This window comes from Terribacillus saccharophilus (assembly GCF_046592895.1).
In the GTDB taxonomy this organism is placed as follows: domain Bacteria; phylum Bacillota; class Bacilli; order Bacillales; family Amphibacillaceae; genus Terribacillus; species Terribacillus saccharophilus_D.
Genome location: NZ_JAWVPU010000005.1, coordinates 282,853 through 332,951, shown reverse-complemented (window position 1 = coordinate 332,951; position 50,099 = coordinate 282,853). Strand labels below are relative to the sequence as shown.

The window sequence follows — 50,099 nt, the reverse complement described above, 5'->3', positions numbered from 1 at the left end:
CTTCAGCGCCGATGGTAGTTGGGTTCGCCCCGTGAGAGTAGGACACTGCCAGGCAGTTCTTTTTTGTATACATAATTAATATTGATCCACAGTAGCTCAGTGGTAGAGCTATCGGCTGTTAACCGATCGGTCGCAGGTTCGAATCCTGCCTGTGGAGCCATTGCTTCCTTAGCTCAGTCGGTAGAGCACCACCATGGTAAGGTGGGGGTCAGCGGTTCAAGTCCGCTAGGAAGCTTAGGAAAAGTATTGGAGATCATTCTCTAATACTTTTTTTGTTTGATAAATATAGAAATAAAATAGAAAAGAAATTAAATTTGGCTAAAATGCAGAAATTACTTCTGCTAATATAGTGTAAATCAAAAAGGTCGCATACACTCCGTATGCGACCTTTTAATTTGCTCTATACATTGAATAAACTCAAATTCTCTTTACGATCTCTCCCCGGTGGCTTGCCAAACATCTTCCTATACTCCCTGTTAAAATAAGAAGGACTTTCATAGCCAACTTGAAAGGCAGCATCAGCAATCCTCATATCTTTCCCCATTATCAATCGCCGGGCCTCATGAAGACGTAAGGCTCTTTGGTATTGAATCGGAGTCATGGACGTAACGTATTTAAAATGATGATATAAAGCAGAGGGACTAAGGTTTACTTTTTTAGCTAGTCTTTCTATCTTTATTTCATCAGAAAAGTTACTTCTTACATATTCCATAGCAGCAGCTACTTCAGATAATTTACTCCCTTTGGCAACAAGGCTCTTTACTGTGTGACCATGCTTTCCCTGCATCATGCGGTATAAAATTTCTTTGATAATCAGCGGTGCAAGTATCTCTGTATCTTCTGGAGTATGAAGTAGATTCACGAGCCGGATAAGCGCATCCAATATAACTTCATCTGTCTGATCTACAAATATTCCTCGCCCAGTATCGTCTTTACTAATGCTATGCTGCTTGTACTCTTTTGAAACCTCTGCAATCTGCATTATATTAAAATTCAATCGCAGACATAAATAAGGTTCCATCTCACTTGCTTCTAAAATTTCTCCTATAACTGGCAATGCTACAGCTACAACTAGATAATCGCCTCTTCCATAAAAGAAGTCCTCTCCACTCATGGAAATTACTTTTCTCCCTTGCAGAACAATGCATAAAGCGGGTTCATGCATAGTATGTACAGGCTCCAGCGGTTTAACTGAACGAATGAATTCCAATCCAGAGATGGATGTTAGATTCGTACCCTCCTTGGCAGCAAAGGTTAAGACTAGATCTGTAAGCTCCTCTTCTTTCGATTGCGGCTGCTCTTTTTGCGGCATGGATAATTCCCCCTTTTTAGAAAGTTTCTCAGTTCTTGGAGAATAGGGCAAGAATTAAAGAGATGCCGGCTACCACTCCATGTCGATCTTCCTTGATACTAATAGTAGAACAGAAAAAGGAGCTGATGATATGAAAGAAAACAATCATACTTACACTGGTCTATGGGTTACGAAAGACCGGTATATCAGGCATGAGCTGCTACCCGAAGGCCGCTATATTGAAGCTCGGGGTGATATCGAATGTGCTTATACAGGTAATTATCAAATAAAAGGTGACCATATTGAATATCAAGATGATACAGGATTCACAGCTGATGGAGATTTCAAAAATGGAATTCTATACCATGCAGGAATGGTTCTGAATCGTGATAATGGCTAAGAATTCCCTAACGAAAATCAATAAAAGAGGATGGTACAAGGATGAGTATAAAGAATAAAGTTGTTCTTGTCACAGGAGGAAGCAGCGGCATCGGAGCAGCAACTGTTGATTTATTAGCTAAGAGCGGAGCTGTGGTAATAGCGGCAGCACGTAGAACAGATAGGTTGGAAACAATCGTAGCCACTCTTCATCAAGAAGGATACAACGCAGATTATAAGCAATTGGATGTTACCGACTTCAATCAAATGCAACATACAGTACAAGAAGTAATAGATGCATACGGAAAAATCGATGTCATCGTAAATAATGCTGGTATTATGCCATTGTCTAAATTGGATGCTCTGAAAATCGATGAATGGAATCGAATGATTGATGTAAATATCCGTGGTGTCCTTCATGGTATTGGAGCAGTATTGCCGATAATGACAGAGCAGAATAGCGGACATATCATCAATATAGCTTCAATAGGTGCCTATGAAGTCACCCCGACAGCAGCAGTCTATTGCGCGACCAAGTATGCTGTCCGCGCTATCACGGAGGGCTTGCGACAGGAAGCAACGCATAATATCCGAACAACTTTAATTGCACCGGGTGTAACGGAATCAGAATTAGCCGATCATATCACCGATAAACAGGCGAGTGAGGCTATGATCGAGTACCGGAGACAAGCACTGCCTGCTCCTGCTATTGCACATGCAATTCTTTATGCTATCTCGCAGCCTCCAGAGGTTGATGTAAGTGAATTAGTTGTAAGACCTACTTTATCATTTTAAAAAAAGTTGAATTATAATTAGGAAGTAGTATTGGAATACACTACTAATCTGTTTTTCTGGATTGCTGTGTCTGGATATAAATACTATATCGAAAAATGAGTTCATACAAAAAAGATGCCATATACGGCATCTTTTTACTTTCGATACTTCTGATAATTCTTATTCCCGCCAGATAGGTTGTACACTTCCTCAAATCCCATGTTCCGCAAAATATTCTGAGCTGCATTGCCTGTCACGCCGCTATTGCAATAGCAGAGGGTCGGCTTTTTAGGATCAAGTACCTTCGCTTTTTCACGGAGCTCCGCTAAAGGAATGCTGACTGCTTCTAAGACGTGGGAGGTATCATATTGAGCTCTTGCTCGTGTATCGATAATCTGAAAAGGCTCTCCTTGGCTCAGGCGCTGCTGCAGTTCTTTAGGTGTTAACAGTTTGTTCTGTTTCTTAATAGCATTATCGAGTGCCATGCCCGTATACATGACTGGATCTTTCGTTGTGCTGAATGGCGGGGCATAGGCGAGATCCAAATGGAACAGGTCTTCTGCTTTTGCTCCGAAGGTCATGGCAGTGACAAAGACATCGATGCGCTTGTCTACGCCTTCTTCCCCGACTGCCTGGACACCGAGCAGCCGTCCTGTTGTTCGGTCGGCAATGGCTTTGATAGTGATTTCCTGGCCGCCAAGATAAGCAGCGCGAGCAGGCTTGATATTATGCAATGTTTCAATGTCGTATCCTTCGCTGAGGGCTTCTTGTTCGTTCATGCCGGTTTGTCCGACAGCTAGTTCGAATACGCGTACTATCCCAGTACCGAGAATACCGCGGTGCGATGAGTTTCCCCCGGTGATGACATCACCAGCAATGCGTCCCATCTTATTGGCAGTGGAACCGAGCGGGCGGTAAAGCGGCTTGCCTGTGATGACGGAGAAGCTCTCTGCCACATCACCGACAGCATAAACATCTGTAAGGTTAGTCTGCATTCTTTCATTGACCGCAATTGCTCCGGTGTCACCTATCTTGACGCCGATTTTTTCAGCTAATGCTGTATTGGGTTGGACACCAACAGCAAGGAAGACGATATCGGAAGGAATAGTCTCACCACAGGAAGTCACGACTTCGTGTTCCGTAATACGGACAGCTTCCTGACCAAGCTTCAAGTCGACACCGTGTTCTATCAGTGTATCAGCAACAAGATCTGCTATATCTTTATCCAAATGCTTCATCACTTGATTGCTGCGCTGGATCATGGTCACCTCTATCCCAAGATGGGTAAGCTGTTCGGCCATTTCCAATCCGATATAACCAGCTCCGATGATTGTTGCTGTCTTTGGCTTGTGGGATTCGATGAACTGTCCGATCGATCCAGCATTCTGGATCGTACGGACGTGAAAGACGTGCTCAAGCGCAGTGCCTTCGATGTTTGGTGTAATAGGGCTTGCGCCAGTTGCGAAGACAAGGATGTCATAGGTATCCGTAAACGTCTCTTCTGTATCCAAATTTGTAACCGTCAGTGTTTTTTCGGCATGGTTGATATCGATGACTTCATGCCTTGTCTGGATATCGACGTTGTAGCGCTTTTTGAACCAAGCTGGGTCACGTGGGTTCAATGTTTCCAGATTCTCGACTTCATCGCCGACATAATAAGGAATCCCGCAGACGCTGTAAGAAATATCATAATCCCTGTCATAAATGCGAATATCAGCGTCTTCATTATTCCGGCGTGCTTTGGCAGCGACGCTTGTCCCGGCAGCAACAGAACCAATGATGCGTATTTTCATTGTATCTCTCCTTTAATGGATGATGATGAGCCAGACATATAAACCAATCAATGTCAGTAACAGCGTTGGCACCGTCAGGATGATTCCTGATTTGAAATAAGTACCCCATGAGATGCGCATACCTTTTTGCGATAATACATGCAGCCACAAGAGGGTTGCTAAAGAGCCAATCGGTGTGATTTTCGGACCGAGGTCGGAACCGATCACATTTGCATAGATAAGGGACTCCCGTATTGCTCCGCTGGTGTTCGTGTGGGCGATGGCAATTGCGTCGATCATGACAGTCGGCAAGTTATTCATGAGGGAAGAAAGGATGGCTGCGATAAAGCCCATGCAAATCGTCCCGATGAACATGCCTTGATCTGCGACATATTGAATGCAATCCGCAAGAATGTCTGTCAAACCAGCATTTTGCAATCCATAGACGACAACATACATGCCGATCGAGAAGAATACGATATTCCATGGTGCACCTTTTACAACCGTTTTTGTCTCCACTGCAGGGCTGCGTCTTGCGATAAGCAGGAAGATGACGGCGATTGCTCCCGCAACAAGGGATACAGGGATATGGAAGAATTCACAGATCAAGTAGCCAAACACTAAAAGGCCTAATACATACCAAGAGATCTTGAACAATTTCTTATCTTTGATTGCTGTCATAGGAACTTTTACAGCGGCTGTATCATAGGCCGCGGGTATCTTCTTGCGGAAAAATAAATATAAAACCAGAATGCTGGCACCAAGGGATATGAAGTTCGGAACAATCATCCGGGATGCGTATTCCAGGAATGTGATATCGAAATAATCTGCCGACACGATATTGACCAGATTGCTTACTACAAGCGGCAGAGATGTTGTATCAGCAATGAATCCGCTAGCAATGATAAAAGGAAAGACGAGTGCTTCATCCAAGCGCAGGGCACGTACCATGGCCAAGACGATTGGTGTCAGGATCAGAGCTGCACCATCATTGGCAAAGAACGCAGAAACGACTGCACCCAGGATACAAACGTAGATAAACATCCTTACGCCATTCCCTTTGGCTGCAGCAGCCATATGCAAGGCAGCCCATTCAAAGAACCCGATGCTGTCCAAAATCAAAGATATCAATATGATTGCCACAAATGCCAAGGTGGCATTCCAGACAATCGTTGTCACTTCCCACACATCAGTAAAATCGACCACACCCGCCAGTAAGGCAAGAATAGCACCGCCGCAGGCTGTCCAGCCGATATTGAGGTGTTTCGGCTGCCAGATGATGAGGATCAGTGTGATCAGAAAAATAATACAAGCTAAGACTGTTGTCAACATATGTACGCTTACTCCTTATTCAACAAGTGATTGCTTCTGCTTTGTTCCGCAGCCGCATGAGCTGTTCATCCTGCTCGTCCAGCTGACTCAGAATTTTCTCCACCAGCACACGCTGGGGGCAGCTGTGGTCAAAGCGGTAATAACGCCATTGACCGCGCTTTTCTTCTGTGACGAGACCTGCTTTCTTGTATTTTCGCAAGTGCTGGCTCACGGCAGGCTGGCTGATGTCGAACATGCCGACAAGCTCACAAACACAATATTCTTTTTCGGTCAGCAGTTTTAGTAAAAGCAATCGATTGGGATCATGGAGAACTTTCAAAGTTTCGGTTAGCTTTTCTGTCGATAATGCAGTTTCTACCATCTTTTCATTCCTCCCTTCGAAGTCAGTATATTAGCATTCTCTTATATAAGGCAATTATTATATACTATAGTAGGTAAAAAAGTGCATCCAGGCTTGAGATAGAAATTAGAGGAGAGTGCCATATGGTTTTAAATAAAGGCGGTAAACTAAGTGCGGCTTATTTCTTGGCTTATTTGGAGCTTGTCTCCAACACAAGACAAGGCAGTAGGGAAGAAGTGTATGACATTGTGTTTGAAAGGTTATTCGAGCGTGATGAAAGGAAACTTGGAGCAGCTAGCTTTCTAGCCTTCAAAGCAGCATATGAGCAGTTCAGTCAAAAGCAGGCATCCATTTAGGCAGGGGTAAGACCTTGCAGGACGAGTGCCGCAGTTTTAGTACGCGTCGTTTTGCGTTATAATGGTATCAGCAATCATTTCACAAACAATTTTAAAATAGATTGAAAGAGAGTGTTCATCAATGGGACGTAAATGGAACAATATCAAAGAGAAGAAAGCTTCGAAGGACGCCAATACGAGCAGGATCTATGCGAAATTCGGCCGTGAAATCTACGTAGTAGCCAAACAAGGCGAGCCCGATCCCGAAGCAAACCAGGCATTGAAATTTGTCTTGGAGCGTGCGAAGACGTATAACGTACCGAAGGCAATCATCGAGCGTGCGATCGAGAAAGCCAAGGGCGGCGGCGAAGAGAACTACGATGAAATGCGTTATGAAGGTTTTGGTCCGAACGGCTCTATGATCATTGTTGATGCATTGACTAACAACGTAAACCGTACAGCGCCTGAGGTCCGTACTGCATTTAATAAGAACGGCGGTAACATGGGTGTCAGTGGATCTGTTGCCTACATGTTCGATGCAACGGCAGTCATTGGTATCGAAGGCAAATCCGCGGATGATGTGATGGAAATCTTGATGGAAGCAGATGTGGATGCGCGTGACATCATCGAAGAAGATGATGCGGTCATCGTTTATGCAGAGCCAGATCAATTCCATGTTGTGCAGGAAGCGTTGAAAGAAGCAGGAATCGAGGAATTCTCGGTAGCTGAGCTTTCCATGCTGGCCCAAAATGATATCAGTCTTGATGCAGAATCCCAGGAGCAATTCGAGAAGCTGATCGATGCGCTTGAAGATTTGGAAGATGTGCAGCAGGTTTATCATAACGTCGATTTAGACTGAGTGGAAAGAACTCCGAGCTACTATGCCCGGAGTTCTTTTTTTAACCAGCTATATCAGCTGATTCAAAGGTAGCATCTTGATAGCCGCGAACGATGATCACATGTCCGCCGAACATATCACCATCTTGTAAAAATACTTCATATGTACCGCCTGGATACAGGTGGATACTTTCGAATGTAATGCTCTGGACGAAGGATTCCTTAGTTATTGGCTGGGCGTCATCCTCGAAATCGGCGAGCCAATCGTTGGCCAGCTCAAGCAACTGCGAAGCGGCATAATCTTTTATTTTCTTATCCCATGACAGCGGATCTTGGAAGAGGAGATATGCTGTTTGGAGTGCTTCCTTCATCTGTGACTCCTCGTCTTGTGCATCAACATACACAAAACACGGCTTTCCTGCCCAGTCGGTTTCCATCTCAAACCAATCAAGACCCTTATCCAGCTCGAATTTTCCAAGCTTCTCATCTAGATAATAGACAGGTTCCAGCTCTTTCTCAAGAACAAGCTGCAGCTCTGGATCTTTGTGATCGGCAGATAGAATATCCACTAGCATCAAGCTGCTGTCCGATTTTCGGACTTGGAGGCGGACGATGGAATGTGGTTCGATATGAAATTTCTTCTCTTTCCATTCTTCATCCGTGACGAGCCACTGCAGCTGCGTCTTTTCATGGACAACCGGAGCATCATCATGCAATTCCTTCCAAGCTGCAAGTGAGATCGACGCCGTCCACATCACTTCTTTCCCGCCTCTGCCGGCACCAGCTCCTAAACTGCCGGTCACAGCAGCTATTTCGATTGTTTCTTCTAAAAATCTCTTCTCAAAGCTCTTTATTTCTCGAAGTTTCCCCATGATTACACCTTCCTTCTTCCTCCAGCTTAACTTAATTTTCCAATCTTGTTAGCAGGACTATCTGCTTATTTATGATGTTGATAGAGAGAAATTGCGAATCAGAAACAGGTTATTGCAGCAAAGCAGCTCTTATATCGTTCGTTATGTTTTTTATTGAAATATTTCCCATATAGGCAGTTTCATCAGTTGTGAGTGAGTCAATAAAAGGTGAAGACGCCTATTGATATGCGCATATTGAGGGAATTATCTTCCTAAAAGAAATACTATAATGGTCGTTCGAACATGACATATTACAGCTGACAAAAGTAGTGGAGACGATCTGAAACTTAATTAACTGATATAAATGACAGAAAATTATTACTATTATCCCGCAGGAAAATCTCATATCTATGCATTTGCTCCTCTTTTCTCCCGGTGCTCTTCCCGAAACCGACAGATTCTCGTAATCTATCTATAACATCTGAGCGATATTACATAATTTGTCACTTGAAGAGGCGGAGGTGGATAGTGTTAGCGGGCAGGACCATATCAGGAAAAAGGAGAGAATGGGAAAATGCAAAAACGTGTGGTGAGATGGCTCAGTATATTGGCGGTCGGTGTCTTTCTCTTGTCCTTGCTTTCTCCTACAGCTTCACGAGCACAGTCTTCTGAGCGAACTTCTGTGAAAGCGAGTGAAGGTGTAGCAGCGAAAGTGGACAAGGATGTTACGTCTCAGTTCAAGGCAGACGAACAGGTGACGTATTTGGTCAAGCTGAAGGAGCAGGCGGATACGAAGAAGGCAGCAGAGACTGCAGTCGAGAAGGCAAAGAAGCAATCAGCGAGTTTGTCTGCCAAGGAAGAAAAGCGGATTCAGAATTCAGCTGTCGTCAGCGATTTACGGGTGACAGCAGATGCGACGCAAGCGAATTTGCTGGAATATTTGAAGCAGGCGAAAGATAAGGGTGTCGTAAAGGACTACGATTCTTATTACATCGTCAATGCTTTGAAAGTAACGAGCTCCAAAGAAGTGATGGAGGAGCTGGCTGCTTCGGAGGAAGTGGAGAAGATCTTGCCAAACAGGGAACGTAAAATCCTTGAACCGGCAAAAGCGGAGGAAAAGCAGGTTGCTGCTTTGGCTGAGGAAGTCGAAGCTTGGGGCGTGGAGAGAGTCGGAGCCCCGGCGGTATGGCAGGAAACAGGACTGGATGGAACTGGTGTCGTCATCGGCGGACTTGATACTGGTGTGCAGTATGACCATCCAGCTTTATTGGAGAAATACCGCGGTTATGACGCAGCTGACCCGGATGATGTTTCGCATGAGTTCAACTGGTATGATGCGGTCGACGGGGAAGCGGTGCCGTATGATGACTTGGATCACGGTACCCATACAATCGGTACTGCTGTCGGTGCAGAACCTGATGGGTCCCAGGATATTGGTGTTGCACCGGGAGCAAAGTGGATCGCAGTAAAAGCTTTCCATCCTGATACCGGACTCGGGCAGACGACGGATGCCATCTTGCTGGATGCAGCAGAGTGGATGCTTGCACCAAAGGATGAAAACGGCAATCCGCATCCAGAGCAAGCTCCGGACATCGTCAATAACTCCTGGGGTGGCGGACCAGGTCTGGATGAATGGTACCGGGAGGTCGTACAAACATGGCGAAATGCTGGTATCGTACCAGTATTTTCAGCTGGTAATGACGGAGATGGAGACGCAACAGTATCAGCACCTTCCAACTATCCAGAGTCGATCTCTGTAGCAGCAACGGATAACCAAGATGGATTGGCCAGTTTCTCATCTCGTGGTCCTTCACCATATGATGGAGAAATTAAGCCCGATATTGCGGCTCCGGGAGTGAATGTCTATTCCGCAGTAAGCGGCAGTGAATATAGTGCCTCATTCAGCGGTACATCGATGGCTGCACCGCATGTGAGCGGCGTCATCGCCTTGCTGCTTCAGGCAGATAGCTCACTGACGGTTGATGAGATTGAGTCGATTCTTTATGACACAGCTGATCGACAGACAAGTGCTGAATACCCGGATGAGATCAATGAAGGCTTCGGTCATGGTGTCGTCAATGCGTATTTGGCAGTATCGACGATTGCGACTGGCGTCGGTGAAATCAATGGTAATGTCTATCAGGATGGCGAGGACGAAGAACCTGCTGTCATTACACATGAAGCTCTATCTGAGCTATATCAAGGTGTGGCAACGCCGCTTACAGCAGAAGTGACGGATAACATCAGCACAGACACGGTCACGCTTCAATACCAAAAAGATGCAGGAGAATGGCAATCCGTGGATGCGGCGCTTGTGGAAGGAAACGCAGCAAGTGGTACGTATCAAGCAGTGCTGCCAGCAGAAGCGACGACAGGTGAAACACTCACTTATAAATTTGTCGCGACAGACTTTGGCGGCAATTCAACAGAGACGGATGCATATGACGTGGAACTACTTGTACCGCTATCAGTTGGCTATAGCCAGGACTTCGAAGAGGAGCCAGCAGGCTGGACATCATTCGGTGATCAGAATACCTGGGAGTGGGGTGCTCCGGCAGCCGGTCCTGAAGCAGCAGCTTCTGGGGAAAATGTATATGGTACAGGTGCTTATCCTAATAATGCAGATGCAACTTTATTAGCACCGCCAGTAGCAGTACCGGACGAGGGAGCATCGTATTTGCAGTTCCAGACATGGTTCGACCTGGAAAGCCGTTATGATTATGGCCATGTGGTGATCTCGACGGATAAAGAGAACTGGGAGCAAGTAGGCTCGTATAATGGAGCGAATGGCGCCTGGTCTTCCGAACAAGTCGATCTAAGTGATTATGCCGGACAAACGGTGTATGTCGGTTTCCACTTGGAGACAGATGGCAGTGTCGGTAAGCAAGGCTGGTATATCGACGATGTAGCCATCTCGGATTCCTCCAACACCTCTGCATCCATCATGAAGGACACGAAGAAGGTGAAAGAGGAAGGCAAGCAGACGAAGGATAGTGCAAAGAGCAAAAAGAAAGTGAATGCGAAGAAATTAGCTCCAACACCAATCCAAAATGTTCAAGGTCCAATCCTGCCAGGTGGACAAGCAGATCCATCTGATATCAGCCCGACTGCTTTGCCGGTTGATGCAACTGTGACGGTACAGGAAACAGGACGTAGCGTTCAAACAGACCCGGCCGACGGAAGCTATCGCTTACTGCAGGCTGCTGGTGATGTAACATTGGAGGCTTCCGCATACGGATTCCACTCCAGTACGGCGCCAGTCACCATAACAGAGGGATCTGCCGTTACACAGAACTTCACACTGGATCCCATTGCAGAAGGAACAGTCACTGGTACTGTGACGAATGCACAAACAGGCGACCCGATAGCGGGCGCTAATGTGTATGTAGTCGAGGATGCAGCTGTCGAGCCAGTACAAACGGATGAAAATGGTGTATATACGCTGACTGCATTCGAAGGAACGTATACACTCAAAATCGCGGCACCTTCCTTCAAAGGAGCAGAAGTCGAAGTAACAGTGAATGCGGATGGATCGACCGAACAGAATGTAGAGCTTGAGCCATTCATCGGATTTGCCGGGGAAATCGGCTATGACGATGGGACAGCGGAAAATGCACATGCCTTCTATGATGGCGGAAATGGCTGGGCAGTGAAATTCACACTGGCGGAAGGCCAGACTTCTGCGCAAGTGACAGGCGGTTTGTTCCGTTTCTGGGATGAAAGCTTCCCGACACCAGGGGGCACAAACTTTGCGGTGGAAATCTATGATGATTCCGGCGAAGACGGCGCACCAGGTAAGAAGCTGGCCGGGCCGATTACCGGGGAAGCGCTCCGGAATGGGGAGTGGACTCAGGTTGATTTGGCTGGTGAAGGTGTTGTAGTGGATTCTGATTTCTATATTCTTTACATTCAAACAGATCCGAATCCGAACACGCCTGCCTTGGCAACGGATGAAGATGGTGAATTCTCCGGACGCAGCTGGCAAAACGCAGGCGGGGAATGGAGCCCAGTGCCGGAAGAGGACGGCAACTATATGATCCGGGCACTTGTCGATTATGAAGCACAAGCGCCAGTCATCACGTCGCCAGCGCCTGATTCAGTCACGAAAGAAGACACTGTGACAGTAGAAGGGACAGCGGCAGCTGGCGGAACAGTGGAAATAAGTAATAACGGTGAGGTGGCTGCAACTGTTGAGGCATCAGCAGAAGGGGCTTTTGCAGCTGAAGTGGAGCTGACAGAAGGTGAAAACAGCCTTACCGCTGTGACAAAGCTGGATAACGGCAGCACAGCACCATCTGAAGCAGTTATGATCATCCAGGATCAAACGGCACCGGAGCTGACGATTACAGCTCCTGAAAATGATAGCAAGACAAATAAGGAGACAGTGACGGTAACAGGTACAGCAGCTGATGATCATTTGAACAAGCTGACAATCAACGGAGCTAAAACCGATGTGAAAGAAGATGGGACATTCTCCAAGCGGATTCTTTTGGATGAAGGTGTCAATGAAATCAAAGTAGTCGCAACAGATGAGGCAGGAAATAAGGCGAAGCAGGTTATCAATCTGGAAGCTGACTATACGGCACCTGAGCTGGAAAATGTGAAACCGGATCAAGACTCAGACGTGCAGCCTGGAGAGACAGTCGTCATCTCCTTTGAATCAGAACCTGGATTGGAAGATGCGACCTTCTACTTGAAAGCACCGCTGACGAATTTCCGGACAGCATCGCAAGCAACAGAGCTGCCGATGCGGGAAACGGAAGATGGTCAATATGTTGGCTATTGGACAGCAACATCATCCACGAAGCTTGATGGAGCGGATGTTGTTGTAAAAGCAACAGATGCATTCGGGAATACAGTTGAAGCAACCGCGGCTGGAAAGGTTTTTGTAGAATAGGATAAGATGCCGGAATAAATGAAAATGGGGTTTTCTCCGAATTATCGGGGAAACCCCATTTTCCTATGGTTATTTTTCATTCCGCTTATGCTTTTGTTAAGCAGAAGAAAAAAACTTTGTCAGGAACCTGTTCTTTTATATCCATAATACCTAAAAGCGTATTTTCATCTATCTTTCTAAAAACATCTATTATACCTTTATTATCGTAGACCATTGCTGATGTAACTGTCCCTCTATAATCTACTTTTCGCAGCCTTGCTGCACTTTTATTCGTTTTTATGATGGGTCGCAATAATGACATGGAAGTGGAGAGGAGTTGCTTTGGTATGTTGTGCAGATTTTGCATAAGCAGATTTACCGGAAGTAAATTTGGACGGACAGCATAAAGAATGCCATCACTTTTTTCGAAAATCAAAGGGTGGACGTTTTCTTCATCAATAAATTCTTTGCCATACCAACCTGATGCTGATAAAAGACCCTCCAAAGGGTGCCCTGTAACGATTTCTTCTCCTTTCCACATCCCCATCATTTCCTCAGGTTCAACGATATCCAGCTGGTCATAAAAAGTAAATGCCTCTGATTGTGATGCACCATTGCGTAATAATGTGTTTAGATAGTCGATATTTTTCATCCGGTGAACTCCAATCCCTTAAGAAATTTTCATCCAATTTAATAGTATCACGGGATTATTTTGTAACGAAAATTTTTCAAATAGGATGAAAGCTGAGTAAGGAGTCGGAAAATACCTTGGATGCGAACTAGGAGCAGGGATCATAGTCAGCGGCTGGAAAGATAATTGCTGGATAAACAACGAAAGGACCCGTCGCTGACGGGCCCTTTGTTTTATATACCAATCGAAATATACTTCGTTTCCAGATAAGGCTCGATGCCTTCGATTCCGCCTTCGCGGCCGACGCCGCTTTCTTTCATGCCGCCAAATGGCGCTTGTACTGCGGATGGGCCGCCGTCGTTCCAGCCGACGATGCCGTATTTCAGGTTTTCGGCGATATATAGACCGCGGCGGTAGTTTTCGGTGAAGAAGTAAGCAGCCAAGCCAAATGGTGTGTCGTTTGCCAGGCGAATTGCTTCATCGATGTCTGTGTAGGTTGTGATAGGTGCTACTGGTCCGAATGTTTCTTCGTGCATGATGGTCATGTCGGTCGTCACGTGGTCAAGTACGGTTGGCTGGACAAAATAATAGCCTTTATCGTCATCTTGTTGGTAAGAACCGCCTGCATGGACAACTGCACCCTTTTTCTTAGCGTCTTCCAGCTGGGAGGCTATCTTATCAAAGCCTTTTTTATTGATGATCGGTCCGATATCCACGTCTTCTGTACCGACACCGACTTTCAACTGCGAAACAGCTTCGGTGAATAGTCGGGTGAATTCCTCTTTAATGGAAGAGTGGACAAGCAGGCGATTGGCACAGACACATGTTTGCCCGGCGTTGCGGAACTTGGAAGCGACGGCTTGTTTGACTGCTCGCTCCAGGTCCGCATGTTCATCAACGATCAGTGGGGCGTGTCCTCCAAGCTCCATGGAGACATGTTTTACCGTATCCGCACTTTGCTTCATTAGCTGCTTACCAACCGGGGTGGATCCGGTAAAGGATATTTTGCGAATTAGCGGATTTTCTGTAAACAGCTTTCCTGTTTTTTCTCCGTCAGCATTCACGTATTGGATAACATCCTCTGGGATCCCGGCTTCATGTGCCAATTCCACTAACCGGATGGCAGTCAGCGGTGTATCGGGTGCAGGCTTGATGATGAAAGTGCAGCCTGCAGCCAATGCCGGTGCCGCTTTTCTCGTGATCATCGCTGCCGGAAAGTTCCATGGTGTGATGGCGGCGACTGGACCGACGGCTTCCCGTGTGACAAGCAGACGCTTATCGGTAGTGGAGGCAGGGATGGTGCGGCCGTAGACACGTTTTGCTTCTTCGGCGAACCATTCGATATAGCCGGCGGCATACAAAACTTCCCCTTCGGCTTCCTTCAGTGGTTTACCATTCTCTGCTGTAATCAAGGAGGCAAGCTCTTTTTTGTTGACTAGCATCAATGAATACCATTTTCGTAATAAAGTACTTCTTTCCGTTGCACTCGTTTTTGACCAGCTAAGAAAGGCCCTATGGGAGGCGGTGATTTTTGCCTCGATGTTTTGCAATGTATCTTGTTCAATTGAAGTTATGAAAGCGCCGGTGCCAGGGTTGTATACGTTAAGCTTGCTTGTCATTGGCTATGCTCCTTTCCTGGGATGGAGAAGCTAATTTACGATTGGTAACGGCATAAAGTCCGAGCCCGATGACTGTCCAGCCAATCAGCATGATCCACTCATAAGGCCACACAAGCGCTGCAGGCATCCCTGGTAAGTAGAAGGTAAGGAAAACCAAGCTCATGATGACAGCTCCGAATCCGATTGTGCGCCAGTATTTGATCTTATACGGCCTTTCCAAATCAGGTTCGGTTTTGCGTAGACGAAGGAAAGCGAGTGCCACAAGGATATAGCCTACTACCATGCCGACACCGCCGGCATTTACGATCCAGACGAGTGCAGGGCGGCCGAGTAGTGGTGCCAGGAATGCCAGCGCGCCCAGGAATAAGATGGCATTCGTAGGAGTTCCGTATTTCGGATGGATATACATGAACCAAGAAGGAATCATCTTTCTGTCTGCCATGGCATACATGATCCGGCTGGCGCCGATGATGAATGCATTCCAGCTGGTGATGATACCAGCTACGCCGCCGATTACCAAAATAGTACCGAATACTTGGCTGCCAAAGAGGCTTGCCATTGCATCGGCAGTTGCTAGACTGCTAGTCTCCAGCTGCTCCTTGGAAAGAGCTGCCGAGACACCGTAGACAATCAATAAGTAGAAGATTACCGCACAAACGATGGAAATCATCAAGATGCGAGAGATGGTCTTGGCGGGCGCATTGATTTCCTCAGCTACCTGAGGAACAACGTCAAATCCAACGAATAAGAAAGGCACCATGACCAAAACGGTGATGACACCTGCTGCTCCATCTGAGAAAAGAGGTTGTAGATTTGCGGTGCTTCCGTTGAAGGAAGCACCAAACAACAATAGAATTCCTGTGGCAATCATGAGAATCGTGAAAACAGATTGGAATATGGCAGCAGGTTTTGCACCGACATAGTTGAGGAGTGTCAGGATGAGCGCTCCTCCTGAACCGATCAATACCCATGTCGTATAAACAGGCCAATCATTCAATGTCCAAAGATAACCAACATGATTCACCGGCACGATGTAATCAATTACGGTCGGTAATGCGACAGCCTCAAACGTAATGACAGTCACATAACCGGCAAGCACCGCCCAAGCGGCGGCAAAACCCATCTTCCTTCCGAAGGCACGGTTTACGAAAACCAAGCCGCCGCCAGTCTCGGGCATGCTGGAAGATAGTTCTGCGTAAGTCAAACCGATCAGGCAGATAAGCAAGCCTCCGATTACAAAAGCGATGATGCTGCCAAGAAACCCTGCTCCGAGAATCCAATCCCCAGATAATACAACCCATCCCCATCCGAGCATGGCGCCAACGGCTAGAAAAATGACATCCGATTTCGACATTGTTTTCTTCAATTGCTGCTTGGCCATAGAGACCCTCCTTTAAATGGATTTCAATGCTTGTTCGATGATTGCAAGTCCTTCATGCAGTTGTTCATCCGTGATTACGAGCGGGCTGAGGAAGCGAACGACATTGCCATTGATACCTGCTGTCAAAAGAAGGAGTCCATTTTCATTGGCATATGCGGCTATCTTAGCTGCCAGCTCTTTATCGGGAAGTTTCGATTGGCTATCTTTGACGAATTCAATGGCCGCCATGGCACCTAAGCGTCTGATATCACCGATGGAATCATAGCTTTCTTTCCAGCGTCTTGCAGCCTGCTCGATGGTTTTCCCGATATGCTCCGCTTTTTCATTCAATTCCTCAGATTCGATGATATCCAAAACGGCAAGTGCTGCAACACAGCCGAGCGGACTTCCGGCATAGGTGCCGCCCAGCTCGCCTGGATTAGAGGCATCCAGCATTTCCGCACGGCCGACTACACCACTGATGGGAACGCCAGCCCCGAGAGATTTAGAAACAGTGATCAAGTCAGGGACGACATCAAAATGTTCGATTGCGAAATATTTGCCGGTCCGGGCAAAACCAGTTTGGATTTCATCTGCTACGAAGACAATGTCATGTTCTTTGCAGAAGGATGCCACGAATTGTATGAAACGTTTGGAAGGAATGATAAAACCGCCTTCTCCTTGTATTGGCTCCATCACGACACATGCGACGGTTTCCGGTGCCACTTGGGATGTGAAAAATTCTCTGAATTGTTCGATGATGAAATCTTCATATGCAGTTTCTGTCAGGCCTTTCGGGCGTTGATAGCTATATGGATAAGGAGCTTGATAAACTTCAGGAGCAAATGGGCCAAAGCCGAATTTATAAGGTTTTACTTTACTTGTCATACTCATGGCAAGATTCGTGCGTCCGTGGAAACCGCGGTTGAAAGTGACGACAGCTTGCCTTCCTGTATATTTACGGGCAATCTTCACAGCGTTTTCCACTGCCTCGGCACCAGAATTAAGGAAGATGGCTTTCTTATCAAATGCACCAGGAGTCAGGCTGCATAATTTTTCTGCAAGCTCGATGTAAGATGCATACATCATGACATTGAAGCCGGGATGAACAAATGCCTCTGCTTGATTCTTGAGTGCTTCCACAACTTTCGGGTGGCTGTGTCCGACATTCATCGTTCCGATTGCTCCTGCGAAGTCGATGAAGCGTCTTCCATCTTGATCGAAAAGAAGGGCGCCTTCACCTTTGACTGCAATGGATTTATTGCCATTACTAACACCCCTGGCTACGAATTTGTCACGTTTTTGCTGAAGCAGTAAAGTTTCATTTGTTAAAGTTGCCATTATGTCACTTCCTTTTTCGGTATTTTTTATATTTTCAAACTTTTCCTGTATAATAAAAAGTACCAAACACAAGTTTTTTATGGTACCAGAGGAGGGGCTTATGAGTTTATACATCATGCAGCTGGATAGGGAACGGAGTGAAGCATTCTTATACCAGCAAGTGTATCAGCAAATGAAACAAGCCATATTGGAACGGCGATATTTGCCGCATGATAAGCTGCCTTCCAAGCGGGAGCTGGCAGCCAATCTGCGCATAAGCTTGAATTCAGTCAATGCAGCCTATCAGCAGCTTGTGGCAGAAGGCTATCTTTACACACGGGAAAGGCAAGGTTTCTTTGTGGAGGATCTGGACACCTTTCACGTACAGCCGGAGAATCACGTATCGAATCTTCCTTCTCATTTATTGGAGACGGATAAAAAGCGTAATGTGAAGAATTCTTTCTCCCATATGAGTGCTGATATAGATGTGTTCCCGCTGGAAAAATGGCTGTGGTGTGAGGAACAGGCACTGCGGAAGAAAAAGGAGCTATTGGAGGAATATGTCGATCCCCAAGGGTTATATAGTGTGCGGAAAACGATAGCTCACTTTCTTTCCCAATCACGAGGTGTGCGCTGTTATCCGGAGCAGGTTGTACTTGGATCGGGAACACAGCTCCTGACACGTCAATTAACGAAGCTTTTGCCCAAAGACACTATTTATGGATTGGAGGAGCCTGGTTACCAGCGCATGTATCACTTATTGAAAAGTGAAGGGAGAGCTGTAACCGCTTTGGACATCGACCAAAAGGGTATCCGGATCGATGCACTTGAAACAAGTGAGGCCAATGTATTGCTAACAACGCCTTCGCATCAATTCCCTACCGGGGCGATCATGCCGATATCGCGCCGGATCCAGCTGCTGAACTGGGCCAACGCCGGCCCGAATCGATATATAATCGAAGATGATTATGATAGTGAGTACAAATATGACGCCGATTCCATTCCATCCTTACAAGGAATGGATGGGGCATCGCGCGTCATTTACATGGGTTCATTTTCAAAATCACTTTTACCGGGATTGAGGATGAGTTATATGGTATTGCCGATACCGCTTCTGGAGGTTTATAAATATTCTTTGCATTTCCTGATGTCTTCCTGCAGTACAATTACGCAGCTGACACTACAGGAATTTATCGAGACCGGGGAATACCAAAAGCATATCAAGAAAACGACGAAATTATATCGGATCCGCCGGGCCATGCTGATCGAAAAGCTGCAGGCAAAATTCGGGGACATCATTTCCGTAAAAGGAGAAAAATCGGGCTTGCACTTTTTGGTTTCATTTCACGTGGAACGTCTGGAGGAGGAAATAAAAAAGAAGGCAGAAGGAAGAGGGTTCTTACTTTATGGAATCAGCCGTTTCTATAATCTGTCAGCTCCGCCCCGGACACCAACACTGATCCTCGGCTTTGCAAGTATGCGTACAACCGAAATGGATGAAGCTGTAGAACGTCTATATGAAGCTGTTTTTCATTAATCAGGAAAGGACCCGTCGCTGACGGGCCCTTAGTTTTAAATACCAATCGAAATATATTTCGTTTCCAAATAAGGCTCGATGCCTTCGATTCCGCCTTCGCGGCCGACGCCGCTTTCTTTCATGCCGCCAAATGGCGCTTGTACTGCGGATGGGCCGCCGTCGTTCCAGCCGACGATGCCGTATTTCAGGTTTTCGGCGATATATAGGCCGCGGCGGTAGTTTTCGGTGAAGAAGTAAGCAGCCAATCCAAATGGTGTGTCATTGGCGAGCCGAATTGCTTCATCGATGTCTGTGTAGGTTGTGATAGGTGCTACTGGTCCGAATGTTTCTTCGTGCATGATGGTCATGTCATCCGTTACTTGGTCAAGAACGGTCGGGTTGACGAAGAAATAGCCTTTATCTGCATCGGCGTTATATGTGCCGCCTGCCAGTACTTTAGCGCCTTTGGATTTTGCATCGTCGATTTGGGCAACGATTTTATCGAAGCCTTTTTTATTGATGACTGGTCCGATTGCGACGCCTTCTTCCGTACCTTGCCCAACTTTCAATTCGGTTACAGCTTTGGTGAATGCTGCTGTGAATTCATCCTTTATGGATTCATGCACGAGCAGTCTGTTGGCGCAGACACATGTTTGTCCTGCATTACGGAACTTGGAAGCAAGTGCATGCTTCACAGCATGGTCGATATTGGCATGTTCATCGACGATGAGGGGGGCGTGACCGCCAAGTTCCATCGATACATGCTTCACAGTATCGGCGCTTTGTTTCATGAGCAGCTTGCCGACAGGAGTGGAACCTGTAAAGGAAATCTTCCGGATGTGCGGATGCTCGGTGAAGATCTTACCGACCATTTCACCATCGGCATTCACATATTGGATGACGTCTTCTGGAATTCCGGCCTCATGTGCCAGATCGACAAGGCGGATGGCAGTCAATGGTGTGTCAGGTGCAGGCTTGATGATGAAAGTGCAGCCTGCAGCCAATGCCGGTGCCGCTTTTCGCGTGATCATCGCTGCCGGGAAGTTCCATGGTGTGATGGCGGCGACTGGACCGACGGCTTCCCGTGTGACAAGCAGACGCTTATCGGTAGTGGAGGCAGGGATGGTGCGGCCGTAGACACGTTTCGCTTCTTCGGCGAACCATTCGATATAGCCGGCGGCATATAAAACCTCGCCTTCTGATTCTTTCAGCGGTTTGCCGTTTTCGGCTGTCATGAGCGCAGCGAGCTCTGCTTTATTTTCAATCATCTTGTCATGCCAAGCACGAAGGAGCTTGCTGCGTTCTGTGGCAGAGGTTTTGGACCAGCTGCTGAATGCTTTGTGTATCTTTTCGATTTTCCCATTGACCTCTTCTTTTGAATCAAGTGCTACTTTTTCAAGCAATTCACCTGTGGCTGGGTTATATACATCGAATGTTTCTGTCATATCAGATGCCCCTTTTCTAATTTATTTCCTAGTAAAAGCTTACCAAGAGTTTTTTCTTTCAGCCAAAAAAACTGCTCAAGTATTTTGCTGTTCACGTTTATATTCCTGTTTTGAGAGGTAATTATGCAGGAAGAAGAACGATAAAGAAATTAATAGGAAACGTTGATATGATGGGGGTTTCAGAGGTTGGGAGGGAGGTCTTCTGAAGGATTAGTTATCAGAATAAAAAGAAATTAATAAAGTGGGTTTACAAACCATTGCATTCCTGTATATAATAACACTTGTCAGTTTCGAGTTACGAAAAACGTAACGAAGAAAAAGGGCATCCTGGCCCGTTGGTCAAGCGGTTAAGACACCGCCCTTTCACGGCGGTAACACGGGTTCGAATCCCGTACGGGTCATCAAGTGGAGGATTAGCTCAGCTGGGAGAGCATCTGCCTTACAAGCAGAGGGTCGGCGGTTCGAGCCCGTCATCCTCCACCACTTTCTTGAAAAAAACAAGAATAAAAAGTGTTGACAAGATAAACGATAGATGATAAGATATCATTCGTGACGGTCGAAATCAACGACATTAAATAGCGCGCCGGTCTAGCTCAATTGGTAGAGCAACTGACTTGTAATCAGTAGGTTGGGGGTTCAAGTCCTCTGGCCGGCACCACCTATGATGGAGGGATAGCGAAGTTGGCCAAACGCGGCGGACTGTAAATCCGCTCCCATCGGGTTCGTAGGTTCGAGTCCTACTCCCTCCACCATTTATTGGGCTATAGCCAAGCGGTAAGGCAACGGGTTTTGGTCCCGTGATCGTTGGTTCGAATCCAGCTAGCCCAGCCATTTACTTTCTTTTCAATAGAATGTTTTTGAGCCATTAGCTCAGTTGGTAGAGCATCTGACTTTTAATCAGAGGGTCGAAGGTTCGAGTCCTTCATGGCTCACTTTATAGATCAGTTCCAGTAACTGTTTCTATTACGCGGGTGTGGTGGAATTGGCAGACACGCTAGACTTAGGATCTAGTGCTTCGGCGTGGGGGTTCAAGTCCCTCCACCCGCATCATCTTTACTATACTACTGGGCGGAAGTAGTTCAGTGGTAGAACACCACCTTGCCAAGGTGGGGGTCGCGAGTTCGAATCTCGTCTTCCGCTCCATATGGGGCCTTAGCTCAGCTGGGAGAGCGCCTGCTTTGCACGCAGGAGGTCAGCGGTTCGATCCCGCTAGGCTCCACTCATATGATTGCCGCCCAATAGGGCGGTTTTTTTTGTTTCCAAGCACAGGGTGATTTCCTGTGCTTTTTTGTTTATTCTCTGTTGCATAGGGAAACAGCTAAGGTAAAGTCTGTTGCCAGGAGGATGTATATGGAGGAAGTGAATACATACAAGCGCAGGAATATCATATCTGGTTTTTTGTTTGGTGTCGGGTTGGTTGCTTTCATTGATGAAGTTGTTTTTCATCAGCTGCTGCATTGGCATCATTTTTATGATTTATCTTCTTCGACATGGGGGCTTATTTCGGATGGTTTCTTTCACGCGCTGAGCTGGTTTGCGACAGTTGGCGGGTTATTCCTTTTTGCCGATCTACGCAGGCGAAAACGTTTGATTCCGCTAAGGTGGTTTGGAGCTGTGTGTTTGGGGAGTGGTGTATTTCAGCTGTATGATGGATTGATTCAGCATAAGGTACTCCGTATTCACCAGATCCGTTATGGCGTCGATATCTTCTATTATGATTTGATTTGGAATGGTATTGCCGTTGTATTGATTGTGGCCGGGATTGTATGTGTGCGTATTTCTCGGAGGAAGCACTATGCTGAGTGATATGTTGGCGATATTTATCTGTACATTTTTCATAATCGCCTATGCAGCAGCAATGCTGCATGCATCCAGACGATTCAAAGCTTGGCCGCTATACCGGCTGCTTTTGTTTGCTGGCGGTGTGATAGTCGGTCTTCTGGCTGTTTCCGGTCCGATTGCGATGCATGCGCATCATAGTTTTACTTATCATATGATCGGACATTTATTGCTTGGCATGCTTGCTCCGTTGCTGCTCGTGTTGTCACAGCCTGTCACATTGCTTATGCGCGCACTTCCGCAATCTGGTTCGAAAGCTGTATCGCGTCTATTCCGAAGCAGGTATGCGCATTTCATCATTCACCCAATCACAGCGGCGGTACTGAATATCGGAGGGCTTTGGCTGCTTTATACCACAGCTTTGTTCCATTATATGCACCAATCGAGCTGGATCTCATTCATTGTTCATCTGCATGTATTTGCTGCGGGCTATGTGTTTACATTAGCTATTGTTTATTCTGAACCAGTATCTTATCGGAAAAGTCATCTATACCGGATGGTTGTGTTCATTTTTGCATTGGCCGGACATGGGATATTATCGAAGTATCTTTACGCAAATCCGCCAGCAGGGGTGAACGCTGCTGATGCGCAGGAAGGTGCGATGCTGATGTATTATGGAGGAGATGTGATCGATTTGATCCTGATTTTCCTATTATGCTGGCAATGGTACCATGCTGCTGCTCCGAAAACGTCAATCCCTTCCACGAAAGCTGCCGAATAAGGCAGTTTTTTTATGTGATTGGTAAAAATAACACAGAAACGAATTTACAAGGTGTCAAGACACATGTAAACTATATGTGTAATATATCCTATTCGGCAGAGGTGCAGAGATGGAACAAACAGGAGCTAGTAAAACAGCGGGCAAACCGATTTCCGAGCGTAAGCTGCTTGGCATTGTTGGTACCGGCTGGTTGTTTGATGCAATGGATGTAGGTATTTTATCTTTTATCATCACAGCATTGACGTTGGATTGGAATCTATCTGCCGAGCAGGCAGGGTGGATTGGCAGTGTCAACAGCATCGGCATGGCTGTCGGGGCATTTGTGTTCGGAATCATGGCTGACAGGGTCGGCCGGAGGACTGTCTTCATGATCACGATTGTGGTATTTTCCATTGCGAGCGGTTTATCTGCGCTGGCAGCTTCTTATCTTATCTTTATTGTGCTGCGTTTCTTCATCGGAGCAGGACTTGGAGGAGAATTACCGGTAGCTTCCACGTTGGTTTCGGAATCAGTGGCACCGGAAAGACGGGGGCGCATGGTTGTGCTGCTGGAAAGCTTCTGGGCAGTCGGGTGGCTGCTGGCAGCAATCATATCATATTTTGTCATCCCGGATTATGGATGGAGGATAGCGCTTTTGCTGACAGCGATACCGGCATTATTTGCTGTTTTTCTTCGTAAGAACTTACCGGATTCCCCGTCGTATACGAAGCTGAAGCAGAAAACATCCATCGCACACAGTATCCGTCAGCTGCTGGCAAAAGGATCGGCCAAGCGCAGCCTGATGCTGTGGGTCGTCTGGTTCTGCATCATGCTCAGCTATTACGGTATGTTTCTTTGGCTTCCAAGTGTGATGGTCGAAAAGGGATTCGATATGGTCAGGAGCTTCGAGTATGTATTGATCATGACACTTGCGCAATTGCCGGGTTACTTTTCCGCAGCCTGGCTGATCGAAAAGATAGGACGAAAGCCGATTTTGATCATCTATCTGATTGGTACAGCCATCAGTGCGGTGCTGTTCGGTAATGCAGAATCTGCTGCCATGCTGCTTGCTGCGGGTATGCTGCTCTCCTTTTTCAATCTGGGGGCTTATGGCATTCTTTATGCGTATACACCGGAACAATATCCTACAGCCATACGGGCCACAGGCTCTGGAATTGCTGCAACAGCAGGAAGGATCGGCGGTATCCTTGGACCGCTGCTGATTGGCTACCGCGACAGTTTAGGGTTCTCGGTGAGTGCTGTTTTCCTTCTATTTTGTGTGACGGTGCTTATTGCGGCAGCTGCTGTCTGGATCCTTGGGGAGGAAACAAAAGGGAAGACACTTGCGTGATGCGTGATTTCGGCAGTGTATGGTAAAGTAGAGCAAGAGTAAGAAGGAGGTAACGCTTTGTTTTCCATACAAGATTATACCGAAACAGTGAGTGTCTGCTTGGAAAAGCATTCAGAGGATGTTATAAGTGAACTGAAACAGATTTTCCAGCTGCCGTTCTTGCCGGAAGTGAAAAAGATCGCTTTCCGCATGTTCAAAGAACCGATGGCGTTTGAGCTGACGGTTATGTATTATGCGCTCGATGCGGATGGCAAGGAACGCTATTACGATGAAATGGGCGATAAATACGCAGGTGGAAGTGAAGAAGTGGCAGAAGAGATTCCATACTTCCAGCTGCCGGATGATGCGACCGATGCGTTCGAAGCCTTCCGGGAACTGCAGGAAGATGCTGTGGAAAAGGCCGACGAGCAAGTGATGGTTGCTTGGTTCAGCGATTGCTATAAAAGAGCTGGCGGAGAAGCTTTCCCGCTTGAAGTGAGTATCGGTTTCCATGATGATGTGAAATCTTATTTCATCAAGCGGGGAGCCTGGGCGGAAGACCGTCATTGATTGAAAGTGCGTACCATGTGTACGTGCTTTTTTTCATGCAAAAAAAAATTAACAGCTCCGCTTGATAGCTGTTAATTTTGCTAGATATCTTTTCTTTGTTTTTCGTATTCGTTCAATAAATCATCAAGCTGGACGCTTGCTGTGACAACGGCATCGGATGTAAGCGGCATGCGACGGGATAGATAAAGCATATGATTGCGCGTCTGCTCAATTTTTTCCAAAAGATTGTCTAATGTAACCATTTTTACCTCCAGAATCTGATATACTATTTGCTGATAAGATTACCCTTTCTTTTTCTATCTAAAACGTCAAAATCCGAAAAAAATAAAAAAAGAGAAAATAACTGTTGCTGGCACAACTTTAAGGTTTGAAATAAAGATATTTTTTATGAAAGTGAAACCTTTTCAGAACGTCATTCGTTACTTAGAAGCCGCAGTTAGGCGGGAGGATTTTCATGGAGAACATCATAAAATATCATATAAAGAACGTCAAGAAGGGTGATCATGCTGCCTTTGAAGAAATTGTTTCCTTTTATCAGAACAAGGTGTACCATATCGTATACCGGATGGTCGGAGACAGTCATGAGGCACAGGATATCGCCCAAGAAGCGTTTATCCGTGCTTACACCAACATCCAATCTTTTGACGAAAATCGGAAATTCTCCACATGGCTTTACCGGATTGCAACGAATCTGAGTATCGACCGTCTGCGTAAGAAGAAGCCGGATTTTCATCTGGATGCAGAAGTGAAAGGGACGGAAGGGTTGGATATGTACTCGCAGCTGGCTGCTGATCAGGCTTTGCCTGAAGAAGAGGTCGAGGGCATGGAACTGCAGAGTTACATCCACAAGGAGATATTGTCCCTTCCGCCAAAATACCGCAGTGTCATCGTGCTGCGGTTTCTGGATGATTTATCTCTCGCGGAGATCGGGGAAATCCTGGATCTGCCGCTTGGGACAGTGAAGACGCGCATCCACCGTGGCAGAGAACTACTGCGAAAAAAACTGCGCCACGTATAAAGGGGGGTTACACATGAATTGCGAAGAAAGCCTCGCGCTCATGCATCTGTATTTGGATGGAGATGCTTCAGAGGAAGAAGCAAAACAGCTCAGGGAGCATTTGAAATCTTGTCCGGATTGTAATCAGCATTACCGGGAGCTCAAACAAACGGAGAGCCTGCTTAGCGGCGCTGCCTATGAGTTGGGTGCACCTGCTGGCTTCACGGCAAGCGTCATGGCGAATTTGCCGAAAGAAAAGAAGCGTGCCGGATACATGAGGTGGTTCCGCACACATCCTGTCATCACAGCAGCTGCGGTATTCTTCCTATTCATGTTCACAAGCATGATTTCTGCTTGGAATAGCGATGGCAGTGTAAGTGTATCGAAGCAAGATGGTTTGATAGTAGAAAATGATCTCGTCATTGTACCGGAAGACGTCACGGTCAAGGGGGACCTTGTCGTTGAAAATGGCGATTTGGATATCAAGGGAAAAGTCGATGGCGATGTGACGCTCATCAATGGTGATCTTGTCGAAGATCCCGGGGCAAAAGTGAATATGGCATCCGCCGATAATATAACAGGTGAATATCAGGAAATCGACCGGATATTCGGCTGGGCCTGGTATCATATCAAAGAACTCGTGACATTTTGATAATCTGAGATGGAGCTGCTTATATAGGGCTCTCTTTTTTTTTGCCTTATGATCATTGGCGGCACAAGCCTGTATTGCGGTAGAATAACAGGGGACAGTAAGCAATAACATCTCCCTGTTCAAAAGCGACTGCAATAGGGGAACTGTGCTATAATGTACGAAGAAATTCGAGCTATTCATAAATAAAAGGACGTGTATCCATGTTTGGGGGATTAAGTGAACTTTCGGTTATATCCATACTGCGGATCATCGTGGACATTGCGGCGGTATGGTTCATCTTTTATAAAGTCTTGATGCTCATAAGGGGAACGAAAGCGATACAGCTGTTGAAAGGGATTTTCATCGTTGTCATCATCGCTTTCTTGAGCAGCGAGCAGTTACTCGACTTCCCGATGCTGGCATTTTTGAGCTCGCAGGCCATCACCTGGGGATTCGTTGCCATCGTCGTGCTGTTCCAGCCGGAAATCAGGCGTGCTTTGGAGCAGCTTGGACGAGGAAGCTTCTTCTCCCGGAACGTGCGATCGGAGGAAGAACAAACAAATAGGAATATAGAAGCAATCGTGAAATCATGCAATTACATGGCAAAGCGGAGGATCGGCGCGCTGATCACGATCGAGCGTGAAACTGGGATGGGTGACTATATCGAGACAGGCATACCTGTGAACGGTCATCTGACATTCGAGTTGCTCACGAATATCTTCGTACCGAATACACCTTTGCATGATGGAGCCGTCATCTTGAAAAACAATGAAATTGCAGCGGCAGCTTGCTATCTGCCTCTTTCCGAGAGTCCTTTCATATCCAAGGAGCTCGGCACGCGTCACCGGGCGGCCATGGGAATAAGCGAAGTGACGGACTCCCTGACAATCATTGTGTCAGAAGAGACCGGGGCGATCTCCTGTGCAAAGAACGGGGAATTATTCCGGGATATCACGCCGGATGCTTTAAAAGAGATGCTCGACAAGGAAGTTGGCGTGACGGTTTCCGGTTCCAAGGCAAGAAAATGGAGGGGTAAAAATGGATAAATGGCTGAAAAGTCCATGGACATTACGCGTCGTGGCGTTAGTGTTTGCAGTCCTTCTCTACGCCTATGTGAGTGCGGAATCCGATGTGAACAACCGCGCAGGCGAGGTGCCGATCACATCTTCCGATGAAACGAACACAGTCGAAGCCCCTGTCAGTATCCGGATCGATGACTCCAAATATGTCGTGAGCGGCGTACCAGAGTATGTCTCGATGCAGCTTGTCGGTCCTGCAAGTGATGTGACAGCTGCCATACAGCAGAAAAATTACGAAGCTTATGTCGACCTGACGGATCTGGACAGCGGAACGCATACCGTGAAGCTGCATTACGAGAATGTTTCGGATAACCTGCAAGTCTATATGCAGCCGGCTAGCGTCGAAGTGACGATCCAGGAAAAAGCTTCACAGCAATTCAATGTCAACGTAGGCTATACCAATGAAGACCAAATGGCATCAGGCTTCCAAGTGGACAGCTCCTCAGTGGAACCTAAGACGGTTTCAATCGTAAGTACACAAGAGGTCATCGATCAGATTGCCAGTGTACGTGCATATGTGGATCTGACGGATGTCAAAGCCGATATAGACAGCAAAGAAGCACCAGTGAAAGTATATGATGCACAAGGTAATGAGCTTAGCGTGAATGTCCAGCCAGAGACTGTCGAAGTTTCGGTGCAGGTGAGCAATCCGAGCAAGACAGTCCCGGTGGAAGTGAAAACAAAAGGGAAGGCTCCTGATGATGTGTCGGTTGCATCGCTTTCCCCAGATACAAAGGAAGTGACGATCTACGCTCCGCAAGATACATTGGATGGCATCGATTCCATCAGTACCGAGGAAATCGATTTGTCCAAGATATCGAAAAACCAGACAGTCGATGCCGATCTGGCATTGCCGGATAATGTACGATCGGCAAGTGAAGATCAAGTATCGGTGGACATCGAACTGGATGAAACGAGCGAGACGACGATCGAGAATGTACCGATAACGATCGAGAACTTGCCTGACGGGCTGAAAGCAGCATTCAGCGACCCGCAGAACGAAGAGATCGATGTTACCGTGAGCGGAGCGCAGACGGAAATCGAAGGCCTGTCAGCTGACGATATCACCGCAGTGATCGATGCCGGCGGCTTGGAAGAAGGAGAGCAGACGGTTCCAATCGATGTGACGGGACCTCAGAATACAGAGCTCACCCCAAGCCAGGAGGAAGCGACAATAACGCTTCAGTCCGCAGCAGGCAATAACGATGACGAAGCGAATACGAATGACGAAACAAATACGGACACAAATACGAATACAGAAACACAGACACAGTGACTGTGAGCCATGTGAAGGAGAGGTAACAATGGGAAAATATTTTGGAACGGATGGCGTCAGGGGGATTGCGAATAAGGAGCTCACCCCCGAGCTTGCCTTCAAGTTGGGCAGATATGGCGGTTATGTACTGACAAAAACTAGCGAGCAGCGGCCGAAAGTGATGATTGGTCGCGATACACGTATTTCCGGTGAGATGCTTGAAGGAGCACTTGCGGCAGGACTTCTTTCCATCGGTGCAGAAGTCATGCGCGTCGGTGTCGTTTCCACTCCAGGTGTCGCATACCTTACGAAAAACATGGGAGCAGCTGCAGGTGTCATGATTTCAGCTTCCCACAATCCGGTTGAAGATAACGGAATCAAATTCTTCGGGCCGGACGGATTCAAACTTTCCGATGAACAGGAAAATGAAATCGAACAGCTGATCGATGCGGAAACGGATGAACTGCCGCGTCCATCAGGAGCCGACCTTGGTCAGATCAATGACTATTTCGAAGGCGGCCAGAAGTATATCCAATACCTAAAAGGAACGATCGACAACGATTTCGAAGGTCTTCATATCGCAATCGACTGTGCCCACGGGGCAACTTCTTCCATCGCGACACATTTGTTTGCTGATTTGGAAGCGGATATCTCCTCGATCGGTTCATCTCCGGACGGACTGAACATCAATAAAAACGTCGGATCCACACATCCGGAAACATTGCGTCAATTCCTTTTGGAAAAAGAAGCAGATGTCGGTCTTGCCTTTGATGGTGATGGCGATAGATTGATTGCTGTCGATGAAAAAGGACAGATCGTCGATGGCGATAAAATCATGTACATCTGTGCCAAATTCCTGAACGACCACGGACGTTTGCGTCATAACACGGTTGTATCGACGGTAATGAGTAATATCGGTTTCTACCGTGCGCTGGAGCAGCATGATATCAAGAGCAACAAAACAGCTGTCGGCGACAGATATGTGATGGAAGAAATGCGCCGCGGCGATTATAACCTTGGCGGAGAGCAATCCGGACACATCATCTTCCTTGATTACATGACGACAGGTGATGGCATGCTTGCGGCTTTGCAGCTGATCAATGTCATGAAGGAAACAGGCAAAAAGCTTTCCGAGCTTGCAGCCGAAGTGGAAATCTTCCCGCAGATCCTGAAAAACGTGCCGGTGACAGATAAGAAGGAAGCACTGGAGAACCAGCAAATCCTTGATTCCATCGCAGAAGTGGAACAGGAGCTTGGCGATAAAGGCCGCGTCCTCGTTCGCCCTTCCGGAACAGAATCACTTGTCCGTGTCATGGTGGAAGCACCAACGAAAGAAGACTGCGAAAAGTACGTTGACAAAGTAGCAGCAGTCATCGAACAAGTATTGGGAACAAAATAAAATCAACGTATGCGCAGGGAACAGAACATGCTCCCTGCGCATACTTTATTTACATGCAAGAAAGAATTGACCAACCTGATTTCCTTGATGTAAAATAAGGGGGTTATGTCATTCCAGCAAGAAAGCGAGGATAGAGGTAACAATAATAACAAGCGCCAGGACTTATCCCGAGCGGTGGGGTAAGTTGACGAGGTGGAGGTTTATCGAAGTATTCGGCGGATGCCTCCCGATTGCACACATCTCAGTCGTCACGTTCACGGCCGAAAGCAAAGAGGCGACTCTTTGGATAAGGACTGAACAAGATGTGAAAAATAGATAAAACGAGAAAGGGGCACTCAGGCGCCCCTGGCTTTAAAGCGCAGGCCGCTTGTTTGCCTCTTCCAAGTCTTGAGGAGGACAACAACGACATGTGTGGAATTGTAGGTTATATCGGACAGAATGATACGAAGGAAGTATTGCTTAACGGACTGGAGAAGCTGGAGTATCGCGGATACGATTCAGCTGGTATCGCAATCGAAAACGAGCAAGGCGTGAACCTTTTCAAAGTAAAAGGTCGCATTGCAGCATTGCGTGAAAAAGTGGATCACAGCGTTTCATCCACGATGGGAATTGGTCATACACGCTGGGCGACACATGGTGCACCGAACGTAGATAACGCGCACCCGCATCAAAGCGCTTCTGGCAAATTCACAATCGTGCATAACGGTGTAATCGAGAACTACGTCGACATCCGTAAAGAATACCTTGCTGACGTAACATTGAAAAGTGATACCGATACAGAAATCGTTGTACAGCTTGTAGAGAAAATGTATGAAGAGACTCAGGACACAGCAGCGGCATTCCGCAAAGCGGTCAGCTTGCTTACTGGTTCTTATGCTCTTGCCATGATCGATAAAGACGACAAAGAAACAATCTTCGTAGCGAAAAACAAAAGCCCATTGCTTGTAGGTATTGGCGAAGGCTTCAACGTCGTAGCAAGTGACGCGATGGCAACACTTCGCGAAACAGATACGTACAAAGAAATCCGCGACAAAGAAATCGTCATCGTTCGCCGTGACAGCGTGGAAATCCAGCTGCTTGACGGTACAAAAGTAGAACGCGATACGTTCAAAACCGAAATCGATGCAGCCGACACGGAAAAAGGCACATACGATCACTATATGCTGAAAGAAACAGATGAGCAGCCATTCGTCATCCGTAAAATCATCCAGCACTACCAGGATGAAGCGGAACAAATCAAAATGGACCCTGCCATCCGTAAAGCGATGATGAGTGCAGACCGCATTTATATCGTGGCAGCTGGAACGAGCTACAACGCAGGACTAGTCGGTAAACAATTCATTGAAAACTTGGCTAAGATCCCGGTTGAAGTGCATATCGCAAGTGAATTCGCGTATAATATGCCGCTTCTTTCCGAAAAGCCATTATTCATATTCCTTTCCCAATCCGGAGAAACTGCCGACAGCAGAGCTGTATTGGTGAAAATCAAAGAACTTGGACACCCAGCACTTACAATCACGAACGTGCCAGGATCCACCCTTTCTCGTGAAGCAGACTTCACATTGCCGCTATACGCTGGCCCAGAGATTGCGGTAGCCTCTACTAAAGCATATACAGCACAGATGGCAGTTATGCTATTGCTTGCTGTAGACGCTGCAAAAGGCAAAGAAATCACACTTGATTTCAACCCGCTTCAAGAGCTTGCGATCGTTGCGAACGCAATGGAAGTACTGACAGACCAAAAAGAAACATTCGAAACACTAGCACAAAGCTACCTAAGTGAATCCCGCAACGCATTCTTCATCGGCCGCGGTGTCGATTACTTCGTCTGCGTCGAAGGATCACTGAAACTAAAAGAAATCTCCTACATCCAAGCAGAAGGCTTCGCTGGAGGAGAACTGAAACACGGCACAATCGCCTTGATCGAAGAAGGCACACCAGTAATCGCACTAGCAACACAAAGCTCCCTGAACCACTCCATCCGTGGAAACGTCCAGGAAGTAAACGCACGCGGTGCCAACACATTGCTCATCAGCATGAAAGGCCTAGAGCATGACGAAGACGCCTTCGTCATCCCAGCAGTGCATGAGCTATTAACACCACTTGCAAGCGTCGTACCGCTTCAATTGCTTGCTTATTATGCAGCAGTTCAGCGTGGTGCTGATGTTGATAAGCCGAGGAACTTGGCTAAGAGTGTAACGGTGGAATAAGTATAAATAAAGAGACTATACCCTTTGAGGTATAGTCTCTTTATTTATTGATTATTAATAGTGATAATCTCTTCACAACGGGCATATTTATTTTTAATAAAATACTCTTTAACTGTTTGCTGATTGGCTGTATATATAACTAATACTAGCGATTTAATCGCCCTGCTACAGGCTACATAAAATAACCTATTTGTTTTGTTTAAAACTGTATCTTTACCTTCAGTCTCATTCCTTATATCTGTGGAGGATTTATCTTTAACACCAAATAATTTATCATAGCTAAAGGTGTTTCCCTTGATGCTGTGATCATCTATTATCACTTGAACATGCGTATACTCTAAACCTTTTGAGCCTTGTTGAGTAGTAATACCAGAAATTCCATCAAGGTAATGATAGAAATTTACTAACTCCGCGAATTTTACGTTTGAAGCTACTCTCCATCCTGTGTCTTCATGAAAGTCATCTCTTAGTTTAGTGGGCAACTCAAATAAGTTAGATTTTGCTAACTCTTCGAAAAGACAGCCTAATGTTATATCACTATTAAATATATCTAATAAATTTTGAAAATCAATTCCGATTTTATTTAGAACTGCATAAGATTCATTACGTTTTTGCTCTAACTCATTAAATCTATAACTATAGAGTTTAAGCAAACGATGCATTGTAAAATCATCTTTTTCTTTCCAAGCATAGTATATTGGTATTATTACTTGCTTTAGAAATGTATGTTCTTTTGATTCTCCGTCCAGAGCCCTATCGGTATCTTTAACAGATTTGAATGCATCGAATAAACTCAAAAAGTTATTTCTTTCTGCTGCCAACCTATGTTCCAATACTAGTTTATACGGAACGTATTCATTATCGATCTTATTAGATAAGATATGGTCTTTAATATCAGATAATATGTCCTCTTCACTTTTAATTCTTGGTAAGTTATTATTAACGAGGTAAATGCGAACTAAACCCTTATCGACTCTGTCTTCTGTACAGACTTTTTGTTCAAGATTGTCGATATTTTTTCTGAGATTATTTGTAAAGTCTACAATTCTGCCATAACTTCTCCAGTTCACCTTTTTTTCAGGCATTTCTAAACCTTCAAGAGACTTAATTAAGTCTGCTTTACCATCTAAGTAAACTCTTTGCATTACGTCTCCAAATAGGCCAAGACAGATCTTGTTTTCTTTATTTAGCTTTAAAAAAGAATCCATTATATCTTTATTTGTATCTTGGCATTCATCGACTAAAATTATGGGATATTTATTGCATACAAGCTTCCTGAATAAATTGTTTGAATTCATTAAAAAGCTAAATATCTTTAGAACATCTGAGTGACTTAAAGATCCTTTTTCACTTAATGTACCTTCTGGTGAATAGTTAAAGACTTCTTTACTTTCGATTTGTTTTCTTTGTAAATAAAGCTCATCTAATTTCTCGTTTTGTTTTTGTGTCAATCTTTTCTTGTCTGTAAGTTCCTTGATTTTAAGATTACAAAAATGAAGTAAGGCTACTTTTATATTTTGATTATGACCTTTTATTAAGGTCCATACATAACTATGAATTGTAGAGATATCAAACATTGAATTCTCTGGTGTTCTAGATATGATTTCTAGACTAGCAACTTTTGTATATGTTATAACAGCGATTTTTTTGTTAGTCTTTTTTAAAATATCTCCGCTTCTTTTGTTAATGTTATTGAGTAAGTTTACAAGTGATCGTGTTTTACCAGCACCCGCACCTGCATTTAAAAAAAAGCTTTTTGGATTATCTAGAGTAGCATATGAGGCAAGCAAATCATCAATATGATCATCTGTTTTATTATGAAGTCTCACCTATTAGTTCCTCCTTAACTTGGATAGGCTCACCTTCAGACATTAATTGAAGTTCTAGCCATTTTAACCCATCTTTAATATATTGAGGGCATTTCAATATATTTTCTCCCTCTATATATTCTTCAATAAATAATAAGTCTAAAGCAAATTCAGATTTTACATTCTTTTTATTAACACAGTCAAATAGTATTTGGTTATGATCTTTACTAAATTCACTTAAACTTCCAATATCCTTGAATAATGTGTTAATTCTTCCTATAAGGTCACTAAATGGCGCATTTTCTATATCTAAATCTTGGAACAGTTCAAAGTTCGTAAGGGCAATTGCATCTTCAAAAGTCCTAGCATAAACATTATTGCTATATCTTTCATATTGATAAGCTAAATATAGAGATTTCTTAATCTTATCATTTGATTTCTTATTGATTAGCTGATGTATTAATTTATCATCTAAAATTGAATTACTACTTGTTGAGTTAAATCTATCATGTAATCTACGTTCTTCTTTTTTCTTCTCAAACCAACTATTAATTGTAGCATTAGATGACTTTAATTCATCCGTTATATCTATAATTGTTTTTGTCCCATCCATCTTTACAGAATCTATATCTGTTATGATCAAAGTAGGGCGGTTTATTACTTCAAGGAAAGGTAAAAACTTATTTGCGTAGGCACCTCCAACCTCAAGAATCGTTATATAACGACTGGTTAAATTATTGAAGTGGTTCCTAATTAATTTTGGTAATAATATTCTTTCAGAGACACCTTCAATTAAAATTATTGCATCCGCAAAGAATAAATCGTGTTCATATAACTGTAGATATTTCTGTACAAATTTTTTGTTAGGTAACCCTTTAATCTGTTCATTTTTATCATTAAAAACAGCTTCAGAATCTAAAGTTACGTCTCTTAAACTAATTACATCGGAAGAGAAAAGATCGTCTTGTAATCGCCTATTAAAATAGATTAATTCATCAATATCTGCCTTGTAAGTTATATGACTAGAATGTGTGCTGACTAGTAATTGAGTAGAGTAAGTGGCTTCTAATTCTACTTCGTCTTGAGATAAACTAATTAATTTGTATGCCTTATCAATGAATACTTTCTGAGCTTGTGCATGAAGATGAGCTTCTGGTTCTTCGATTAATACTAGATGTAATGGTTCTACAATGGATCCATTTCCATTGAAAGACAGTCGTTCTTGTTTAAAAATACTCAATTTAAAAAACATTGCAATTAAATTTTGGAAGCCTAGACCGTTATTATGCTCTGGTAAGAAATACTGTTGATCATTAATTCCATCTTTGTGTGCATTTAATAAAAGGCTGGCATCACCTTTTATAGAATCTGATAAGTTAATCTGAGGGCGAACAGTAATTGAAGGGCTTCCGAACCCTGGATAACCTAGATTCCCCATTTTTTCTTGTATAGGTTTGATTCCCTCTTCTAAGTGGCTTTGGAAAATTTTCTTAGAATTAGTTACTGCTTCAAGTATAGTGAAATCCTTCTCGGAGAATTGCTTAACTGGGTTTAGATAATCACTATAATAATTAGAAAATAATTTTGAAAGTTGTCGTGTATTATCTATACTAACTTTAGAACCATCAATAGTGTCTCCGTCTTCATTTGAATCTATTAATCCTCTTTGTGCAGCTATTACGCTAACTTTGACAACGTTTTTTAAGGGATTAGCTGATAGACTTGTCGAATTATCGTATTTCTCGCCCCCTTCTAAATCAGGATTTGACACGTAGTATTTAATTGAAAAATATTTTTTGAATCTATTATCGGAAGCTAAGAAAGATTTGAAATCACTTGGCCAATGATCTTCTGCTATTTCATCTAAACTATTTCCTTTTGTATTATGTTCTTCTAAAGTATCTTCTTTCCATTTATCTACAGTATTTCGAAAGTTTTTATAGTCTAGAATTAGAGTATCAAAGCTAGTAGGTTCATAAGTGTATGTTACTGCTACTCTTTCACATTCTTTATTTAGGTACGGTATTAAAGACTTAACATGATATAATTCGTTCTCGTCTACATTCAGTGTTACTTTTAAAGAAGGGAGTAGTTCTCTCACTTGATTGTTTAATTCTGTAAAATCCAATTCTTTATTCTCATCTTCTATTTTCGAGTAAAATAATGTAAAAATTTTATTCAGTTTATTCCAATTACCTATTGAGACGTCATAGATATTGAATGATTTCTTGTCAGTCAAGAACTTCGCTAAAACTTCAATCGCTGATGTTTTCCCACTATTATTTGGGCCTATAAATAGATTTTGCTTCTGGGACAGACAAATACTTACATTCTTTAACTTCTTATAATTTTTAATACTCAGTTTTTCGATATACATAATACCCCTCCTTATACCCATTCTAACATGGTAAATGCTGGTTATGTAATCACCATTTTCTTGCTGAAAAAGTTATTTTGCTAATTAAAATAGACTATAAGATGAGGAGAGGTTAATATCAATGAAAAAAACATATTTTATTTGGCTTTCTATTCACTGTGTTGTTTGGACTTTAGCATATTGGGATTTTGCCGCGAATCTAAATGCAGGGCAACTAACAGGTGTGGCTGCCTTTTTTGTTCTGTTATTCATTGTGCCGCTCTTTATAGAAAAACTACTGATACAAACCCTATTATTCTGTGCGCAAGCTCTACTGACAATCCTCATCTTTTATCCTATAAATAATGAATTGAGCCCATATGCAATTCTTGTACAATCATTAATTATAGCCGAAGCAGTTTTTTATCTATCCCGAACTAAAAGTTTCATTGTAATTGCTGTGCAGCTAGCAAGTGCTGCATTTATTTTAATGATATCGCCACTCACAACTTCGCAATTATTCTGGTGTGCATTATATTATCTTTTACTAGTAGTTGCTTTACTTTATCATCAAGTTATACTTAACAAAGAAAAAGAGGCCAGATTAAGTAATGAGGCCTTGTTTGAGGAATACAGGAACATGAAAAGGCAGCTTCTTGTGGAGGAACAGCAGGCGAGACAAGATGAGCGGATGTTGATTGGACATGAGATACATGATTCTGTTGGGCATAAGCTGACGGCATTGCTCTTTCAATTTGAAGCTTTTCGTTTAACTGCAGCTGAAAAAGACAAGGAAACGGTTGGGAAACTGAAGGATTTAGCTGAACAGAGCTTGGAGGAAACAAGGCAGGCTGTGCGTTCATTCAAGCAAAGAGAAGTGGGCGGATTGCAGGGTGTGATTCAGCTTATCCGGAAGTTAGAAATAGAAAGTTTTATGAAAATCAACTTTACCGTAAAGCATGGGGCGTTTGCGGCTCCTTTAACTGGGGAGCAGTCATTTGCGATTTATCGAGCTGTGCAGGAGGCATTGACGAATATTATGAAGCATAGTTCTACAAGGGAGGCGCAAGTGATATTCGAATCGCCTGGTGGGAGTATTTTTCGGTTTGAGGTGATCAATGCTGCGACGCATGATCGCTATTTTCAAGAAGGATATGGGTTGAAGGCGATGCGGGAGCGCTTGGAGAAGGTGGGCGGAACGCTTGAGATTGATTTTGATGCAAATCGATTTTTGGTGAGAGGCACGATTAGATTAGAGGACTGGGGCGGTTCTAATGATTAAAGTTTTGCTGGCTGAAGATCAGGTGATGGTGCGTCAAGGCTTAAAGATGATGATTGAAACGGATGAAGACATTCGTGTGACCGGGGAAGCAGATAATGGGAAAGAAGCGGTCAAGCTTTGTGAAAAGCAGCTTTTCGATGTGGCTATTTTGGATATTCGTATGCCTGTGATGGATGGGATTGAGGCTGCGAAAATTTTGCGCACGCGTTTTCCTCATATAAAAGTGCTCATGCTTACTACCTTTGATGATAACGAATATGTTATGAACGCTTTAAAGCTTGGAGTTAGCGGCTATATGCTGAAAAATGGGGATACGGCATCGCTTATTCGTTCCATTAAAAGTGCTTTGAGTGGTGGCTTATCTTTGGAGGATCAGGTTGCTTCAAAGGTGATGCCGATTTTGCTGCAAAACCAGGAAGAGAGACAAATTGATCCAACACTGACGCCGAGGGAAAGAGCGATATTGAAGTGTATTGGTGAGGGACTGAATAATAAGGAAGTGGCGGAACGGCTTGGGTTGTCGGTTGGGACGGTCAAGAATCAGACGAGTCACGTTTTGGAAAAATTGGAATTGAGGGACCGGACACAGTTAGCCATTTATGCGATACGTCATCGCCTTGTATAAAAAAGTGACGAAAGTAATAAGTGCCCAATCGCGGAATGACCATAGTCAGTAGTGGCTAGGGTCTTTTTTGATTATGATGCAAGTAAGAACTTTTAAAGGGGGCAGAAACCATGCTGGAGACGATCAACTTAAGCAAGTCCTTCAAAGGTAAGAAAGTTGTGCAGGATCTTAACTTGTATCTTGCTGATGGTGAGTCGGTTGGGTTGCTTGGGCCAAACGGAGCGGGCAAATCGACGACGATTTCCATGATTTCCACTTTGATCAAACCGTCGAGCGGAAGGATTACGTTGAACGGTGTGAACGCGATTGATAAGCCGGGTGAAATAAGAAGGGTGTCAGGTGTGGTGCCGCAGGAATTGGCACTGTATGAGGAGTTGTCTGCTTATGAGAATCTGAAGTTTTTCGGATCGATTTATAAATTGAAAGGCAAGGAATTAGAGAAAGCGATTCAGCAGGCTTTGGAGTTTGTCGGGTTGGAAGATCGCAAAAAGGATATGGTGAAGACGTATTCTGGCGGGATGAAGCGCCGGCTTAATATAGCGGCAGCATTATTGCATCGCCCGCAGATTCTCATCTTGGATGAACCTACAGTCGGTATCGATCCGCAATCAAGAAATCATATCCTGGAAGCTGTACGGGCACTGAACAAGCAAGAGGGGACGACGATTCTTTACACGAGTCATTATATGGAAGAAGTGGAGCAGCTTTGCGATCGCTTGTACATCATGGATCATGGCAAGGTCATTGCCGCAGGGACAAAAGAGGAGCTGCTTAGCATTTTATCGACTGAGGATAAGATAAAAGTGGAGGTCAGCAAGTTAGATGAAGCCTTTGTCCAGCAGGTAGAGGCTCTTGAAGGGGTTCATAAAATTGAAGCAGCTGAGCTACAGCTGAAGATCATCGCAGCAAAAGGCAGTAACTTGATCAGCAAACTGGTTCATCTAACCGAACAGCATCATATCCAGTTGATTAATTTCCATACAGAAACGCCTAGTTTGGAAGATGTATTCCTTCATTTGACAGGACGTACACTGAGAGATTAAAGGGGTGATAGGATGCGGAGTTTCATAAAGAAGGACTTATTGATTTTTTTGCGAGATTGGAAAGAGCTGCTTTCTGTCCTGGTGCTTCCTATCATTTTGGTCGTGGTCCTGAATTTTGCCTTTGCTGGATTGTTTGGTGATGATGACAAGGTATCGATGGATTTACAGCTAGCAATCGTGAATCAGGATGATGAAAAAGAGGCTATGGACCAACTGAACGAAAGACTGGTCAGTGACGCAGCTATGGGAGAACAGGAAGCAAATGCAATAGTGGAAGCAGCCGGCGGCGTGCAGCCTGTTCAACTTCTGTCGGATTATCTGGAAAGTGACGAATTAAAAGATTGGGTGACGGTTCATCATCTGGAGGAAAAGGAAGCTGCCGATAAAGTGAAAGAAGGCGAACTCGATGGCATGCTGATCATACCAGACGGGTATACGGCGGATAGTCTTTATGCGAGCTTCGCAGACGAATCTGCAACCAAATCACTGATTTATAAGATGGAAGAGGAGACGCTCGACAGCAGTGCATTGCAGCAGCTCGTTCAGGGATTTATCAACCAACTAAATCACCAATTTGCGATTCAGGAAATGACGGGTGGAGCAGATATGGACGTGGTGCTCCCGGAAGGCGGATATGAGGATTTAGGTACGGAGCATAACTTCACGTTAACGCAGTATTTTACCATCTCGATGGGAGCATTATTTGCATTGTTCGTAGTAACGACGGTGGCGATGAAAACGGGATTGGAAATCAGGGGCCAAGTATTCAATCGGATATTATTGACTAACACGCATCCCATGCGGTTCCTGATTGGTAAGATGGTATCGACGATTTGTCTTGTGATCCTGCAAATCATCTTTGTCTTGATTGTGTCGCACTTCCTCTTGGATGTATTTCCTGGTCGCACGCTCGCCTTTTGGGGAGGCATCTTGGTGATGATCGTTCTGCTTGCCTTGGTAATGTCCGGGTTGGCGGCTATCTTCACGGTAATCTTATTACGGATGGCGAATATAGATGCAGCCAATGGATTGTTCATGTTTATTTTATTGCTTTTAGGTACGCTAGGAGGGGGATTTGTTCCAATCTATATGATGCCGGAATGGATGCGGACCATAGGGGAATGGACTCCGAACGGGCTATTTCTGAAGATGCTGACAGGATGGGTCCAATTTGAGGATGTCTCCTTCATCGTCCAGCCAAGCATATTCTTGATTGGCATATTCCTAGTGTTCACTTTCATTGGTTTAGCTTTGTTTCCGAAAAGGGGGAAAGCACAATGAAATCTGTATTATGGGCGCAGTTTTTAAAGGACAAACGAAATCCCTTGCTCATTCTGTTATTTATCGCAGGAAGTATTGTCGCGACGCTTATATTGGGCGGAGGGGTCCAATCACAGACGAGAGTTGCCATTTTTAGTGAAGAGTCCAATGCCTCGGAAATTGAGGAGAAATGGGAAACATTGCTGAATACGAATGACTCCTTCGAATTTGAAGTGGTGGATCCGGAGAAAGCACGGGAAGATGTGCGAAATGGTAATAGCGATGTGGCTGTGAGCTTGAGTGACAATGATTACGAGCTGCTGATCGCGAGGAACATGCCGGGCGTTTCTTCTGTGGAACAGCATGTGGCAAGCGTGTTTCAGCAGGAAGCGCAAATCAGGGCGGTAGAATCGCAAGAAGAGGGAGACGTACGAAAAGAAATGAAAGACTATCTGGCTGATGCACCTTTTCAGCTGGAATCGCAAGGCGTGGACGACGAACAAATCCCTAAGTTCAACATTCGCACACAGCTGCTGTTTGCTTTCATCTTCTTGATCTCCATGTTCATCATTGGCTTCAAAGTGAATAATGTGACGCAAGATAGAGTTTCTGGTATTTGGGATCGGATGATTTTATCGCCTGTGAAGAAAACGAGTATGTACACCGGATATTTGCTATACAGCTTTTTGATTACGATGCTTCAAATCGTCGTCGTACTGATCGTGTTTAAATACATCATGAAGTACGATATAGGAGATAATCTGTGGCTGATCATACTGATTAGCGCATGCTTCACCTTCGGCATGATCAGCATAGCGATGCTGATTACCGGTTTTGTCAGGACGCCAGAACAGTTTTATGCCATCTACCCGGCACTGATTCCCCTGGTTCCGCTCGTCAGCGGAGCCTATATGATGCCAGGAACGATTACGAATCCGGTATTACTTTTCATCGCTGATCTATTCCCGCTAGCCCATGCCATGGAAGCAATCATGTCGATTGTATTTTACGGCGCAGGTCTTCAGGAAGTCACGATGTCGCTGCTGTATATGCTGCTGATAGGAATTGTGGCAATGGGAGTTGGGATTAATCTTGTGGAGCGGCGGAGTAGTTAGGGAAGTGCAGATCTTGATGGGTTAGAGTTTGAAAGGAATAGAATCAAAGGAACTCAGATAAAGGTGGCAGATTATATGCAATATCAGCCACCTTTTTGTGGTTATTTATTATGATTTTGTGTGCCCTTATGTCAATAACCTGCAGTTGCACAAACAAACATGACCACAAAGAATACTAATGGCATCAATAGTAAGCAAAAAACTACATGTATTAGAATTAAAGCGATTTTCCATCCTTTGGTAGTGGCAAATGGAGCAGTTACAAGACCGAATAATGGGGATATGGCAACCAAAACTGCTGTTATTGGAAATAATCTTTTGGCGAAAGTCGACCATTCGCTGTAGAAAATAGGTTCATCGTCTAATAAAATATAAAATAGTACCGCAATAACAATGGTCCAAAGTGCCGTTATAGATGAAATCTTGGTCTTGCCCTCGAATATTCGCTTCACAAATTCACAGCCTTTCCGAGTCTTAACATTACTGATTCTAGTCCTCTTAGTTTGAGACTTCTTGATACCAATAATTAATAATCGCAGAAACGCTCCTTACACTCTTCCTTAAATTCAGGGAAACCTTCTTCCATACTAATCCCTGCTACTCGTATTTCTTCCTAAAATCTCATTGAGAACCCAGAATTATTCACTGCTCCATCTATAGTCATACTGCCCATAGACGCAGTATAAGGTTCACCTAAAACGATTGACTCGACACTTTCAAAATTAGCAGTAAAATAGCTTTCAGCAGTGGCTTTAGCTTTGTTTACTGTTTTTTCGTCATAATCCTTCGCCTTACAACTTCCAAGCAGTATAACAGATAAAATAGGAAACCAACACAAAAAAGACAAATTTTATAATAATTACAACTCAAAACCAGTATAGCAGAGGGAGTACTTTTGATAATGAGCAATTCGAATGATTACCAGTCAGCTATAGTTAACGAAAAGCTGCTGCTCTGTTTGGCAACTCTTCTCAATAAGACTACATAGTAATTACTAATTTACATCAATGACTTGTATTCCTTTAACCTGAGCACAGTCATTGATCTCTTTGATTAAATTGTTTCTATAAACTGATATTGCTCCGTGTATTTCTCTTTCACCATCTGCATCTATATATTCTGGGAATATAATAAAATTTGTTTGATCCATTTTTTTTATGATATATTCATTCCCCTCAAATTCTCCACAACGGATATGATATGAAGTTATAAAAGATATTATCTCTTCATATAAATCTTGTTCATTAATTTCTGCCTGCAAAAAACCTTCTAAAACAATCATATTACTCTCACCTTTTTATTTTATTGGATAAGCATGCCTGCTGCGACGGACTTTTTAATGACTCCCACTTCAGGTTCTATTAGAGTTTTGATACCGCCTCGATCCTCATCTACGTTGTTATTCACACGTTCATATGTGGGAAACAAATTTGTATGTCTCTATCCTCACATCATCCATACGAGCAATTTAAGTTGGTTTATCAACTATTATCTCACTTGCCCCAGCATTAATTTCGTTTTCTTCTTTAATGAATTTCATACTATTTCAGTTTGAAGAAAAATCGGAGAATTCATCTTCTAATCTACTTATCATCTTTCTATCTTTGGTTAAAATCAAACAAGCTAAAGGAAATCCTTAAAGAACGTAACCTTTCACAACGCGAATTAGCACGAATGACAGGGCTGCGACCAAATAAAAATCAGCCATCTTTGTTCAGACAACGTGGACAGGGTTTATCTAACAACTCTAGAAACAGTATGCAAAGTATTAGAAATCGATATTCAGGAGTTAATCGAGGTGGAGTAATCCTCTTGCACTAGTAATCGTTCTATGTACGTCAAAGTTGCGAAAAAATTTAAAAGGCAGGGGGGAAGCAAAGCTAAACATAGGAGAATTAAAATGGTGGTAGCTGATAATTTTATTATAATTTGCTTAAAAAATATACGTTTTAAAGATATTGTACGTACTAAAGAATTGCTTAAAACATCGTTTAGGGCTTACAAGGTTTAAGTCTATTATCTGAATAAAAATTTTTTTATTCGGCACTCTGTATCATAAAAAAACCACGGGATAGTGTCCCATGGTTAAAAATAATTATAGTTTGTGAATTTTTAAATCACATTTATCTTCTTCTGCTACATCAATTGCTGTACGTAGTACTTCAAAAAATGTTTTCCCATCAGTTGTTGCAAAATAATTCGCTAGATTAGTTACTTTTGGACTTATTTTATCCCCCCACGGTGGTTTTTGTGATAGGTCATCAATATCCCATATAACTTGTTCCGGCGAGTGTTTTGATAATTCCTGTTCAATTTCAATTAAACTAGCTTTTACAACAGAAACATCATTCCAGTTTAGTTTGTCATTATACAACTCATTCATCATTAAAGGATATTTTGTACCCCATCCATCTTTTTCTAAATGATAGGAGATTGTTGAAAAAAATGAATGTACAAAATCGCTATGACCTAATTCGTAATAAAAACAATCTACTAATATTCCTACCGCCATCTAACTTTCACCTCTAATCCATTTTAAAAATTATTTCTGTTACATCATTTGTTCTTTCATTTATTTTTTGTTTAATGTCTCTTAAAACATCCCTTGAGACATTTTGACCCCTAACATCAATAATAACAGATTGCTTTGTTTGTTCAGGTAAATCACTTAACCGCTTATTTATTTGCTTTGACACATTTCTTATTAAGTTACTTCTACCAGAAGATGTGGTCACTTTATAATTCTTAACTTCTATGCTATGACCATCGATATAGAAATCTGGTCTTGAACTATTTTTAGTGCCATGACTTACTTCATTACCTTCCTTATATGATACTTGGTCACGATATCCAGGATATTCTTTTCCTACATCAATTTCAGACTGTCTCCAAGATGGTCTAGTTTTATCTATACCCTTACCAGCACTCTTAGCCTCATCAACCTTCCCAGGCTTCTTATCAGGAAGCATCCTATCAATAAGATCATCAAGTTCTTTCACACCTTTAGAAGCAAACTTACCAGTTCCTTTATCAGCAATCTTAACCGGTTTCCCCCAAGGGGTTAGCATACCTGCTGCCAAGGACTTTTCGAGAATTCCTGCTTCGGGGTCTTTCAGGGTTTCAATATCACCCATCACAAATTCTTCAAGTCCTTTTCGAGCCTCATCTGCGTTGTTATTTACCCGTTCATCCGGTATGTGGGAAACGAACTCATAGGCTTCTGTTCTGACTGGATCGGTTGAGTTTGTATCTTTGTAGACTCTTATAATCCGGCCATCTTTTAAGGTGAGGTATGTCCCGCCCCATTCTAATTCATCATCCTGAATGATTTGGTCATCTTTGATGAGATCTTGTTCTTGCAGGGCTTGGAATTCTTCTCTTGTGAGCGGCACTGGCTTATCGCTAGTTTGTGATTGGCGGCCCTCGGTCAAGAGCTTGAAATCTTTGTAGTAGTTCTGGTTGGTAAGTTGGTCGGATTTGTAGCTGGTGATGGAGATGTCATTGTTGTTAATTCCATATTCTAATTTGGTGATGTAGTTTTTCATCGTTTCTATATCTGTTATTGTATCATCCAGCATACTAGTGGCACTGGAATCCATATCGTACATATTGGATAGGGTGGTAGACAGCTTGTCTTTCCCTTTAATAATCGTTTCCACAAAGATTCTTAATTAAATTCACCACCTATATTTTCCAATAGATCCTTTAGAATTCATTATAGTAAAGGAAAAATTTGGTGAGTAGAGTTAAAAGTGAAAAAGCTACTTTTGTACTATTATTCTAAGACAAAATAATACAATGGTTGGACTTATGGAAGAACAATTTACTGAAGGCTGCTTATAAGTCTTTTATTTCTGTACATTCTATTAAAAATACCAGATAATTTACATATTGATTCAAAAGTGAAATATAACCGAGTGAAGTCATCAGTAGGTGTTTAAAACCCAGTGTTATTGGCATTGCCCGAGTGTGGCGACCACATAGTAAGGAGCTGATTACCATAGAACTTTTAGAGCTGTACTACAAAAAATACACAGATACAGTACAGGCAACAGACTATGTTGCTTGGGCAATGGATCATTTATATTCAGAACCAACAGTCGAAATCACTAAGCTAGCCAGTGTGAGAGGGCAGCTGAATATATTTGAGGTAGAAGAGATGTTTGAAGCTGCTAGGAAGAGCAAGCAGTACGAGGTACCGTCCAAAGAAGAATGCGTGTCCTTTCATGTAAGACAACTTCATTCTGGATTAATTATGCCTAATGACAAAGCAGTATCCATTGCAAAAGAAATTTATGACTGTGCAATGACAAACGACTTATCGGAATTACAGATGAACTGGCAAGAAGTAAGTGATGCAATAGATGAATATCAATATGGAGATAATTCAGAAGGGTATACTTTGGAGAAGATACATAGCTTAATTGTGACATATGCACGCAGGTTGTGGCATAGAAACCCAAGTAAATATACTTTCAAAGAACTTATCGGTCAGAAAGTTACTGCAGTTGATTTTGAGACACAATTCAGTATTGATTTGAAAAAAGGATTCATCAAGGTGGAATGCCCATGGCGTATTCGGGATACAGACGTCATATTAATCGGGGATTCAGATATACAATCCCAGCCATGGCAATGGAAATCGGTGAAAGAATTGCTGGTAGATAAGACAATCGTTGATATTCAAGTATTTGAAGAATGCCCGCTGCTGATTATTCAATTTGATAATCTTTTTTTGGATATTTTACACACGAGTGCCTTCTTCGATGGCTGGACAATGTCTGATGATGAGGACTTCTTTGTGTTTTCTATGCATGGGGGTCATATTGTGTGATTGAGAATCTTTGAAGATGCTGAAATATATCTTTATATTAATCTTGATTATTATTTTTAAGGAAGGAGCATGCTCATGATAATACACAGTCCAAAACGCCGCGCAGATCGGCGGCCGCCCAAACCAAGCAGCATGCCGTTTGATAGGGCATATGTATCGAAAGCGTTTTTAATGGGATTGCCGGGATGCATGGGATTCATGCTGCTATTGTATTTTGTGGATGAATTTGAATTGTCATCTGTGATGATAATTTCGTATATTCTATATCCTTTTGCTAAATTTCTTTATGATGTGATTTTAGGTGTCAGATTGGGACGCATTATTAAGAACCCGAAAAATGAGCTTGTCGGCAGAGAGTTGGATAAAATTCAATTTGGTATGCATTACATTTTTATATTTATTCTGAGCATCTTCCTGGCTCCGTTCGGTATGCTGTTTTTACTGATAAGACGTCTGTTTAGATTTTACCGGACCAGAATGAAAAGCTAGTCAGAGGGGGCAGACTAGTGCTTCATCCCTCGTCATACCAATGAATCAAGCTGCGCAAAATACCATCCAATAATCCGATTTCAGCTGCCTTCGCAATGGCGCCATCACCAAATCGTTCACTGCGCACAATATAAGTAGCGGCGCGGATTGCATCTGCTGCGCTTAGCTCCTCTGCCGGGGAGTCGTCTGGTAATCCGTTAGCCATCCATGGGTAGAGGGGAGTGATTGCGCCGATAGTTGATAATAAACTTGTTGCTTGATTAACTCGCTTACTATAGATAGGGTAACTAAAGGTATTTTCTCCGCCTGTCCATTTGACATGACGATCTTCGTCTGTCATTTCCTTCTCAACAAGACGTAATTCTTTCCATGCATCTGTTTTAGTTCTATCTAGTTCATTTATGAGCTGTATGTCGCTTGGATTATTCGCCACATTCATTCTCCTTTTTATGTCTTAAGCGTCGAGCTTACATTAATTAAGATATATACACATTATTATGGATTTAAATACAGTTTTACCGAGTGAGCCTATAATCCTAATTCTACTGCGTTCTTACGAGTATAATAATGTATTAGCTCTTTTCTGCCAATCGTTTTCAGTAACGGTTGCTCTTGTCCCTTTGAAAAATATGGCGTGTGGATTTTCCGAGATGGTTGGGAAGTATATAATAACTGAAAATACAATGGTGAAACTTGTGCGTACATGTTGTGTTCGGTTTAATGCTAGAACATACAAGCGCTGTCGCCGTGAGGTTTGAAAAATTATATTGAAGAAACAGGGATTTTATACTTATTGACAACTTTCCTCATTCCTCCTAATCTAAAGTCAGTTATATGTAAGCGTTATCAAATATAGAGGAGGAAAGATATGAAGTTTAATAAACGTATACTCGTAACGTCCATGTTGTCTGCGGTATTGCTTATTCCTGCATTACCAGGTGCAGAGACTTCAGCAAAAGATATGGTCGGAAAAGAGAAGATACCTGTCTTTGAGAATGCATCTGTCCACGATCCATCCTTCATTGAAGCAGACGATCAGTATTATGTCTTCGGCTCCCATCTTGCTGCTGCGAAAACAGATGATCTCATGAAATGGAAAATGGTCGACTCGGGTGTGCGTGATGGTAATAAGCTGATTCCCAACGTGACGGAAGAACTTAAAGGGACCCTCGAATGGGCGCAGTCGGACACGCTTTGGGCAGCGGATGTCATTCAGCTGGCTGATGGGAAGTATTATATGTATTACAATGCGTGTAAAGGTGATTCGCCGCGTTCTGCAATGGGTGTGGCAGTAGCGGATGATATTGAGGGACCATATAAGGACACTGGTATCATTCTGAAGTCGGGTATGTGGGATGAGCCGAGTGAGGACGGGACGATTTATGATGCGACGAAGCATCCGAATGTCGTAGACCCTGATGTGTTCTACGATGAGGACGGTAAGCTGTGGATGGTGTATGGCTCTTACTCTGGCGGTATTTTCATCATGGAAATGGATGAAGAGACAGGCAAGCCGCTTCCGGGTCAAGGTTATGGGAAAAAACTGATGGGCGGCAATCACAGCCGGATTGAAGGGCCAGCAATGATGTACAGTCCGGAGACCGATTATTATTATATGTTCCTCTCATTTGGAGGATTGGATGCTGATGGCGGCTATAATATCCGGGTGGCCCGTTCCAAGTCACCAGATGGCCCTTTTTATGATGCAGAAGGAAATGACATGATTGATGTGAAAGCAGATCCGAATCTGCCGTTGTTTGATGATAAGTCGATTGAACCTTATGGTGTGAAGCTACTCGGAAATCATATGTTTGAAAAGAAAGTCGGTGATCCTGGCGAGGAGCCGGGTATCGGCTATGTTTCGCCTGGACATAATACAGCTTTCTACGATGAAGATACGAAGAATCACTATCTCATTTTCCATTCCCGTTTCCCTGAGCGCGGAGAGGAGCATGAAGTACGTGTGCATCAGATGCATATGAATGATAGAGGCTGGCCGGTCGTCGCGCCTTCTCGTCATACAAATGAGAATGAAGCGAAGATCAAACGGAAAGATATGGCTGGAGATTATCAGTTTGTGAACCATGGAAAAGATATATCTGCTGATGTGAAAACATCCAAACAAATCACATTGAAAGAGAACGGTAAAGTTGAAGGCAGCGTAAGAGGGAAGTGGAAGCACGGCAAGGATAATGAAGTTATTTTGACGATTGATGGTGAGCGATATGATGGTTTCTTCCTGAAACAGTGGGATGAAGCGGAGCAGCAATATGAAACGACGTTCACTGCTTTATCTGATAAAGGTGTCGCAGTCTGGGGCAATCGCATGGAAGATATGAAAGATAAAGAAATAGTTGCAGCAGTGAAAAAGGATCTGACCATTTCGAACAGCGATAACTTGTATCAAAATGCAGAGCTGCCGACAAAAGGCACGCGTGAATCCACCATTAAGTGGAGTTCATCCAACCCAAATCTGATTGAAGCGGACGGCACGATTCATCGACCAGAGGCAGGAAGCGGAGATGGAAAAGCTTTACTTACAGCAAAGATTATAGCTGGGAAGAAAAAAGACACAAAAACATTCCAGGTGACAGTGAAGC

General features: G+C 43.9%; 41 protein-coding genes, 11 tRNA genes and 1 pseudogene (1 of these 53 running past the window's edge). 36 read left to right on the top strand and 17 right to left on the bottom strand.

Annotated elements, in window-relative coordinates:
• Positions 1-85: 85 nt before the first annotated feature.
• A tRNA-Asn gene (locus SFC66_RS16295) sits at positions 86-160 on the top strand.
• A 2-nt stretch (positions 161-162) separates the two neighbouring features.
• A tRNA-Thr gene (locus tag SFC66_RS16290) sits at positions 163-235 on the top strand.
• A 165-nt stretch (positions 236-400) separates the two neighbouring features.
• On the opposite strand, the gene SFC66_RS16285 is transcribed toward SFC66_RS16290, so the two are convergent.
• Entirely contained in the window at positions 401-1,312 is a 912-nt protein-coding gene (locus SFC66_RS16285) for an AraC family transcriptional regulator (RefSeq protein ID WP_411219776.1), read from the bottom strand.
• Between the two features lie 130 nt (positions 1,313-1,442).
• On the opposite strand from SFC66_RS16285, the gene SFC66_RS16280 reads away from it, so the two are divergent.
• Positions 1,443-1,691 (top strand): Atu4866 domain-containing protein, encoded by a 249-nt coding sequence (locus SFC66_RS16280; protein ID WP_411219775.1) that lies wholly within the window; start codon positions 1,443-1,445, stop codon positions 1,689-1,691.
• A 41-nt stretch (positions 1,692-1,732) separates the two neighbouring features.
• Positions 1,733-2,464 carry an SDR family oxidoreductase gene (locus SFC66_RS16275; protein WP_411219774.1) on the top strand — a complete coding sequence of 244 codons (732 nt, stop codon included), beginning with the start codon at positions 1,733-1,735 and terminating at the stop codon, positions 2,462-2,464.
• A gap of 134 nt (positions 2,465-2,598) precedes the next feature.
• Here SFC66_RS16275 and SFC66_RS16270 read toward each other — a convergent pair whose 3' ends face one another.
• Genes SFC66_RS16270 through SFC66_RS16260 form a run of 3 tightly spaced genes read right to left on the bottom strand, consistent with a single transcriptional unit; the run spans position 2,599 to position 5,908 of the window.
• Positions 2,599-4,236 (bottom strand): FAD-dependent oxidoreductase, encoded by a 1,638-nt coding sequence (locus SFC66_RS16270; RefSeq protein WP_411219773.1) that lies wholly within the window; start codon positions 4,234-4,236, stop codon positions 2,599-2,601.
• A gap of 12 nt (positions 4,237-4,248) precedes the next feature.
• Entirely contained in the window at positions 4,249-5,547 is a 1,299-nt protein-coding gene (locus SFC66_RS16265; RefSeq protein ID WP_411219772.1) for an arsenic transporter, read from the bottom strand.
• A gap of 19 nt (positions 5,548-5,566) precedes the next feature.
• A complete protein-coding gene (locus SFC66_RS16260) occupies positions 5,567-5,908 on the bottom strand; it encodes an ArsR/SmtB family transcription factor (protein ID WP_411219771.1) in 342 nt (113 codons plus the stop codon).
• 122 nt (positions 5,909-6,030) lie between these two features.
• Here SFC66_RS16260 and SFC66_RS16255 point away from each other — a divergent pair, with 122 nt between their 5' ends.
• The gene (locus SFC66_RS16255; RefSeq protein WP_411219770.1) at positions 6,031-6,243 is read left to right on the top strand and encodes a hypothetical protein; all 213 of its coding nucleotides are present in this window, start codon (positions 6,031-6,033) and stop codon (positions 6,241-6,243) included.
• 121 nt (positions 6,244-6,364) lie between these two features.
• The gene (locus SFC66_RS16250; protein ID WP_411219769.1) at positions 6,365-7,081 is read left to right on the top strand and encodes a YebC/PmpR family DNA-binding transcriptional regulator; all 717 of its coding nucleotides are present in this window, start codon (positions 6,365-6,367) and stop codon (positions 7,079-7,081) included.
• Positions 7,082-7,121: 40 nt separating this feature from the next.
• Here SFC66_RS16250 and SFC66_RS16245 read toward each other — a convergent pair whose 3' ends face one another.
• Positions 7,122-7,931 (bottom strand): DUF2262 domain-containing protein, encoded by an 810-nt coding sequence (locus SFC66_RS16245; protein ID WP_411219768.1) that lies wholly within the window; start codon positions 7,929-7,931, stop codon positions 7,122-7,124.
• Between the two features lie 553 nt (positions 7,932-8,484).
• On the opposite strand from SFC66_RS16245, the gene SFC66_RS16240 reads away from it, so the two are divergent.
• The gene (locus tag SFC66_RS16240; RefSeq protein ID WP_411219767.1) at positions 8,485-12,807 is read left to right on the top strand and encodes a S8 family serine peptidase; all 4,323 of its coding nucleotides are present in this window, start codon (positions 8,485-8,487) and stop codon (positions 12,805-12,807) included.
• A gap of 85 nt (positions 12,808-12,892) precedes the next feature.
• Here SFC66_RS16240 and SFC66_RS16235 read toward each other — a convergent pair whose 3' ends face one another.
• The 4 genes from SFC66_RS16235 to gabT all read right to left on the bottom strand — a co-directional run bounded on the left by SFC66_RS16235 (position 12,893) and on the right by gabT (position 17,737).
• Positions 12,893-13,438 carry a DUF4334 domain-containing protein gene (locus SFC66_RS16235; protein ID WP_411219766.1) on the bottom strand — a complete coding sequence of 182 codons (546 nt, stop codon included), beginning with the start codon at positions 13,436-13,438 and terminating at the stop codon, positions 12,893-12,895.
• 212 nt (positions 13,439-13,650) lie between these two features.
• On the bottom strand, positions 13,651-15,036 hold the full coding sequence (locus tag SFC66_RS16230) for an NAD-dependent succinate-semialdehyde dehydrogenase (protein WP_411219765.1): 1,386 nt from the start codon (positions 15,034-15,036) through the stop codon (positions 13,651-13,653).
• A complete protein-coding gene (locus SFC66_RS16225; RefSeq protein ID WP_411219764.1) occupies positions 15,020-16,417 on the bottom strand; it encodes an APC family permease in 1,398 nt (465 codons plus the stop codon). Before SFC66_RS16225 ends, SFC66_RS16230 begins: the two co-directional genes overlap by 17 nt.
• A 12-nt stretch (positions 16,418-16,429) precedes the next feature.
• Complete coding sequence (gene gabT / locus SFC66_RS16220; protein WP_411219763.1) at positions 16,430-17,737, bottom strand: 4-aminobutyrate--2-oxoglutarate transaminase; 1,308 nt, start codon at positions 17,735-17,737, stop codon at positions 16,430-16,432.
• 100 nt (positions 17,738-17,837) lie between these two features.
• Here gabT and gabR point away from each other — a divergent pair, with 100 nt between their 5' ends.
• A complete protein-coding gene (gene gabR, locus SFC66_RS16215; RefSeq protein WP_411219762.1) occupies positions 17,838-19,253 on the top strand; it encodes a MocR-like transcriptional regulator GabR in 1,416 nt (471 codons plus the stop codon).
• Positions 19,254-19,288: 35 nt separating this feature from the next.
• Here the strand turns inward: gabR and SFC66_RS16210 are convergent, their stop codons facing one another.
• Positions 19,289-20,677 (bottom strand): NAD-dependent succinate-semialdehyde dehydrogenase, encoded by a 1,389-nt coding sequence (locus SFC66_RS16210; protein WP_411219761.1) that lies wholly within the window; start codon positions 20,675-20,677, stop codon positions 19,289-19,291.
• A 329-nt stretch (positions 20,678-21,006) separates the two neighbouring features.
• Here SFC66_RS16210 and SFC66_RS16205 point away from each other — a divergent pair.
• From SFC66_RS16205 to SFC66_RS16145, 13 genes are all read left to right on the top strand, one after another.
• A tRNA-Glu gene (locus tag SFC66_RS16205) sits at positions 21,007-21,078 on the top strand.
• A 6-nt stretch (positions 21,079-21,084) separates the two neighbouring features.
• Positions 21,085-21,160, top strand: a tRNA-Val gene (locus SFC66_RS16200).
• Between the two features lie 99 nt (positions 21,161-21,259).
• Positions 21,260-21,335 (top strand) — tRNA-Thr (locus SFC66_RS16195).
• A gap of 8 nt (positions 21,336-21,343) precedes the next feature.
• Positions 21,344-21,429 (top strand) — tRNA-Tyr (locus SFC66_RS16190).
• Positions 21,430-21,434: 5 nt separating this feature from the next.
• Positions 21,435-21,508, top strand: a tRNA-Gln gene (locus tag SFC66_RS16185).
• 28 nt (positions 21,509-21,536) lie between these two features.
• Positions 21,537-21,609 (top strand) — tRNA-Lys (locus SFC66_RS16180).
• Positions 21,610-21,644: 35 nt separating this feature from the next.
• Positions 21,645-21,724: transfer RNA gene (locus SFC66_RS16175), tRNA-Leu, on the top strand.
• Positions 21,725-21,745: 21 nt separating this feature from the next.
• Positions 21,746-21,820 (top strand) — tRNA-Gly (locus SFC66_RS16170).
• Between the two features lie 3 nt (positions 21,821-21,823).
• Positions 21,824-21,896: transfer RNA gene (locus tag SFC66_RS16165), tRNA-Ala, on the top strand.
• Positions 21,897-22,027: 131 nt separating this feature from the next.
• Positions 22,028-22,483, top strand: a complete 456-nt coding sequence (locus SFC66_RS16160) for a DUF2243 domain-containing protein (RefSeq protein ID WP_411219760.1) — start codon at positions 22,028-22,030, stop codon at positions 22,481-22,483.
• Entirely contained in the window at positions 22,473-23,237 is a 765-nt protein-coding gene (locus tag SFC66_RS16155; protein ID WP_411219759.1) for a cytochrome c oxidase assembly protein, read from the top strand. Before SFC66_RS16160 ends, SFC66_RS16155 begins: the two co-directional genes overlap by 11 nt.
• A gap of 109 nt (positions 23,238-23,346) precedes the next feature.
• A complete protein-coding gene (locus SFC66_RS16150; RefSeq protein WP_411219758.1) occupies positions 23,347-24,567 on the top strand; it encodes an MFS transporter in 1,221 nt (406 codons plus the stop codon).
• A gap of 57 nt (positions 24,568-24,624) precedes the next feature.
• A complete protein-coding gene (locus SFC66_RS16145) occupies positions 24,625-25,116 on the top strand; it encodes a hypothetical protein (protein ID WP_411219757.1) in 492 nt (163 codons plus the stop codon).
• A gap of 80 nt (positions 25,117-25,196) precedes the next feature.
• Here SFC66_RS16145 and SFC66_RS16140 read toward each other — a convergent pair whose 3' ends face one another.
• The gene (locus SFC66_RS16140; RefSeq protein ID WP_411219756.1) at positions 25,197-25,358 is read right to left on the bottom strand and encodes a Spo0E family sporulation regulatory protein-aspartic acid phosphatase; all 162 of its coding nucleotides are present in this window, start codon (positions 25,356-25,358) and stop codon (positions 25,197-25,199) included.
• Between the two features lie 212 nt (positions 25,359-25,570).
• Between SFC66_RS16140 and sigW the strand changes: the two genes are divergently transcribed.
• From sigW to glmS, 6 genes are all read left to right on the top strand, one after another.
• A complete protein-coding gene (sigW, locus tag SFC66_RS16135) occupies positions 25,571-26,134 on the top strand; it encodes an RNA polymerase sigma factor SigW (protein WP_411219755.1) in 564 nt (187 codons plus the stop codon).
• Positions 26,135-26,147: 13 nt separating this feature from the next.
• Positions 26,148-26,765, top strand: a complete 618-nt coding sequence (locus SFC66_RS16130; RefSeq protein WP_411219754.1) for a zf-HC2 domain-containing protein — start codon at positions 26,148-26,150, stop codon at positions 26,763-26,765.
• Between the two features lie 200 nt (positions 26,766-26,965).
• Entirely contained in the window at positions 26,966-27,790 is an 825-nt protein-coding gene (gene cdaA / locus SFC66_RS16125; protein ID WP_411219753.1) for a diadenylate cyclase CdaA, read from the top strand.
• Complete coding sequence (locus SFC66_RS16120) at positions 27,783-29,099, top strand: CdaR family protein (RefSeq protein ID WP_411219752.1); 1,317 nt, start codon at positions 27,783-27,785, stop codon at positions 29,097-29,099. Before cdaA ends, SFC66_RS16120 begins: the two co-directional genes overlap by 8 nt.
• Positions 29,100-29,127: 28 nt before the next feature.
• Positions 29,128-30,477 carry a phosphoglucosamine mutase gene (gene glmM, locus SFC66_RS16115; RefSeq protein WP_411219751.1) on the top strand — a complete coding sequence of 450 codons (1,350 nt, stop codon included), beginning with the start codon at positions 29,128-29,130 and terminating at the stop codon, positions 30,475-30,477.
• A 407-nt stretch (positions 30,478-30,884) separates the two neighbouring features.
• Positions 30,885-32,687, top strand: a complete 1,803-nt coding sequence (gene glmS, locus SFC66_RS16110; protein ID WP_411219750.1) for a glutamine--fructose-6-phosphate transaminase (isomerizing) — start codon at positions 30,885-30,887, stop codon at positions 32,685-32,687.
• Between the two features lie 44 nt (positions 32,688-32,731).
• On the opposite strand, the gene SFC66_RS16105 is transcribed toward glmS, so the two are convergent.
• The gene (locus SFC66_RS16105) at positions 32,732-34,516 is read right to left on the bottom strand and encodes a UvrD-helicase domain-containing protein (RefSeq protein WP_411219749.1); all 1,785 of its coding nucleotides are present in this window, start codon (positions 34,514-34,516) and stop codon (positions 32,732-32,734) included.
• Positions 34,503-36,872, bottom strand: a complete 2,370-nt coding sequence (locus SFC66_RS16100) for an AAA family ATPase (protein WP_411219748.1) — start codon at positions 36,870-36,872, stop codon at positions 34,503-34,505. Before SFC66_RS16100 ends, SFC66_RS16105 begins: the two co-directional genes overlap by 14 nt.
• Positions 36,873-36,993: 121 nt before the next feature.
• Here SFC66_RS16100 and SFC66_RS16095 point away from each other — a divergent pair, with 121 nt between their 5' ends.
• From SFC66_RS16095 to SFC66_RS16075, 5 genes are all read left to right on the top strand, one after another.
• Positions 36,994-38,133: a sensor histidine kinase gene (locus SFC66_RS16095; RefSeq protein WP_411219747.1), complete on the top strand. Its 1,140-nt coding sequence runs from the start codon at positions 36,994-36,996 to the stop codon at positions 38,131-38,133.
• Complete coding sequence (locus tag SFC66_RS16090) at positions 38,126-38,758, top strand: response regulator (RefSeq protein ID WP_411219746.1); 633 nt, start codon at positions 38,126-38,128, stop codon at positions 38,756-38,758. Before SFC66_RS16095 ends, SFC66_RS16090 begins: the two co-directional genes overlap by 8 nt.
• A gap of 110 nt (positions 38,759-38,868) precedes the next feature.
• Positions 38,869-39,801, top strand: coding sequence for an ABC transporter ATP-binding protein (locus SFC66_RS16085; RefSeq protein WP_411219745.1), 933 nt, complete (start codon positions 38,869-38,871; stop codon positions 39,799-39,801).
• A gap of 12 nt (positions 39,802-39,813) precedes the next feature.
• Positions 39,814-41,082, top strand: coding sequence for an ABC transporter permease (locus SFC66_RS16080; RefSeq protein ID WP_411219744.1), 1,269 nt, complete (start codon positions 39,814-39,816; stop codon positions 41,080-41,082).
• Positions 41,079-42,176: an ABC transporter permease gene (locus SFC66_RS16075; RefSeq protein WP_411219743.1), complete on the top strand. Its 1,098-nt coding sequence runs from the start codon at positions 41,079-41,081 to the stop codon at positions 42,174-42,176. The genes SFC66_RS16080 and SFC66_RS16075 overlap by 4 nt, the downstream gene beginning before the upstream one ends.
• A 994-nt stretch (positions 42,177-43,170) precedes the next feature.
• Here SFC66_RS16075 and SFC66_RS16070 read toward each other — a convergent pair.
• Entirely contained in the window at positions 43,171-43,458 is a 288-nt protein-coding gene (locus SFC66_RS16070) for a hypothetical protein (protein ID WP_411219742.1), read from the bottom strand.
• Between the two features lie 299 nt (positions 43,459-43,757).
• Here SFC66_RS16070 and SFC66_RS16065 point away from each other — a divergent pair.
• Positions 43,758-43,983: pseudogene (locus tag SFC66_RS16065) on the top strand (helix-turn-helix domain-containing protein).
• 288 nt (positions 43,984-44,271) lie between these two features.
• On the opposite strand, the gene SFC66_RS16060 reads toward SFC66_RS16065, so the two are convergent.
• Together SFC66_RS16060 and SFC66_RS16055 are read right to left on the bottom strand one after the other, a co-directional pair.
• Positions 44,272-44,688: an immunity 70 family protein gene (locus SFC66_RS16060; protein ID WP_411219741.1), complete on the bottom strand. Its 417-nt coding sequence runs from the start codon at positions 44,686-44,688 to the stop codon at positions 44,272-44,274.
• Positions 44,689-44,701: 13 nt separating this feature from the next.
• Positions 44,702-45,835 (bottom strand): T7SS effector LXG polymorphic toxin, encoded by a 1,134-nt coding sequence (locus SFC66_RS16055; protein ID WP_411219740.1) that lies wholly within the window; start codon positions 45,833-45,835, stop codon positions 44,702-44,704.
• 413 nt (positions 45,836-46,248) lie between these two features.
• On the opposite strand from SFC66_RS16055, the gene SFC66_RS16050 reads away from it, so the two are divergent.
• Positions 46,249-47,010 carry a hypothetical protein gene (locus tag SFC66_RS16050; RefSeq protein ID WP_411219739.1) on the top strand — a complete coding sequence of 254 codons (762 nt, stop codon included), beginning with the start codon at positions 46,249-46,251 and terminating at the stop codon, positions 47,008-47,010.
• A 75-nt stretch (positions 47,011-47,085) separates the two neighbouring features.
• A complete protein-coding gene (locus tag SFC66_RS16045; RefSeq protein ID WP_411219738.1) occupies positions 47,086-47,499 on the top strand; it encodes a hypothetical protein in 414 nt (137 codons plus the stop codon).
• Positions 47,500-47,521: 22 nt separating this feature from the next.
• On the opposite strand, the gene SFC66_RS16040 is transcribed toward SFC66_RS16045, so the two are convergent.
• A complete protein-coding gene (locus SFC66_RS16040; RefSeq protein ID WP_411219737.1) occupies positions 47,522-47,932 on the bottom strand; it encodes a DUF6508 domain-containing protein in 411 nt (136 codons plus the stop codon).
• Between the two features lie 435 nt (positions 47,933-48,367).
• Between SFC66_RS16040 and abnB the strand changes: the two genes are divergently transcribed.
• Positions 48,368-50,099, top strand: partial view of an arabinan endo-1,5-alpha-L-arabinosidase AbnB gene (gene abnB, locus SFC66_RS16035; protein ID WP_411219736.1) — the 5' portion only. Its footprint extends 617 nt past the window's final position; the window shows 1,732 of its 2,349 coding nt (coding positions 1-1,732); it begins with the start codon at positions 48,368-48,370; its stop codon lies beyond the right edge, outside the window.

Bases quoted from the DNA above. Each gene is read 5' to 3' on its own strand.
- SFC66_RS16050 (WP_411219739.1), top strand. From the start codon at position 46,249: ATGGATCATTTATATTCAGAACCAACAGTCGAAATCACTAAGCTAGCC.
- SFC66_RS16080 (WP_411219744.1), top strand. From the start codon at position 39,814: ATGCGGAGTTTCATAAAGAAGGACTTATTGATTTTTTTGCGAGATTGG.
- SFC66_RS16250 (WP_411219769.1), top strand. From the start codon at position 6,365: ATGGGACGTAAATGGAACAATATCAAAGAGAAGAAAGCTTCGAAGGAC.
- gabR (WP_411219762.1), top strand. From the start codon at position 17,838: ATGAGTTTATACATCATGCAGCTGGATAGGGAACGGAGTGAAGCATTC.
- SFC66_RS16085 (WP_411219745.1), top strand. From the start codon at position 38,869: ATGCTGGAGACGATCAACTTAAGCAAGTCCTTCAAAGGTAAGAAAGTT.
- SFC66_RS16275 (WP_411219774.1), top strand. From the start codon at position 1,733: ATGAGTATAAAGAATAAAGTTGTTCTTGTCACAGGAGGAAGCAGCGGC.
- SFC66_RS16230 (WP_411219765.1), bottom strand. From the start codon at position 15,036: ATGACAAGCAAGCTTAACGTATACAACCCTGGCACCGGCGCTTTCATA.
- SFC66_RS16260 (WP_411219771.1), bottom strand. From the start codon at position 5,908: ATGGTAGAAACTGCATTATCGACAGAAAAGCTAACCGAAACTTTGAAA.
- SFC66_RS16285 (WP_411219776.1), bottom strand. From the start codon at position 1,312: ATGCCGCAAAAAGAGCAGCCGCAATCGAAAGAAGAGGAGCTTACAGAT.
- SFC66_RS16240 (WP_411219767.1), top strand. From the start codon at position 8,485: ATGCAAAAACGTGTGGTGAGATGGCTCAGTATATTGGCGGTCGGTGTC.
- glmM (WP_411219751.1), top strand. From the start codon at position 29,128: ATGGGAAAATATTTTGGAACGGATGGCGTCAGGGGGATTGCGAATAAG.
- SFC66_RS16130 (WP_411219754.1), top strand. From the start codon at position 26,148: ATGAATTGCGAAGAAAGCCTCGCGCTCATGCATCTGTATTTGGATGGA.
- glmS (WP_411219750.1), top strand. From the start codon at position 30,885: ATGTGTGGAATTGTAGGTTATATCGGACAGAATGATACGAAGGAAGTA.
- SFC66_RS16100 (WP_411219748.1), bottom strand. From the start codon at position 36,872: ATGTATATCGAAAAACTGAGTATTAAAAATTATAAGAAGTTAAAGAAT.
- SFC66_RS16265 (WP_411219772.1), bottom strand. From the start codon at position 5,547: ATGTTGACAACAGTCTTAGCTTGTATTATTTTTCTGATCACACTGATC.
- SFC66_RS16070 (WP_411219742.1), bottom strand. From the start codon at position 43,458: ATGATTGTTTTAGAAGGTTTTTTGCAGGCAGAAATTAATGAACAAGAT.
- SFC66_RS16245 (WP_411219768.1), bottom strand. From the start codon at position 7,931: ATGGGGAAACTTCGAGAAATAAAGAGCTTTGAGAAGAGATTTTTAGAA.
- cdaA (WP_411219753.1), top strand. From the start codon at position 26,966: ATGTTTGGGGGATTAAGTGAACTTTCGGTTATATCCATACTGCGGATC.
- SFC66_RS16155 (WP_411219759.1), top strand. From the start codon at position 22,473: ATGCTGAGTGATATGTTGGCGATATTTATCTGTACATTTTTCATAATC.
- SFC66_RS16270 (WP_411219773.1), bottom strand. From the start codon at position 4,236: ATGAAAATACGCATCATTGGTTCTGTTGCTGCCGGGACAAGCGTCGCT.
- SFC66_RS16150 (WP_411219758.1), top strand. From the start codon at position 23,347: ATGGAACAAACAGGAGCTAGTAAAACAGCGGGCAAACCGATTTCCGAG.
- SFC66_RS16045 (WP_411219738.1), top strand. From the start codon at position 47,086: ATGATAATACACAGTCCAAAACGCCGCGCAGATCGGCGGCCGCCCAAA.
- SFC66_RS16280 (WP_411219775.1), top strand. From the start codon at position 1,443: ATGAAAGAAAACAATCATACTTACACTGGTCTATGGGTTACGAAAGAC.
- SFC66_RS16160 (WP_411219760.1), top strand. From the start codon at position 22,028: ATGGAGGAAGTGAATACATACAAGCGCAGGAATATCATATCTGGTTTT.
- SFC66_RS16120 (WP_411219752.1), top strand. From the start codon at position 27,783: ATGGATAAATGGCTGAAAAGTCCATGGACATTACGCGTCGTGGCGTTA.
- SFC66_RS16075 (WP_411219743.1), top strand. From the start codon at position 41,079: ATGAAATCTGTATTATGGGCGCAGTTTTTAAAGGACAAACGAAATCCC.
- gabT (WP_411219763.1), bottom strand. From the start codon at position 17,737: ATGGCAACTTTAACAAATGAAACTTTACTGCTTCAGCAAAAACGTGAC.
- SFC66_RS16095 (WP_411219747.1), top strand. From the start codon at position 36,994: ATGAAAAAAACATATTTTATTTGGCTTTCTATTCACTGTGTTGTTTGG.
- SFC66_RS16140 (WP_411219756.1), bottom strand. From the start codon at position 25,358: ATGGTTACATTAGACAATCTTTTGGAAAAAATTGAGCAGACGCGCAAT.
- SFC66_RS16090 (WP_411219746.1), top strand. From the start codon at position 38,126: ATGATTAAAGTTTTGCTGGCTGAAGATCAGGTGATGGTGCGTCAAGGC.
- SFC66_RS16235 (WP_411219766.1), bottom strand. From the start codon at position 13,438: ATGAAAAATATCGACTATCTAAACACATTATTACGCAATGGTGCATCA.
- SFC66_RS16060 (WP_411219741.1), bottom strand. From the start codon at position 44,688: ATGGCGGTAGGAATATTAGTAGATTGTTTTTATTACGAATTAGGTCAT.
- SFC66_RS16225 (WP_411219764.1), bottom strand. From the start codon at position 16,417: ATGGCCAAGCAGCAATTGAAGAAAACAATGTCGAAATCGGATGTCATT.
- SFC66_RS16255 (WP_411219770.1), top strand. From the start codon at position 6,031: ATGGTTTTAAATAAAGGCGGTAAACTAAGTGCGGCTTATTTCTTGGCT.
- sigW (WP_411219755.1), top strand. From the start codon at position 25,571: ATGGAGAACATCATAAAATATCATATAAAGAACGTCAAGAAGGGTGAT.
- SFC66_RS16210 (WP_411219761.1), bottom strand. From the start codon at position 20,677: ATGACAGAAACATTCGATGTATATAACCCAGCCACAGGTGAATTGCTT.